Genomic DNA, 57,671 nt, shown 5'->3' with positions numbered 1-57,671 from the left:
ATCTAAGTATCAGTAATCAAAATGGTATAACTTACCTCATACCTCTTCATCATTCATCCCATCTTTCATCATCTGATGCAGTGACTTCGCATCCTTCGGCTTCATTCTTCCTGCCATCATTAATCTTACCTCTCTTCTTTGTAGTGCCCCATCATATAGTTTTTTCTCACTATCAGTCTCAGGGACAATTTTAGGAACAATAATAGGTCTTCCTGTTTGGTCAACAGCCACAAAAGTAAAGAAGGCAGTATTGGTTTCTACTTTAGTACCATTAGGGATATTTTCGCTCCATACTCTAATAAAAACTTCCATAGAAGAGTTGAAGGCTCTAGTCACTTTAGCTTCCAGCGTGACAGTGTCACCTAGTTTAGGGGAATATTTAAAAGAAACATTATCTACAGAAGCAGTCACGACAACTCTATTGGAATGCTTTTGGGCAGAAATTGCAGCAACTACGTCCATGAGGTGAAGTAATCGACCACCCATTAAATTATGTAAGGGGTTTGTATCATTAGGAAGGACCATTTCTGTACTAATGACAAAGGAATCCTTTGGAAACTTTTCTAATTTCATGTGTTTATATCTAATGTTCGAACAGAATGGAAAGTTAATGATATTTTAATTGTATGTTTTATAGATACTTAAATTTTATTTAGAGATTTTTTTGTCAAATTGTTTTGCAAGTAAAAAATCATGTGCTACTTTTGCATCGTCTTAAAGAAACAGGGTGCCATGGCCGAGTGGCTAGGCATCGGTCTGCAAAACCGCGTACGGCGGTTCGAATCCGCCTGGCACCTCTAAAAGGTCAAGATTTTTATAAATCTTGGCCTTTTTTTATGTTCAATTTTGTGTGAAAAAATCCTATTACCAATTTGTCAATTGAGAATAGGATCACTGAAGAAGTAGGTCGTTGAATTAAGAGTTAAGATGGTTTAAGAAAAGGTTAAATGCAAAGTTCTCGTAAAAGACACCTATGTTTTACATGATCATCAAACGGAACAACAACACGAACCGTTCTCTTCCTTCAAACCTTTTACCTCAAAAAACTTATTTTGTTTCCTGCATCTGACGAATCTGTTTTAAAATAATTTTCTTAGGTGTAAGAGGAGCAAAGGCTGTCATGATTTTCTGAGAAGTTGTTAATCCCGAAATCACATCCAATTTTCCTTTCAGCATTCCATTATAACCATCTAATGCCACTTTGTACGCACTAGCTGTTTTGTCGAATAAAGAAGTTTTATCCATACCCGAAACTTTAGCAAACTCAGTAGCTGTAGCACCTGGTAGAAGTGCTGTTACTGTAATATTGGTATCATGAAGCTCTTCAGCAATGGCATTACTAAAGAAAGTGACATAAGCTTTAGTAGCATAATAAACGGCTTGAAGCGGGCCAGGGATTAAACTTGCAGTAGAAGAGACATTAAGGATTCTTCCGCTGTTTCTTGCAACCATATCAGGCAGGAAGTATCGTGTTAAAGCTGTCAAGGCAGTAATATTTAAATTGATCATAGCAAGGTCTTTTTCCCATTCTCTCTCATGGAATTTACCTACTCCACCAAAACCTGCATTATTAATAAGATATTCTACGGTAATAAGCTTTGATTTAACCTCGTGATAAATCTCCTGAGCAGCTTCAATTTTTGTAAGGTCCTTGGCAATTACTTTAACTGAAATACCATAGGACTTTTCTAATTCATTTTTCAATTCATCTAGTTTATTTTTACTTCTAGCTACGATCACTAAATCCCCGCCTTTTTGAGCATGGATTTTAGCAAATTCTTTTCCTATTCCTGATGATGCTCCTGTGATTAATGCTACGTTTTTCATGGTAATTAAAATTGATATTTTGCCTTGTTTAATTTTGTGATTGAGAACATTACAAATATCATTACTTAGTAAATGCTTCAATAACACAAATCCCCTTTCTCTAAACACAAATCACTTTTTGTGATTGTATGAGGTTGAAAAAGTGTGAGAATTAGAGGAGGTGGAGATGAATTTATTTTTCACTTTATGATTTGAGTGAGAACTTTCTGAATTAATAGATTTAGGTGTTATTACAATGTATAATGATATAAGCTTGATAAATTGATCTTTTAAAACAGGTATAGGAGTCTATGGGGGTAAATGTGTTGATTTTTAGTGTATTGTTAAGATATATTAGTTAGATGCGGGGTAATGTTTAGAATAAATAGGAATCATTCGATAAATAAATTTCAATCGGTTTAGAACAAACTTTGTGAACATTCAATTGTAAATATTGATTGATAGAAAAGTTATTATCTCTCAATGCAATATTTTCATTTATTATGAATATTAACATCTGTTAAAGTATTAAGCTGACGTGGGTTTAGGGCAAAAAGATGTCTAATGTCATTTTTTTTTGTAATTTGGAATGATTATAAATAGTGATTTATTGAATTTTACCTGTATTAAATCGTTGATATATAGTGTTTTGTGAGTAAAATTTTGTATTTTTTAATAGATCGCTGTTTTTAATGCCAAGTTTGAAATATGTGCTCCCCGTATTAGCTTTGCACTCGAATGTACAATTGCATATTTCATCTAATTTTTTAGTATACAAAACTTCAATGGTATGAGTATCGGCAGAAGTGTATTAAGGTTGCGCTACACATTGGCTGTGGTGTGCGGTTTACTGCTAACAAGCGTAACAGCGTTTGCACAAGGAGACGGCATTCCCACTGATGAAGCGTCGATCTCGGCCGGGATGGAGCTTTTCGATGGCAACTGCTCTTCCTGTCACCAAGTACACGAAAAAGGCGTCGGGCCGGCGCTTAAAAATGTTTATGAGCGTCGTGATGTAAAATGGTTAACGAGCTTTATTAAGCACCCAGGCAAAACAATCGAAAGTGGTGATGCATACGCAGTAGCACTTTATGACAAGTTTAAGCCTACTATTATGCCTAACCAAGATCTTTCAGATGCAGAGATCTTACAGGTTTTAGCATATGTAAAGGATGCGACAATTAAAGGACCGGCAAAACCAGAAGCAGCTGCAGATGCAGCAGGCGCAGGAGCAGCAGCTCCACAAGAGGGTATGGTAGTTAGCTCAAACTTATTGGTTGGAGTAATTATCGGCCTATTAGTGTTATTAAGTATTGTTTTAATTGTATTAGTCGTATTGGCTAATGTATTAACGCAGTATTTAAAACAACAAAAAGGACTAGACGAAAACGACACAGCTTACATCAACGAAAAATTCAGCTTAGCTGCGATTTTCAAAAGCCAAGTTTTCATCGGAATGTCTTCTTTTGTATTCGTAATGATTGTAGCTAAAGTAACTATTGATTCTTTATTCGCAGTCGGAGTACAACAAGGATATGCTCCAGATCAACCTATCCAATTCTCACACAAACTTCACGCAGGGTATTACGAAATTGATTGTAAGTACTGTCACACAGGTGTAGAAAAGTCTAAGAATGCCAACATTCCTTCAGCGAACATCTGTATGAACTGTCACAACAGTATCCGTCAGAATTCTCCAGAAATTCAAAAAATCTATGCGGCGATTGAAAACAACGAACCTATTCAATGGGTACGTGTTCACAACTTGCCTGATTTAGCGTATTTCAACCACTCACAACACGTGAAAGTTGGTGGAGTTGAATGTCAGACATGTCACGGTGAAATCGAGAAAATGGAAGTGGTACAACAACACTCATTGTTAACAATGGGTTGGTGTATTGACTGTCACCGTCAGACAGATGTAAACGCAAAAGGTAATGCGTATTATGACAAAATGGTAGAAATGCACGAAGCTACTTCTAAGGATCCAATGAAAGTAAAAGACATTGGTGGTTTAGAGTGTGCAAAATGCCACTATTAATTTGTCGCTTTTTGAACCTTTTGTTCACTAAGCTTTCAACAATTTTCTACATATAGAGAAATGGCAAAGAAAGAATATTGGAAAGGCGTCGAACAACTAACGAACGACCCTGAGTTTGTAAAATATGCGGAAAAAGAATTCCCTCAGCATCTAACAATCAAAGATGCTTACGGAGATAATACGGAGGGTGAATTCAAAAGCAACAGACGAGACTTCTTAAAAGTAATGGGATTCTCAGTAGCTGCAGTTTCTTTAGCAGCATGTGAAGCTCCAGTGAAGAAGGCGATTCCTTACTTAAACAAGCCAGAAAACATTGATCCAGGTGTAGCAAACTATTACGCTTCTACATTCTTCAATGGTTCTGATGCTATGCCGGTTGTAGTGAAAACTAGAGAGGGTAGACCTATCTTCATTGAAGGTAACACTTTCTCTGCGTACTCTCAAGGTGCGGTCACTGCTCGTGCAAACGCGTCAATCATGGGCTTATATGATGAGGAAAGAGCTAAAGCTCCTTCTAAAGGTGGTAAAGCCACTACTTGGAAGAAAGCTGATGCTGAAATCATCAAAGGTTTAGCTGCCGCAGGAAAAGTAGCAGTAGTATCAAATACTATTGTATCTCCATCTACAAAGAAAGTTTTAAATCAATTTGCAGGTAAGTACAATGCTGACTTGGTAACTTATGACCAAGACAACAACTCTGCAATTATTGAAGCAAATAAAGCACAATTTGGTAAAGCTGTAGTTCCATCATACGCTTTGGATAAAGCAGATGTGATCGTAAGTTTTAATGCAGATATCTTAGGTAACTGGGTTGCTCCAGGTGTATTATCACAAGATTTCGCTAAAAACAGAAAGGTAGGACCTAATAAGAAGAAAATGTCTCAAGTATTCAGTTTTGAGACAATGCTTACTATTACTGGTGCTGCTGCGGACTACCGTTCACCATTAAAGCCTTCTCAAGAAGGTGTAGCTGTAGCTGCTCTTTACAATGCAATTGCGAAAGCAACTGGAAATGCTACTGTAAAAGGTGCATTGAAAGACGCTAACATTGCTCGTGCAGCGAAAGCTTTATTAAAAGCAAAAGGTAAATCAGTTGTAGTTTCAGGTATCAATGATGTTAACGTTCAACTTTTAGTGAACGGTATCAACCAAATGCTTGACAACTATGGTAAAACAATTGATTTAAATACTCCTCTTTACACTCGTCAAGGTAGCGATGTTCAGATGAATGCATTTATTGATGCATTGAAAGCTGGAAAATACGGTGCTGTAATCTTCTATAACTGTAACCCAGTTTATGATTACGCTAGAGGTAAAGAAATTGCAGCAGGTATCAAAAAGGCGAAATTGTCAGTTGCGACAAACGACCGTTTAGATGCTACTGCTAAACTTTGTACTTTCAATACTCCTGATAAGCATTTCTTGGAGTCTTGGAACGATGCAGAGTACAAGAGAGGTTACTTCAGTGTTGCTCAACCAACAATCAATACTATTTTCGATACGCGTCAAGCTCAAGATTCATTCTTAGCATGGGCTGGTAGCGAAGAAGAGTATGATGACGTAGTGAAATCATTCTGGAAGAAAGACGTATTCGCGTTGCAATCGAAAGAATCTACATCACAGTCATTCTGGGTAAGAGCATTACACAACGGTATCTTCGAAACAGAAAATACAGGTAGCTATAAGTCAATCCACGACACAGGTGTTGCGAACGTTGATTACTCAGCGTCATTTAACGCAGCTGATGCTGGTGCGAAAGTAGCCGCTAAATATAGAACAACTTCAGAGTGGGAGTTTGTTGCTTATGCATCGACTGTAATGGGTTACGGTACATTGGCAAACAACCCTTATGTACAAGAAACTCCAGATCCAATTACTAAAGTGACTTGGGGTAACTTCGTAGCAGTAACTCCTGAGGACGCTCGTAAATTGGACGTTCACAAAGAGTTTGAAACGAAGAAGAAAGTACTTAAGGTAGCGACGAAAGGTGGTAGCTTTGAATTACCAGTAATCATGCAGCCAGGTTTAGCTCAAGGTGTTGTTGCAGTTCCTCTAGGATACGGACAAACATCTTTAGGTAAGGTTGCTGAAGAAGCTGCTGGTTTCAATGCAATGTCATTATTAGGAGCTAAAGGTTTAACAAACTACTCGATCACTTCAGGTGTTTCTGTTGCTGCAACTGACGCTTCAGTTGATGTTGCTCAGACACAAACACACGAAACAATCATGTCACGTGAGTCAATTATCCAAGAGACTACACTTGCTCAGTATGTGAAAAACCCTGCTGCTGCTAGACATGACGTGATGATCAACACTTACTCTGGACCAGAGAAGGCTACTGATATTTCTGCTTGGGATATCAACAACAACGGTTACAAAGACGACCGCCATAATGAAAACAATGACAAGCCAGGTGCTGCATTATTATGGAACAGTGTTACTGGTACTAAAGCAGATGTTCACGAATACCCTAATCACCATTGGGGATTAGCAATCGACTTGAACTCTTGTGATGGATGTTCAGCTTGTGTTACTGCATGTCATATTGAAAACAATGTGCCGATTGTAGGTAAGCAAGAAGTAATTAACCGTCGTGAAATGCACTGGTTGCGTTTGGACCGTTATTACAGCCAACGTCCAGAGGATGAGTTTACTGAAGAAGAGAATGCATCAATGACGGATTATGCTAAGATGGAGCGTGCTGCACGTAACCCTGAAGTAGTATTCCAACCAATGATGTGTCAGCACTGTAACAACGCTCCTTGTGAGACTGTATGTCCAGTAGCTGCAACTTCACACTCTTCAGAAGGTCTAAACCAAATGACTTACAACCGTTGTATCGGTACGAAATATTGTGCAAACAACTGCCCTTACAAAGTACGTCGTTTCAACTGGTTCAAATATCACAACAACGAAGAGTTTGACTATCACATGAATAACGATTTAGGTAAGATGGTGTTAAACCCAGACGTTACTGTTCGTTCTCGTGGTGTGATGGAAAAATGTTCTATGTGTGTGCAAAGAACGCAGGCAGGTAAATTGAATGCGAAGAGAGAAGGCCGTCCATTGGTTGACTCAGACGTTTCTACTGCATGTGCTTCTGCTTGTGCGAGTGGTGCGATCAAGTTTGGTGACTTGAACAATCCAGAATCAGAAGTTCGCCAACTATTAGAAGGTGAATTACATGAGCGTGCATACAATGTGTTAGATGAAATCAACACTCGTCCTAACGTTTACTACCTAGCGAAGGTGAGAAACAAAGACGAAAAGAACGCATAATTAAAGGATACCTTCGGAAGCAATTCAAAAGGTGTCCACTTTAAAATTAGTTATTCATACTCTACATAAGATAAAATGCAGATAGTATCGAAAGTCCGTGAACCACTGGTAACTGGTGGTAAAACATACAAGGACATAACAGAAGATGTCTGTCGACCAGTAGAAGCGAACCCTTCTAAGGGTTGGTTTGGAGGAATGGCGTTATCGTTATTCTTACTTCTTGCAGGTGGTTACTATTTAGGTGACATGCTGTGGAACGGTATTGGTCGTTGGGGTCTTAACAAGACAGTTCAATGGGCGTGGGATATTACCAACTTCGTATGGTGGGTAGGTATCGGTCACGCAGGTACACTAATCTCAGCGGTATTGTTGTTATTCCGTCAAAAATGGAGAACTTCAATTAACCGTGCAGCGGAAGCAATGACAATCTTTGCCGTAATCTGTGCCGCTATCTGGCCAGTAGTACACATGGGTCGTCCTTGGATTGGTGGTATTTGGGCATTGCCATTACCAAACACTTATGGTTCTCTTTGGGTGAACTTCAACTCACCACTACTTTGGGACGTATTCGCGATCTCGACGTATTTCTCAGTATCATTAGTATTCTGGTTTATTGGTCTAGTTCCTGACTTTGCTACAATCCGTGACCGTGCAATCAAGCCGATTCCTCGTTTGATCTACGGTGCTCTTTCAATGGGCTTCAACGGTTCAGCAAAAACTTGGATGCACTACGAAGCAGTTTCATTGATCTTAGCAGGTTTATCAACACCTCTAGTACTTTCAGTACACACTATTGTATCAATGGACTTTGCAACGTCAGTAATTCCAGGATGGCATACAACAATCTTCCCTCCATACTTCGTAGCAGGTGCGATCTTCTCAGGTTTCGCCATGGTATTAACGTTGATGTTGGTGACACGTAAGTTGTATAAATTAGAAGATTATATCACAATGGAGCACATCGAAATGATGTCACTAGTAGTTACAATTACTGGTTCTGTTGTAGGTATCGCATATATTACCGAATTCGTAATCGCATGGTACTCAGGCGTAGAATACGAACAATATGCATTCGTAAACCGTATGACGGGCCAATACTGGTGGGCATACTGGTCAATGATGGCATGTAACGTAATCTCTCCTCAGGTATTCTACGTGAAGAAATTAAGAACAAACATTCCGTTTATCTTCTTTATCTCAATCGTAGTAAACATTGGTATGTGGTTCGAGCGTTTCGTAATTATCGTAACGTCACTTCACCGTGATTACTTACCATCATCATGGTTGTACTTCAACCCTACAATCACTGACGTGATGTGTTATGTATTTACTTTTGGTTTATTCTTCACATTGTTCTTAGCATTTGCGAAGTACTTCCCAGTAGTAAACATGGCAGAGGTGAAATCAGTATTGAAAGATTCTGATTCTAAGGTGTACAAGTCTCGTCGTACTATCTCAAACGAAGTAGTACCTGAGGCAGATAGAGTTCCAGTTGATCTATAAAAAAGCATTTAGAGATGGAAAAAAACACAAATTATTTAGTAGGCGTTTTTGGTGATCAAGATATCTTGGTTAAAGCCGTAAAAGCTTTAAGAAAGAAAGGTGTGAAAATCTATGAGGTATTTACTCCGTATCCTGTTCACTTCTTAGAAGATGCATTAGGTTATAAGCGTTCTTGGATGCCAAGAGCAGCTTTCGGATTTGGAGCTCTAGGTACTACTTGTGCGATTTTATTACAATCGTGGATTATGGGTTTTGAATGGCCTATGATCATTGGTGGTAAAGGATTTATTGCAATTCCTGACTTTGTGCCGATTACTTTCGAATTAACAGTATTATTCTCTGCATTCGGAATGGCGGGTTCATTCTTCGTTTCACAAGACTTGAAGCCACACAAAGTTCCTCAAATCTTCGACCGTCGTCAATCAGATGACAAGCATATCATGGCTATCGATTTAGCTAAGAATTCGCTTTCAGAAGATGAGCTTAAAGCTTTATTGCAAGAAGTTGGTGCTGAAGAAGTAAACAACAAGAGTTTCACAGAAAGAGAAAAGAAAGCTTCTTTCTTCGATTATGTGTCTGACTTGTTTACGAAAGGCGTAACAGATTCTGCGAGAGAGTTAAAAGGTTAATGATCTTATCACGAAAAAACATTACGCAATATGCGAACGAATAAAGTTGTAATGAAAGCAATCGCGATAGGTGCAGCAGCATTGGCAATGACAGGATGTAAGATTCAAGGTGACGGTAACTTTACTGGTCTTGAATATGCTCCTCAAATGTACCACTCAGTACCTTACGAGCCACTTTCACAGTTTACAGATGAGGACATCGCCGGAGGTGTAATAGAGCAATTCTACTACCCTGACTTTGTCAACTCAACACCTTACAATGATTACTATTCTGAAGGGAAAAAGATAACAATCAATGTTAAGGATCCAGTTGCTGGTACTGTAAAGCGTCAAAACTTTACAAAAGTAACTGGTCAAGCAGCTCCTACTGCGGATCAAGCAATCCTTTATTATATGGAGGTATCAAAAGATTCATTAGAGTGGGCAGCCGCTAACTTAAAAAATCCATTAGAAGCAACTCCTGCTGTATTAGCTCAAGGTGAGCACTTATTTACAGCTTACTGTATGCCTTGTCACGGTGAAAAAGGTGACGGTAAAGGTAAAGTAGGTAAAGTATACGGTGGTGTAGCTAACTTGAAAGGTAGATCGATCAAGAAAGCGACTGATGGACATATTTTCCACGTGATCACTCACGGTAAAGGAAATATGTGGCCTCACAAATCTCAGGTAAACCCTGAAGAGCGTTGGGCTATTGTTAAGTATGTTAGAAAACTTCAAGGAAACTAGATCGTCCCAACGATCTTAACTATATTAAATATAGAGATATGGCACACGTAGATGTAGATCTTAAAAATGTTCAAGAACAGTTTACTTTTGATGGTAAACTGAAGAAGAACGTGTTGCTCATCGGCGGTATCGGAGTGGTATTGTTCGTGTTGGGTGCGATCTTCTTGATGATGGGTGGTGGTCACGATGACCATCACGCAGCAGTACAGCATGCAACTGAGGTAGCTTCTGTTGCTTCAGATGGTGCTCACGGTGACGCTCATGGCGGAGGACACCACGGTGAATTCCACTGGTATCAGCGTATTATCGTAGATTTCTGGATGAGTGGAGTATTCTTCACAGGCGTAGCCCTGTTAGGTTTCTTCTTCTTTGCTCTTCAATATGTAGCGAACTCAGGTTGGCCTACATTAATCATGAGAGTAATGTTGAACTTCCGTCAGTTTATCCCAGTTGGTGGTATTGTATTATTGATTACTTTTTTAGTAGGTTCTCATACAATTTTCCACTGGACACACGATGGAATTGCTGATCCTAACTCACCTACATATGATGCAATCATTGCAGGTAAAACAGATTTCTTAAACGTTCCTTTCTTCTTATTCAGAATGGTACTTTTCGTTACAATTTGGACTTTCTTTGGGTTCATCTTGAACAAAGTAACTAAGGCTGAAGATCAAGATATGTCAGGAACAACGAAATACTTCAGAAAAGCACAGAGACTTTCAGTAGCTTTCTTAATTTTCTTTGGTATTTCTGAATCAATCACTTCATGGGATTGGATCATGTCAATCGACACGCACTGGTTCTCTACTCTATTCGGGTGGTACATCCTTGCTGGTTGGTTAGTAACAGCAGTGGCGTTTATGTCATTGTTTGTATTGATCCTACAAGACATGGGTTATTTGAAATTAGTAAACGAGAACCACTTACATGACTTAGGTAAGTTCTTATTTGGTTTCTCTATCTTCTGGTCGTACTTATGGTTCTCTCAATTCTTATTGATTTACTATGCAAACATTCCAGAGGAAACAGTATACTTTGTTGACCGTTTGAAGAGCGATACTTACGCTCCATTATTCTTCGGTATTTTAGTAACTAACTTCTTATTCCCATTCTTCGTATTAATGACTCGTGACGCTAAGCGTAAGACTATCATGATGAAAATTGTAGCAGTAGTTGTAATTTTCGGTCACTTCATGGAGTACTGCTTATTAATCGTTCCAGGTTCATTAAAAGAAAATGGAGGATTCGGTTTAACTGAAATTGGTACTGGTATGATCTTCCTATCGATCTTCTTATACTTGTATTTTACAGGTCTAAGCAAAGGCGGTTTGATCCCTCAAAACCACCCAATGTTAGAAGAATCAGTTCATCACCATACTTAGAAAGTGAGGAACTTCAAAATAGTAGAACCTCATATCCGAAAGGGTATGAGGTTTTTCTTTTATTAATGTATTCTCATCCCAATACTAGCCCCAAACATCGTATAAAAACCACCTGTTTTTTTTCTTGTTGATATATTGTTCAACACCCTTTGGCCAATATATAAATTTACGGTAGGAGTGACTTGAGGGATATTAAGACCATTGAAGTCAATACCTACATTTGCCCTGTACATGATACCCTCAAAATAGTTCTGCATAAAACAACCACCCAAGTCTAGTTCAACAAAAAGGCAATATTTGTTGTCAAAATCATCACCTGTTCTGAAATGTAGATAATAGGTATTCATTGGCCCTAAAATATCTTGTTCCACAAACTGTTGATATTGATATCCTATACCTACAAAAGAGGCACCGTCAATCATGTGATTGAGTTGTAAGTCTAAACCATAAGAAACAAACCCATGTGGACGATCTTCTTCTTTTCTTTGATCTGCAGGTAAATTGTGCCATGTGTCATCATCATCAAGAGGATCCCACTGAAAACCAATTTCACCAATTCCTAAACCAGTAACTTTTAATGATTTCCAAAAAGAGTTTTTTTCTTGAGCCGATATAGCTGTAAATGAAAATAGAAGAAATAGAATAATAGTTATTACTTTCATGTTGTCGAAAAAATAGACTGAATTTAAATACTTATGATTTAGTACTTAGTTTGAATTAATGACAACTAATAATAGCCTATCAACAACAATTGAATCTTAAAAAATATAAAAAATATTTCATTTTTCACATAACAACAAATTAGCTGTTATATCATGGTGTATTAGGTACGTTTAATATCTGTGTTTTTAAAATCATATTTTGAATAAATTGAATTTGAGGGGTGTATATGGTATGTTATTGTGATTTCATTAATGATAGATGTGTTTTATTGAAATACTTATATTTTAAATACTGTTTTTTAGCAGCTTTTAATATGGTGTAAAAAATTGTGTAAATGTGTTGATCGACATATTATAACTATTTATCTACTTCTACCTTTGTCATATATTAAATCACATACTAATACAAACATTCAATTATTACATCCCACTAATCTCTCTAAATATTATGAAAAAACTAATCATCTTAAGCGCATTATTTATAGTGTCGTTATCGAGTATAACGGCTTTAGCAAATGACTTTTACTTACCATTTAATGGTATATCATATTTCTTTAAAGCGTCTTTAAATGGCAAAGCTGTAAGCTTGATATTTGACGATTTAAATGGAGAAGAAATAAACTTTAGAATATCAGATAGACAAGGAAATATTTATCATGAGAAAACTATTATTTCAACAGGAAAAGTTAGAGAAGATATTAATCTAAAGTCACTTCCTGTTGGGAAATTTATTTTTCAAATGCGATTTGAAGATAAAATAATGACTCGTGAGTTCTTTGTAACTCCTTCTAAAACAGCTATTATGATGAATTATACTCTTACCTCTCAACAAGAGAAGTTTGAGGTATCTGTTAAAGATGAGGATTTATATTTGATGCTAGATGCTCAGATAAAAGGGTTCATTAAATTAAAACTTCAAGATGAATTTGGTGAAATCATCTATGAAGATAAGTTTTTAGCAGGAGCAAAAAAATATACTAAATATGAATTAAAAGACTTTCCATCAGGAGTTTATATGATAGAATTAGAAATTGATGATAAAAAATACATTGATTCATTTTCAGTCATAGAATAAGAAATTACATACATACTAGCCAATTCAATTATAAATATAATTTAACTAAAGCTTGAACATACAAAACAGTACTAGGTCAGACGGTGCTAATTACTCAAGAAAATTTGTTCAGGTATTCTACTTATAATCCTTCAATTAATCGAATAATTAATTTGCATAAAAGGCTACCATTATTTTGGTAGCCTTTTTACTTTATATTGTAGTTTTGATATTGAGAATAGCACTGAGCTGTTTTATTTCTTCTTTGATCAGTTGTATCTCATTGACCATTTGATCGTACTGGGCCTGATAATTATCTCGTTCTTTTTGTACCCTTTTGATATCGTATTGAAACCATTCTTTAGAAGGAAGCGAAGCAACAAGTTCATTGTAGTCTTCAACCTTGTTTTGATATTGGGCGATTAATGATGTAGTTTCTTTTTTTCCACTGACTGCCTTAATATACTTCTTATTGATAGTATACTGATAACCGTTAGTAGTTTGAAAGGTGAAAGTGCTTCTAGAGTGATTGACAAGTAGTACGGAATCTCCTTCGTCAAAATAATAATCTTTCTTATCCGCCTTATTGGTAATGCTAATATCCTTTTTAAAAGTACCTATAGCGTTATTGACAGGCTTAATATCATTTAGATATTGATGTATTGAATCTCGTTCGTGTTCAATATTTCTAATTTCTCTTTCTAGTCCATAAACTAAACTGCTAAGAGAAACCGAATCTATACTAAATTCTTTTTCTAATTTTTGTAATTGATTCTCTTTCTCTGCTAATAATTTTTGATTGGTTTTATAGTTTTGAGAATATAAATTTTGAGAAAAATAGAAGAACGAAATACTGAAAAGTAGAAAATACTTTTTCATATTCTTTATTGTTTTGATTGTAATGAATTTAAGCAAATGATGAGGGTAATATAAAAATACCCTTCTACTACAAAATTAAAGTAATAAAAGGGTTAATTGTTTGATTTGAAACTTATTATTTCTTAAAAAAACAACTGAATCGCATTAGGGAAACGCTTTGCCCAATCTCCTTCAGAATGTCTAGCTTCTTTGTCAATTACTACAAAAAGGTCATTATTCTGTTTGAAACCTTTTTCTAGTAGGGATGCTGACATCTTATCAACTCCTTCTTGAAGTATAACATCTACTTGTTTACCTCCATTGTCAATGTAAATGAGAAGTTCCTTTTTAGAACTGTCTTTGATACTTTCTATATGATCAAAATCTTCATATTTAAATGCAGGTGACATGCATATTGCTCCCTTAAATAGGTCTGCATATTCCCACGCAATCATAAAACTGACCAAACCGCCCATTGAAGAGCCTGCTACTACTGTATTTTGCTTCTCTGGTTTAGTTCTATAGTTATTGTCAATAAAATGTTTTAGATCGATAGCGATTGATTTACGATAGATTTTTCCCTTATCTGTATCTCCATAGTCTTCAGTTCGATCAGTAGTACAGTATGATCCTACAATAATGATCTCTTCTAGTAGATCCTTACGAACCAAACTGTCAACTGTTTCATCTACTTGCCAATCTACACCGAATGAAGAAGTTGCAGGGTCTATGATATTTTGACCATCATGCATATACAACACGGGGTATCTTTTATCCGTGTCGCTCAAATAGGAAGGTGGCAACCATACGATAATATCCCTATCTAAAATTCCATCAATATGAAAGTTTCGATGATAACGAACTTCACCAGTGATTTGGCCTTGCACTTTTTTCTTTTTTCCATCTGTCCATTTTTCTATTGTTAGATGAAAAGTAGTGTCTTGTTGAGGTACTATGAATTCGTCATTCTGTCTTTCATTTCCATTTATATCTGCGGCTTGAAATTTCCAGTCTCCAAGTGTGAATTTAAATTCTAATAATTTCCTAGGCTCAACTTTATGGCTAAAAATCCAGTTCAACTCATTTACTCTCTCCATTTTGACTTGCGTTGGGTCCCAAGTTCCAAGGAAGTCCTGGTTGCCGACAATAAAAATATCTTTCTCAACGGGATGATTTAATTTGATATTCCATGTGACTGTTACTTTATCTGAAGACGAAGAACAACTCATAAACAGCAAATGGGAGAGAGTGATTAATAATAGTTTTTTCATTTCATATAATAGTTGTTTGTCATAAAAAAAGCCCCATACTTTTGAAGTATGAGGCTTGAAGTATTTTCAATGTTTATTGAAACTATGGACGAACTCTTAAAGTAGTTGATCCACCGATCCAACATCCAATTTGTAATGCTTTACCTTCAGCATAACCTTTCGCAGCTAATGTAAATACATCAGACTTAGAAGGGAATTGCTTTTGAGCAGCAGCCATTTTAGATGAAGCACCTGCTTTTTGGTACATATCATATGCAGCTAAGTAACAAGCTCTTTCGTGAACGTTGTCATTAGAAGACTCGAAACATTGCTTGTAAGAACCCATGTAAAGGTCACCAATGAAAGTGTAAGCTTCTTTAGAGATTTCGCTATCAAACTCGACTGCTTTGTAAGCTTGAGCACGAGCTTGAGTTTTTAAACCTTTCTTGTTATATAACTTCGCAAGGTCAATTGAAGCCTCAGCTTGTTTCGAAGGATCTTCAGTGTATAACTCGATTGCTTTTTCTTTCCACTCAATTGCTTTGTCTGTATCATCTTGTTTGATGTATTGACCAGAAATTAAGTTTGCGTAAGCTGGAGTTGGTTCAGCAGCAAATACTACTTCAGCAGCTTGGATGAAGTAAGGACCATCCATACATTTTTTACGGATAGAGTAACCTACAATCTTCTTAGCAGTAGCAATATCAGAAGGATCAGCTTTGAACTTAGCACCTAATTTATCGTTGATGAAGTCACAGTCGATATCTAACATACCCATGATGTACTTGTCACCCATAGTTTGAATACGAGTCCAAGCTTTTACATCTTTATCTTTCTTTGCAGCAGTAGCAATTTCAATGTTTTTACCAGCAATTTCAGAAACGAAATCATATTCGTCCATTAACCAGTTTTCGTTGAAAGTTTTGTATTTTTTGAATTCAGCGTCATTTGTTTCAAACGCAGTTTCAAGATTTACTAATTCCTTCTCAGCAGCAGCTTTTTTAGCAGTGTACTCTTTGATTTGATCATCAGTGTACTTACCCTCTTTGTTAGCAATTACTGAATTTGCAGTTAAGATTGCTGATTTTTGAGCTTTTGTTTTAGGATCTTTGTTAAATCCTTGAACCGCTTTTTTGTATGCAATGTGTAATTTAGCTACGATTGCAACATAAGCAGACATGTTTGAATCATCAGTTTTAACACCGTCTCTATCTGCTACTTTTCTATAGAAAGCATAGTACTCAGGAAGTCTCTCGTCGAAATCAGGACGATCTTTTACATATCTGTATAAGTATTTACCTTTTGTTGATTCCCACTTTTCAGCTTCGCCAAAGTATTTACCTCTCTCATCATATAGCTTAAGCACCATGTCTTCATACTCTGTGATAAGACCTTTATCTGCGGCAGCCTTTTTCTTTGTTTCAGCAGAAAGTTTAGCTTTGAAAAGCTTCAATCCGTAGATATATAAGTTTTTATGGATATATGGAGCATTAGTATACAAGTAATCGAACGCGTCAAGTGTTTCTTGTCCGTAATTCTTTGCTTTCATATTATCAGAGAAGAAAGTGTATTTCGACTTAGTCTCTTCTACATTTTCACCCCAGCAATACCCTCTCGCATCACATCCTTTTTTTACGCTACCATCAGCAGCATTTTGTTCGGTTAAACCATTGTCCTTTTCGGCTTCTGTTCCTTCTTCTTGTGCTTGAGCAATTCCTGCTACAAACATTAGTCCTAATAGAAAGGTTGCTAACTTATTCATGTTTGAAAATCCGATTGATTAGTTGATTTTTCGCCTTACAAACCAGCGATCGTTGATTGTTACACCTATATTTAATTGATAGTGACGATCATCGAAGGTATTACTGTTTTGAACCTCTGATTCTTTCCATCCATATTGTCCAGAGACAGATAATGAAGAAAAGCCCATTGGGAATTCAATACCAGCCGTCACTAAATACTCTTTAATCTTTTTATCAGGCCCGTAGGGTTCGTATGGAGAGATTCCGTAAGAAAAACCGCCTCTATATGTAATCCTATCAATATATCTTGTTGATAAGTAGTTGGAAGTATATTCAACACCTAAACCTACTTTATAAGCATCTGTTAATTGAGATCTTCCATCATAATCAACAAAATTTGACCAATTTTGATGTTTAAAGTCTACTGCAACTGCCAATTTTCCTACTAATTCGTAACTCAAACCTACTGCAAATTCCTGAGGCATTGTTGCGACTTGTGAATTATCGACAATAATAGTATCTCGATTTAAAATCAAGTCTGTTGTAGAACGTGTTTGAATATCTTCTAGACGTTTTACATCAACTTGTTGTTCAAAAGTATATGTAGCACCAAAGTTTATTCTCGATCCCTTTTCTTTGGAACCTAAATGATGAGAGTAGTAAACTCCTGGCTTATAAACTAAACCTCTATAATTTAAACGAATTCCTCTTGCTGAGATGAAGTCGCTTGAACCATCAATGAGTTCAGTTTTTGTATTTCTTTCTATAACTCCAATGTTGTATCCTAATTCAAGACCTATCGAAAGGCCTTTTGCAACACGAAATGCATTTGAAAAATAAACTTGGTTTATACCTCCTTTACCTTCATTCTGAATTGCGTAATACTTAGCGGGAGTTAATTGACCATTGACAGGTATGCTTAAGGTGTCAAGCTGAGAGAATCTGTACCCTACAGTAGTGTAAGGTTTGAATCCTACACTCATTGTCCACCTTTGACTTACAGGAAAAGCAAAAGTCATGTAACTTAAACCTCCACCATAGTCAGCTTGTGTTTGGTTTTCTGCTGTTAACGTTCTTTGTTCGGCGTACATGCCAATCTCAAAAAGCGTTAAGTTGTTATAAGTTAAAGTTGCAGGATTGAGCAAATTGGAATGTCCATAACTTGCTAAGCCTACACCAGTGTTACCCATGCCTCTATTTCTAACAGAGGTTGCTTCTACAGGGTTTCCAACTCCTAATACTGTAAAAGGAGAGTTGCCTATTTGCGCTGAAGCTGTTGTAGTGAACGCAAAAATTGAGAGGCAAGTAAGAATGATATGATTAATACGTCTATACATGTAATCTCAGGATACTATCGATTCCCTTGAGAACCAAATTTCGGTCTGCAAAGATGCTTGAATTTAATTTAGATTCAAAAGTATTTGCAACTCCACCGCATAGTAAATTATTAATTCTACCATATTTAGCCTCATATTGGCGAATAATTCCATCAATTTCAGCTGTGATTCCATTTACCGCCCCTGATAACATACAATTATCAGTACTGTTGCCGATCAGGTCAACATTAGTTCCTTCCCATTCTAGAAGAGGTAAGTTAGCCGTAAATGAATGCATTGCTTTTAATCTCATATTTATTCCTGGTGAAATTCCACCACCTAAATATTCGTTTTTGTAATTAATGAAATCATAAGTGACACAAGTGCCGATATCAATAACAAGACAGTTTTCATTAGGAAAAATAGACATTGCACCAACTACTGCTGCAATTCGGTCTACTCCCAATGTTTTAGGAGTTGCGTAACGATTGATGAACGGTAATTTCAAATCTGATGTAATAATAATAACATCAAACTCTTTTTCTAGTTCTTGGACCAAATTATTTTCAATTTTGCCCACATTTGCTATACCAATACATTCGCAAGAGAAGTCTTTTAATGCTTTTATAAGTTCTACTTCCTCTTTAAAGACACAAACATCTATCAATTCGTTGTCTTGAAAGAATCCAACTTTCATTAAAGTATTGCCTATGTCAATAGCGACTCTCTTTTTCATTACGTACTTTCAAACTCACTTTTCGATATCCTCACAGTATCGCTTACCACTTACATAAATAATGTTAGATAGAAATTATTCAAAATATTTTAGGTTTAATTAACCTAATATCTAATGATTTGTTATTCATTAAACTCAATATAGACAATTTCATCCCCCTCATTGATTTCATTTAGAGAGTCGGTAACGGGAGTTACATAGTTGTTTTCATGGATGATAAACACCGGTAAATCAAGTTGATCTAAGAAATCTATACTCTCTTCCTGGTCCATTGACTTCTGAATTTTAATATGTTTTACCTGATGTTTTTTACGGATTAAAGTACTTAACCCAATAAAGTCATATTTACCTCTGAAGAGTAAATGTTGTGGTTTTTGAAGAGTATGCATTTCCACTTCCATCTTTGAAGCAATACGAAAAACTTTATTCATACCTAGTTCAGAAGAGATAGTACGGTTACCCAAAATATTGATTTCATTATTGGAAGTAGTAGAAAATAGTTGACCATAAGCTGAAAAGTCTACATTTTCTATGGCTCCATCGGATAAAATACTTCCTTCATAAATCGGGATTCTATGTCTTTTGGCTTCTCGTAAGTTTTGCTCAGACGTATCAGAAACCATGACAGGGATATGATATTGCTGTAATATCTTGGCAATAAATAGCCCTATTTCACTAGCTCCTAGGAATAAAATACCGTTAGGTTCCTGTCTCGTGACATTTAATAGTTTTGCGAAAGGCTTAGCAGTCAATCCTTGAAGAATCACAGTACCTATGATAATCATAAAGGTCAGAGGAAGTAATAACTTAGCTTCTTCGACTTGAGTAGGAGTGATAGGAGCAATACCTTGGGTAAGTTTCAATGTGAATAAAGAGGCCACACCTGCGGCAACAATACCTCTTGGAGAGATATAGGAAATGAAAATTCTTTCTTTCCATGACATTGATGTCCCCAAAGTACTGAAGAGTACTACCAATGGTCGCAACACGTATATAATAACTATAAATAGGAAAACACTACGGAAATTAGCTAATGCCTCAAGGTCACTGATATTCATTCTCGAAGACAACATCACAAAGAGAAAGGATATCAAAATGAGTGTTACATCTTCTTTGAACGCCAGAATAGATTTAATTGAAGCTACTTTTGAGTTGGCTAATATCATCCCATATACCGTCACTGCTAATAAACCCGACTCCGCATGTAAAAGGTCTGAAAAGGCAAAAGTGGCAATGACAAATCCAAGGATAACTGTATTCTTAAGATGATCAGGTAATAATCTTTGATTTAAAACTTTTGTGGTAATAAAAGCGGCTATTCCACCTGATATTAACCCCGATAAAGTTAGTAATGTAAACCCTTTTAGTGCAAAGAAGGTAAATAGCTCGTTGGGTTGCCCAGATAGAATAAAATCAAAAATAAGAATAGCAGTTAAAGCACCTACTGGATCGATTAAAATTCCTTCCCATTTTAAAATGGTATTAATACGAGCATTTGGTTTTACATTTCTCAATAAAGGTCCTATAACGGTGGGACCACTCACAATGATCAATGCACTGAAAAGGAATGCTATTCTATAGCTGATTCCCATGATATAGTGCGTTGCAATAGCTCCTCCTATCAATGTAATAAAGGTGCCGAAAAAGAGTAAACGCCAAATGACGCTTCCAATATTTTTGGTTTCTTTTAATTTGAGTGTCATTCCTCCTTCAAAAAGAATTAATCCCACTGATAAGTTGACTACATCAAATAATAGTTCCCCATGAAAAATTTTATCTCCGTCAATAAACTTCGAGCCATCGGGAGTGAAATACGTAGAGAAAGATCCTACTAAAAGGCCTATTAATATAAGCGGCAAGATTGCAGGAATCTTGATTCTCCAACCAAGCCACTGTGCAAAAAATCCCAACCCGATAAGTCCTGCAAGTTCGATCATATAGTGTAAATGCGTATTTCTATTTAAAGAAGTTTTGAGTTTTTATGATGTAAGTTTTTTGAACTTACTTTACAAAGATAGAAATATCAGTATTTCTACCTTTATCATCACTGCAAGAAATCTTATTTTTTCCAAGAGAAGGTTTGTAGAAGAATGTTTCTCTTTTATGAATTTTTCCTTTGAAATGATCATTGACATACCAAAATACATAGTCTACATCATTGGAGGTGATCGCTTTTAGCTCTAATTCAGCATTGGTTTGCGATACATAATAAGTTCGCCCATCTAAAGGGGAAACAATTTCTGGTGGATTACCTGAAATCATACTCTGACAATTTGGATTGTGAGGAGGGGCAAAAGGAAATGGAATTTTCTCGTCTATATAGTATTGCGTTAAATCTTTAGGAGGATTGGGATAGCTTTTCTTGATGTACCCTCCATGTTTTGGTAGACATTCTGAACAGTAGGAAAACTTTTCATTAGGGTGTATAAAAACTACCTTTTTGTGTGTACATCTTTTTGTAGAAGAAACCAATGGTATGTACCAATCATTAATTTGATGATCGCAGAAGTGATTAGGGACAAGTCCTGTTACAGCACATACATTTCGTTTGAATAAGTTGTCAGGAACCTCTACTTCTTCTTCCACAACATTGTTTGAAGGATATAAACTTCTAAAAACTCTAAAAAGAAGTGGGGTAGCAATTTCTGCCCCTGTTAATTCTTGGACGCCTTCATTCGAAAAGTTACCACACCAAACCCCAACAGTATACTTTGAATTATAACCAATGCTCCATGCATCTTTTCTACCGTATGATGTGCCCGTTTTCCATGCAATTTTTGGTACATTGATACTATTTTGTGGGTTATTTGGTAAATCGGGCCTTTTTAGTGTACTCAAAATCTCTCTGAGCATGTAAGCACTCTCTTTACTGATAATTTCAGTTTCATGTTCTTCCGTTGGTTTCAATACGGAAATATTGTGATAAACTCCCTTGTTGGCAAAGGAAGAGTAGAGTTTGGATAGTTCTTCCAGAGTAACTCCACATCCACCTAATACGGTAGAGAGACCTAACCTTTTTTGCTGACGTTGAATGGTAGAAAACTCCGCCAGCGTTAATTTCTGTACAAAGTTGTGAATGCCTACCCCTTCGAGCAATGCAACAGCAGGGATATTTAAAGATTGAGTAAGCGCTTCTTGTACAGTGATATTACCTCTGAACTTTTGATCATAATTCATTGGACTGTAAGTTCCGAAGTCTGTTGGTACATCCAATATCATCTGTTGAGGTGTAATTAAGCCTTTATCAAACCCCATTCCGTACACCAAGGGTTTTAAGGTGCTTCCTGGCGACCTTACAGCTTTAACACCATCTACTTGTCCTGCATTTTGATCGTCTTCAAAGTCTTGTGACCCTATGTAGGCAATGATTTTATGGTTTTGGTTATCAATGATAATAGCAGCAGCATTTTGAATACCATAAGATTGAATTACTTTAGAATAATTTTTAACGATTTTTTGAGCTCGTATTTGTACTTTTTCGTTAATGCCAGTTGAAAATGAAAGTTGTAGAGGATGTTCATTATAAAGTCTTTGATTGAGGTGAGGGGTAAGGTTGTTGATTTTTTTTCGTTGAAAGTAAATTGGTTCGGTAAGGGCGGTATTCAAAGTACTTTTATCGAATAGTCCCATTTCGTAATATCTTTCCAACCATATATTTCTTTCTTTTTTTAGTTGTTTTTTTGAGCTATTAATAGCTAATGAAGTAGGCCGGTTAGGGATAATGGATAAAAGGCAGGCTTCTGCAGGACTTAGAAGTAAAGGTTTCTTTTGAAGGTATAATAAGGATGCCGAATAAATACCTTCAATATTTCCCCCAAAAGGTATAAGGTTTAGGTAGAGATTAAGGATTTCATCTTTTGAATAAGTGATTTCCAGCTGTATAGCTTTTAATACCTCCACTATTTTATTCCAATAAGTTCTTTCTTTAGGCTCTAATAATCGAATTACCTGCATACTGATAGTAGATGCTCCAGATGTTCTTTTTCCCGTCAAAAGATTATTCATAAAAGCTCTTCCAATAGCTAAAGGGTCAACGCCAAAATGATAATAAAACCATTGATCTTCTTTCTCAATAATAGCTCGTTTGAAGAAATTGGATACACTGTCGTTTTCAATATGAAGTCTCCATTTATCTGTGGTGTTAAGAGTAGCTCCTATAATATTATTATCCGATGATAAAACCACTTGTCCGTAGGTAGTTTTAACATTATATGGAAACAAGAATTTAACTATCACTACAATTTGAAATAGGATAATTATAAGAAAGCTTACTCTAATTAAAAGTTTCTTTGTTAAGTGATTGGTATTTAACTCTTTAACTTGTGAATTATTCAAAATGGATTCTTAATTTATTGTTCAGTACAAGGAAAAGGGAACTATATACTTTACTAAAGTGATCTTTTCTCAAATAATAGAGTTTGTCAATAGCCCGGAATTATAGGATTCTTATCATCTGCTAGTTTAAAAAATCAAGCAAGTTAGAACCCAACAAAAGTACATTTTATTTCAAATATTTATGGATTAAAAAGTACTAATTTCTAGATCTCATTTCAACCTAGTTACTACCCTTTATCAACTATCATTATCTCATGAAAACAAAATTTTATTCATTCCTAATTTTCATATTGACTTTAAGTCTAGCGACTGTCAGTCATTCACAAACTTTTGAAGAAAACACAATCCGATTTCCAATGCTACACGAATATGATGGTAATTATCATATTAACCCCATGGGAGATCAAGGCTTGATAGTGTTAAGAAACAGATATGGTGGAGAAGAAAAAGATATCATTTCAGAATTGGAAGTGACGTATATCAAATCCAACTTTCAGAAAAAGTGGGTAAAGAACATCAGTCTGACTCATTATGGAGACTTTATTTCAGAAGACTTTGATGATAAATACGCCTATTACTTGATGCGTTCAAGCAAAAGGAATTACCAAGTATTACGTATTCACCTTGAAGATGGATCTCACAAGATATTTTTCTATAGAAATGTAGAAAAAATGACTATTGATTATTTTGAGATAGAGGACAATATCTGCTTTTTGGGAGGGGCCGCAGATGCAAGGCCATTTGTTTCACGCTGGGAACTAGAGAGTGGTAAAAGAACAATTTTACCTTCAATCAACCAACTTAATGGAGGTGTTGTGTGTATGAAATGGGATCATAAAGTTGATCTTCTTACAGTTGTGATCAAAGCAGAAATGTCAAGTGAACATAGAGGAGTTTACATTAATGACTACACAGTGGAAGGTCGATTGGATAAGCAGTATTTTGAGGAAGCACAAAGAGATTATAATTATCAGACTTTCCGACCTTACCATAATTCAAAAGGAGAATTGATGATCATTGGAACCTATGGTTTAGGGAGTTATGAAGAAGATGTACAAGGAGTCTATACAATGGCTGTTGGTAGAAATAGTTATCGTTTAAGACCTAAGTTTTATGATTTTCTATTCTTTAATAATTTCAATAGTCATTTAAGTGAGAAGGAACAAGAACATATTAAAGAAAAGTTTAAAAATAAAAGAGAGAGAAACAAGGTTATTCCTCAACACCTTACATTGCAAGAGCATGAATTACAATTTATGAATGGGCAAGTTGTTTTTGTGATGGAGGAGATGGAATATACTTATCCATTTACGAGTGATGCTAAATACACGACTGAAAGCTTCTTCTCAAGAGCAGATGTTCCTACTCCAAAGCGATTTTTACAGAATTATGAAAATCAAATCATGAAAAAGGGGGAGTATATTCCTTATGCATTAAATGTCGATAAATTAAAAGGAGGAAATCCGTTTCCTTTGGAATGTCGCTACAAAAGAGTTATCGCGTGTGGATTTGATCCTGAAACTGGAAAGATGCAATGGGACAACACTTATATGGCTAGAAGCTTAAAAAATAATTTACCTGTAGAGTCTGTTCAGGCGTATGCAGATCACAAAAAAGTAGCCTTCTTACATGTGAGTAGAGATAGCTTTTTCTACAAAATCTCCAACCGTTTAGAATATGAAAATGGTTGTAAAGTAGTGGTTTACAAAGATTATTCTCCAGCAAACAATGTTGAAAAATATATAAATGGAGGTGTGAGTCATTGGTATGAAAACCATTTTATTCATACAGGAACAAAGAAAATAACCTCATCTATTAATCATAATGAAACCCAACAATATTTCTTCTTAACCTGCCTATCTTATAGTAACCGTCAGTATACTAAATAAGAAAATATCCATTTGATTATAAATTGGTTATGAATTTTTATCAAATCATTTTGAATAAATAATTTGCTTATTTGAATGGATTTTAAGGTATTTGCATTAATAAACGTAATATTTACACATAAAATAAATTTACATGGGGTACATTGAACCTGCACCAATTACTGACAAGGAGAATCCATTTGAGTCTATGATGGAGCGATTCAATATCGCTGCCGAAAAGCTTGGGTTAGATTTAGAAACTTATGAGGTTTTAAAAAGTCCTGCAAAACAAGTGATTGTGTCATTACCCATTGTGATGGATGATGGCCATAAAAAAGTATTCGAGGGATACAGAGTAATACATTCCAATACGTTAGGACCTTCTAAAGGAGGTGTTCGCTATGATATGGATGTGAACCTTGATGAGGTGAAAGCGTTGGCCGCATGGATGACATGGAAATGTGCCGTTGTAGATATTCCATACGGAGGAGCCAAAGGAGGAATAAAATGTGATCCTGCCAATATGTCAAAAGGTGAACTCGAAAGGTTAACAAGAGCTTACACTGTAAAAATGTACGAAATCTTTGGTCCTGATATTGACATCCCAGCACCCGATATGGGAACGGGCCCACAAGAAATGGCTTGGATTATGGATGAGTATTCCAAAGCTCAAGGTAAGACGGTTCAAGCGGTAGTAACCGGAAAGCCATTGGTTTTGGGTGGTTCTCTTGGTAGAGTAGAAGCGACAGGTAGAGGCGTAATGGTTTCAGCTATGGAAGCATTACGTAAGATGAAAATCAATCCTAATGGTGCAACTGCTGCTATTCAAGGTTTTGGTAATGTTGGAAGTAATGCAGCCAAACTTTTAGCTCAAAAAGGACTGAAAATTACGGCAATCTCAGATCATACAGGAGCGTTTTTTAACCCAGACGGTATTGATTTGAGAGAAGCAAGTGAATATAGAGCTACTTATAAAACTCTTGAAGGTTTTACAGGTGGAGAGAAGATCACGAATGAGGCATTATTGGAACTGGAAGTAGATGTTTTGGTTCCAGCTGCGAAGGAAGATGTGATCAATATAAAAAATGCAGATGCCATCAAAGCAAAGTTAATTGTAGAAGGAGCAAATGGCCCAACAGGTGCTAAAGCAGATAAAATTCTACATGAAAAAGGCGTAGTTGTAGTGCCTGATATTTTGGCAAATGCAGGAGGAGTTACAGTTTCTTATTTCGAATGGGTACAAAACCGATTAGGTTATAAATGGACTCGCGATAGAGTAAATAGAAGAAGTGACAGAATTATGAAAGAAGCTTTTGAAAAAGTATTTGGTATTGCAGAGAAGCACAATGTATCTCTTCGTATCGCATCCTATATGGTGGCTATTACGAAAGTAGCAGATACTTACAAACTAAGAGGCTCTTTCTAAAGCCAATAAGCAGATGTTCGCCATTTGTTTTAAACATAAAGAAAATTAAATTTTACTTGGTTATATAGATTGAATAGGGGACAAGACTAATCTTGTTCCTTATTTTTTATATTGTTTTTTCCCATGACCGTGTCAATAGTTTGCTTAATAAAATGGTTAGTCCATTGAACTGTATTATTTAATCGAGGTCCCATATCAAAGCGATAACCACAATTCACCTCAAAATTGGTAAAGTAACTGATTGCTAAAAACTCTTGATCCAGAACCGAAGGCAATACACTATAAGTAATCTCTGAATTGACCGATAGTGTAATAAACATTCTCTTTGTATTATAACCTGCAGAACCTTTAAGATCTAAGGCAGGGATAAAAGCATAGTGCGTACCCGACTCAGTGGCTAATGTATAACTTTGATGTTGTGCACCAACTCCTATGCCAACCATAGCACCTAGGTAAAACCCTTTCCATACCAACACACCTGCACCTCCTCCAATTAAAGTGAGGTCATTCATCGTAAGTCGGCTCATCGTTCCAAACTTTGATTCAGGGTTTCTTGCTAATGGAGGAAGAAAAGGAGCACTAGCATTGTAATTTTCTGACCTATAACGCCCTTTAAAATAGGTAGTGAAGGCACTTCTAAGTTGTATTTCTTTTTGTTTAAAGATAGCCTTATAACTAAATTTTTTATTCGAAAAACGAACCGCATGAAGGTTGATCGACCGTGTGATAATATCACCTCTGATTAATTTTTGAGGGTTATTCCAAGTACTGTCATAAATGCCTGTATTCGTTTCTGTAAATCCCGAATACCGATAATATTCTGCATCCAAATACCATTTCTTGACAAATCCATCCACTCTTAACCGGAATACACTTGATTTTCCATAAATATCTTCATCGTACTCTGAAATAGGTGTCTGAACACTGGCACGAACTCCTAGGTTTCCAAAGCTGATACCAAGGCCAATTAAATAGCTGTTGTTGGGAACGTAAATGACATCTTTTGGGCGGTCTCTTAAAATCAGACCATCACTGTCCCACCAATTTTTAGGAGGGTAATTGTTGAAAAGTAACGTTAGTTTTGAGTTAGAGAGGAAGACACTTCCTGTAATTTTATCATTGATATCTCTCACATATCCATTCAATAGAGTACTATCTTTCAAGGATTGACCAAAGCTAAAAGAAGTAGAGGTGAAAGCGATAAGAAGAAATGATATGTAAATAAAGTGGTTACTCATACGTTGCAATGATGAAATAAACTCTAGAAAGTTACATTTTTTGAGAGTTAAGTTACAAAAAGAGAAGTCTTTAGGAGAGTTTTTTATAAATTAAGAAGAAATTCAATGATAAGTTTAATGCTAGAATAGATTATCATCAATTCTTTATTGTTTTCTGAAAAATCATTTTGCTTAATACAGATTTTTACCTTTAACCTTTTTGGTAAAACATAAAAGAATTCTTGTAGTATAGAAGGTTTAGATTTATATTTTTACATTTGTAAAAATGGAATGTTCGTACTAAAATTTCAGTAGATATTTTAAACTTTTTATTATTGAATTTGTTTCACTTTTTATTTGCTTCATTTATATTAAACACTCTGACTATTAATTAATTATGCTTAATTTTCAAATGCATTTCCCAAACATCAATTCAAACCGATTTTTAAAGGCAATTTTAATCTTAATTCTTGGTACACTATCGGCTACTGCCTTTGCTCAAAGTATACCAGGAAACGCCTCTGATATTTCACCTTTACTTATTGGTGAATATATCCCGAAAGATATTATTCTTCGTGACGTAGATGGAAATGAGGTCAACCTCAGAAAAGAGATGAATAAGAAGCCGACAGTACTCATTTTTTATAGAGGAGGTTGGTGCCCTTATTGTAACAGACAATTATCTGGATTAGGAGAGGTGTCTGATTATCTTGTAAGTATTGGCTATCAGATTATCGCTATTTCGCCTGATACGCCGGACCATTTAGCACTTACTTATGACAAGCATATGATGAATTACTCATTATTGTCTGATAGTGATATGATTGCAGCTAAAAGCTTTGGTTTAGCTTTCGAACTTACTGACAAGGAATTCAGTAAATATACCAACCTAGGGATGGATATTGTCATGACAACTGGAGGAAGACATAAGATGTTACCTGTTCCAGCGGTGTTCTTTGTACGTCAGAATGGTGAAATTAATTTTGAGTATATCAACCCTAATTTCAAGAAAAGAATTAGTTCATCTCTGTTAATTACAGCGGCAGAAACGATGAGTTCTGAGTAGGTTTTATCATATCATTCAGTTTTGGTGATAGGCGTCAGCGTAAATGATAATATAAGTGTTTATATTACAGTTAATAAATCTTTAACCTATAAAACACTACTGTCATGGACGCAAATATCTATTCTCAACTTATTAAAAACATTGAATTACAGTTTCGGAAAAAATTGAAGAAACATCCTTATTCTAAAGGAATGGTGGTGACTATTTCAAGAGAATATGGGTCAGGTGTAAGAGATGTTGGAGAAAAATTAGTACAAAAACTGAATGATCAAAAGATTGGTTTCAATCTTAATGAGCAACCTTGGAAACTTATTGATACAACTGTCATCCATGATCTTTCTGAAAAATTAAAAGTTTCATATAAAGATGTGGAGGAATATGTGCCTTTTGAAAAGAAAGGTTTTGTAGAACAGTTAATCCATTCTTTTGGTAAAAATTACAATAAATTAGACGGCCATCTAACTTCAGCTTTGGAAGCTGTAATGCATACTTACTTTGAAAGAGGTAATGTAGTGATCTTGGGTAGAGGAGGAGGATTCTTTGCTTCTACATTGAAGAATGCTTTAAGAATAAAAATCAACAGTACCTATCAGTTTAGAGTTGGTGAGATTATGAAAAATCATAATTTAACCTACAATGATGCTAAACTAAAAATGCTAGAATTTAGCAAGTTGAGAAATGATTTCTTGGAGCACATTCAAAAAGGAAATGAAGAGATCCATGATACCGTCATTGATCGTACGCGATTAGATGATGACACGCTAGCAGATTATCTTCTGTCTTTTACAAGTGCCAAAGCAAAAGATCTAACAAGATTGAAAAATACAGCACAGTTAGAAAAAGTTTAAATAAAAAAGTCCCTTCTGATCAAGTTCAGAAGGGACTTTTTGTGTCTAGACTGAAATATTATAACTCAGTTTCTTCGTATTTTGAAGGGCATTTCATCAAAATTTCACTAGCAAGAAATTCTTGACCTTCGCCTTTTGCTCTACCAATTACCACTACTTTTTCAGATTTTTCAAAATCTCTCATTGAGGCAGGGGGTGAATAGCAAACTACTTTCTTTACCACGTTTTTGTCGTCCACTAAAGTAAAGGCAAGGTAATTAGGGTCTTTAGAAGGATTATAATCAATACCGATTACATTTCCATTTTTGTCTTTTTGAAGCTCACCAATCACATGAACTTTTGATGTGTTTCCATCTTCTGCTAAACTGTAAGCTTCAGTGAAATCAACATATTGACTCGCATCGCCGGCAGTGACAACTAGAATACTGATCATTACAGCAATGATCACTAATCCAAAAATATGAGACTTTTTCATAATGTGTTTAGATGTTTTATTGTTCTTCTACCATTTTCTCCAACTTACTTACCTTTTTATCTACCATAAAAAGATAAATCGTCATACCAACCCATAAAGCTGCAATTACAGCTACAACAACGTATATTTTTCCATTGTCACGCATTAGGTCGGCCATTTCTACGCTACTGTTACCATAGTCATCAGAAGTGATAGGAATTTTATCTTGAGCAATTGCATTGATCACGGTTACTAATGCTAATGTGATCATTGAAAGCATTTTTTTCATTGTATATATAAATTTACTCGTTTTCTAATAATTGATTCTCCACCGTTCTCATTCTTACATTCAAACTGGTAAACCATACGCCTAGTAATGTCCACCCAATGATCGCAGGATAAAATACCAAACGAAGTTTACTGTCCAAGTCATAGGCATTGAAACCTGGGTTACCTCCGTTGCCTGGGTGTAAAGAGTCCGTAAGGCGTGGAAGAACGAAAATAAGTGGAATAAATATCGCAAAAGCAAAAATGTTGAAAATAGCACTTATTCTTGCCTTTTGTTCTTCATCTTTGAATGAACCTCTCAGGATTACATAAGCAAAGTAAAACATCAAACCACCTGCGGCACCGTTTTGTTTAGGATCTCCACTCCAGTAGGCTCCCCAAGTGAATTTGGCCCAGATCATACCAGTGACAATTCCCAAAATTCCAAATAAAATACCTGTATTGGCTAGTTCAGCAGCCCATAGGTCGTGTTTTAGATCTTGAGATTTTAAATATTTGATAGAATAAACCATAGATGCTAAAAGCACGATGATCATTCCAAACCACATCGGAACATGGAAATATAAGTTTCTGATTGTTTCGTTTAGTATGTCTAAGCGAGGGACTTCCAGTAATAATCCACCTATAATGGTATAGGCCATAAGGACTAATGCTGTAATTTTCCACCAAGCACCTTTCATTGCTGTTTAATTTAATTTTTATCTAACTCCTCCAAAGATAAGGAAATAGGAGATAGGAAACTGTTATTACAATTATATCAATTGCTAAAATGATCATGATTTCATCTAGGGTTTGACTCCTTGCCAATCCATCAATTGCATTTTTAGAAGCTTTGATCAACATTAAAATCATCGGTAAAATAGCCGGAAGCCCTAAGATGGCCATCAACGTATTATTACCTTGAGCTTTGGAGGCAATACCTGCCACCATTGTAAGAGAAGAAGAAAAACCAATGGCTCCTAATCCTACACATGCTGTAAACATCCAAGGATCCTGAATAGGGTTACCCAATACGATGCTGTAAACTCCTAAACCAAGGAAGGCAACAAGCAACATCAAAAGAGCATTGTAAACAATTTTTGATAAAATAATGGATTGCGGGCTTACCAATTGGTAGTAATAAAAATGTCTTCCTCCTGCTTCTTGTGTGAAGCTTTTGGATGCTCCATTCAGAGCCGTGAATAATTGTATGATCCAAAAAAGAGTGTTCCAAGTGATAGGGGACAACTCAACTCTACGTTGATTAAAACTCAAATAACAAACGAAAATTGTACTTATAGTATACAATAAAAGTCCATTAAGGTTTGAACGCTCCCTCCACTCCAATGCAACTTCCTTTCGGACTAATACATTTATTTCTGAAAATATTGACTTCATATTAATATTTAAACACCGCAAAATTACCAAAAAATCATGAATAGATCCAATTGAAATTGAAACTTACTTTTTTTGGCACTTTATATGTTTGTAGGTTTATACTATAAGTGTTTAAGCCTACCGGTTTTGTGCTTATTACCAATTAAATGCTGCAATAGAGTTACTTACTGTTTCTATTCCTTCATAACCTAATTATAAAAATTTTAGAATCGTTTTAAATATTGAGTTGTGTTAGAATTGAAGCAGTGTGTGAAGTAGCGAAAATGTATTTTCTTGGTTTTGACTTTTAAATTATTTCGTCTTTTAACTTTAAATACTCTTACGGTGTTTTCAGCAGAAAATGCAACCAAATTATATGAAACAAACTTTTCTATATATTTCACTCTTATCTAGCTTACTCTTATTTGATGGATGTGTACCCAAAGTTTGTCCAGCATATATCAGTTCTTTTTATCAGAAAGATGATACAAGTAGTTTGTATTATGTGAAAAATACTCCTGATTCGCTCAATGATTATTTTGTGCCTATTGGAGATACAAACTATACTATAAAAGGGCAGGTATCATACATTAGCTATTTTTTAGATAGAGATTCTGTTGAGACCAAAGAAGAAGAGTTATTTGCTTCAAGAGAAAGAGGATGGAATGGTATGGTAGAACCTAGAGGAAATTTTTATCAGAAATTTCTTAAAACCGAAGAAAAGAAAGCCAACTCTAATTACCCCAATTATATCATCGGTCTTCAGCATAATCCTTATCCATTGGAATTAACAGCGGAAGATTCGGTAATCGATTTTATTCCTGAAGATAGTATTTACCTTGTTTCAGCATCAGATTCTTTAGAGAACTTATTGTTTGCTGGCGGTCCAGGTTATGATGATTCAATGGTTGCCGAAGAACTTCCTGAACAGGAAGGTGATGAAGCAAACGAAGAAACTGGAGATTCTCTTCCTCCAATGCTTTACGATGGCTATTTCTACATGCAAAAATATGGAGAAAGAGTAGCAAGGGAAGATAGTATGCGTGCTGGATTCTTCTTAGTACCGGATTCTATGTACTTGGTACACCGTAAATGGTTTGAAGTGTGGAAACCAAAATACTATATGATTCCGAAGAGTGTCTTAGACGCAAAAGATGCCAATAAGATGGCAAAGTATGAGACGGATTCTTTATCACAATTACCTCAATATGATTCATTGGGTAATGAAATTGTGGTAGAGAAAAAAGGACTATTCGGAAAGAAAAAGAAAAAAGAAGAAGAGGCTGAGGATGGAGAAATTACTGATGATTCATCTAACTTCGATGATGTTTCTTCTGTCGACGATGAAGCCAATGAAGAAGATGAACCAAAGAAAGAAAAGAAAGGTCTTTTTGGTAAGAAAAATAAAGATAAAAAGAAAGAAGAAGAGGATGCAGCACCTGTCACTGAAGACGAAGATTGGTAGTATTCATCTTTGAAAATAACACAACCCCATTTTAGCAATGACTAAGATGGGGTTTCTTTTTGTACAATTACTTTAATTTATCGAAATTGACCCTTCGAATTTAATCGCAATCCTATTTAAAATTACGATTCATGGAAAATGTACATGCTGACCTCGTTTCTCGCTATATTAATACTACAAACTGTAATGTTTTTCTAACAGGAAAAGCAGGAACTGGTAAAACGACTCTACTTCGATCAATAGAAAAAGAAACGCATAAAAGTGTTGTGGTTGCTGCCCCGACAGGTATCGCAGCGATAAACGCTGGAGGAGTAACCGTTCACTCCTTATTTCAAATGCCCTTTGGAGCTTTTATTCCCGATGAAAATCTTCAGTTTAATGAGAGAGCGACAACAGTTGCCCATGTAAATACACCAAAGTCCTTACTGAAACAACTTTCGATGAAGAAGTCGAAGCGAGATATACTTCGTAATATGGAACTTCTGATTATCGATGAGGTAAGTATGTTGAGAGCGGATATGTTGGATGCGATTGATTTTATATTGCGATTAATCCGAAAAAGAAAAAACGAAGCTTTCGGTGGCGTTCAGGTGTTATTTATTGGCGATATGCTACAATTGCCTCCTGTAGTGAAGAATGATGAATGGATTTACCTTCAAAAATACTATCATAATGCGTACTTTTTTAGTGCAAAGGTTTTTCAAGAAACCTCTTTGGTACACGTCGCTTTGGAAAAGGTATACAGACAATCGGACCCTTTGTTTGTAGAGGTATTGAATCATCTCAGAGAAAATAAAATCACACAAGATGATTTAAAAGTACTCAACTCATTTTATGATCCGGATTTTGAACAATCTTTGGAAGATGGATATATACAGCTGACGACTCACAATAAAATAGCACATGAAAAAAATGAAGGGTGGTTACAAAAAATAAAAGCTAAGGAATTTAAATATCATGCTAAAATAGAAGGTGATTTTAATGAAAATCAATTCCCGAATGAAGATACTTTGAGGCTAAAAAAAGGCGCTCAGGTGATGTTTATTAAAAATGATTACTCTGGGGAATCGAGGTATTTTAATGGTAAAATTGGTAGAGTATCTTCTTTATCGAACGACAGTGTTTATGTCAAGTTTGATGATGGAGAAGAAGTGAATGTAGAACCTTATGTTTGGGAAAATAAAAAATATGTACTCAATAAGGAAACCAATGAAGTTGAAGAACAAATTATAGGAGAGTTTCACCAATATCCATTACGATTGGCTTGGGCAATTACAGTGCATAAAAGCCAAGGCTTAACTTTCGATAAAGCGATTATTGATGTAGGTCGAGCTTTTGCTGCAGGGCAAACTTATGTTGCTTTATCAAGATTGACAAGTTTGGATGGACTTGTGTTGTCTTCGCCTATTTCAGCTAGGGGAATTGATATTGACCGTCATTTGAGTCACTTCACACAGAGCAATCAAACGGTTGAAGAATTGACACCTATTTTAAAGGAGCAAAGTAAAAACTACATTTATCATACATTATACAACTCCTATAATTTTCAGTTTCTATCAGAGCAACTTTTAGAGCATGTTGCTTCTTATATAAAGGACGGAGGAACCTCAAAGAAACAAGCACATAGAGAATGGGCTAAGCAAATTCATGAGAAAGTAAAACAACTAGTGAAAATTGGGAATAAGTTTATTCATGAAGTACACAAGACCATTACGGAAGAGAAACCGGGTTATATTTTACATCTATTAGAAAGAGTAAATAAAGCCAATAAGTATTTTGATGAGCAACTGAAAGCTGAGCACACCAATATTCAAAATAAACTGACTTCATTAGATGGTGTAAATGGTGTGATGGGCTATAGAAATGAGTTGATTGCATTAGCTTCATTGTTTTATAATCATGCAAAGAAATTGATGCGTGCAGAACGTCTGATTATTTCTTATCAGAAAAATGAAGACCTGAAAAAGAACGATGTAGGAAAACCTGATTTTAAAATTGCACACAAAGCCACGGAAGTCAAGTCTTATGATAAACCTAAAGCAAAAACAGGAGAAGGTAAAAAGCCAAAAATGGCCACACATATTCAAACTTATGTCTTATTCAGGCAGGGAAAAAGTATGGAGGAAATTGCCAAAGAAAGAGGGATTTCTCTCAATAGTGTTGAGTCACATTTTGCGAAGTTGATTGCTCTTGGAAAAGTAGATGTCAAAGAAGTGCTGTCCAACAAGAAACGTATCATCATTGAAGGTGAATTGGAGGAAACGGAGACAATGTCTCTGAAAGCCATCAAAGAAAGTTTAGGTGATCGTTATAGTTATGCTGATATCAAATTTGTGATAGCATCTATTGAAGCATCAAAATCTTAAAAGGAAATTTTATACAATGGGTGATTATTCATTATTTAAAGAATCCTATAGTTTTAAGGAATATATAGAGCACTGAATTATAAATCATAAAAATTATTTACCTTTGGGAGTTCAAAAAATAGGACCATTTATTTTTAAGTCATATTCCGTTGAAATGACGGAAGTAAACAAAGAACAAAAATGATTATTGAACCTAAAACTAGAGGTTTCATCTGTTTGACAGCACACCCAACAGGATGTGAGCAAAATGTGATCAATCAGATTGACTATGTGAAGTCAAAAGGAGAAATTAACGGTGCTAAAAAAGTATTGGTAATTGGTGCATCTACAGGTTTTGGATTAGCATCTAGAATTACATCTGCATTTGGATCAGGAGCATCAACTATCGGTGTATTTTTAGAAAAAGGTCCATCAGCAGGTCGCCCAGCTTCACCAGGTTGGTACAACAGTGCTGCTTTTGAGAAGCACGCAGCTGAGGCAGGTTTATATGCAAAAAGTATCAATGGCGATGCTTTCTCTAACGAAATCAAGCAGCAGACTATCGATATGATCAAGGAAGACTTAGGTCAAGTTGATTTAGTAATTTATAGTTTAGCTTCTCCAGTAAGAAAAAATCCTAATACAGGTAAAAGACATAAATCGGTTTTAAAACCAATCGGAGATGTATTCTCTAATAAAACAGTTGATTTCCATACAGGTAACGTTACTGAGGTAACGATCCAGCCTGCCAATGAAGATGATATCGCCAATACTGTTGAAGTAATGGGTGGTGAAGATTGGGAAATGTGGATTGATGCGATGAAAGAAGCAGGTGTTTTAGCGGACGGCTGCCAGACTTTTGCTTATTCTTATATCGGACCAAAATTAACAGAGCCAGTATACAGAAAAGGTACAATTGGTGCTGCTAAAGACGATTTGGAAGCAACTTCTTTTAAAATTGCTGAAAAATTAAAAGAAATCAACGGTAATGCAGTAGTTTCTGTCAACAAGGCATTAGTTACTCAAGCTTCTTCGGCTATTCCTGTTATTCCTTTATACATTTCTTTATTGTATAAGACAATGAAAGAAAAAGGAATTCACGAAGGTTGTATCGAGCAAATCCAACGTTTGTATGCTGACCGTATCTATGGAGACGACATGCAATTGGATGAGAAAGGTAGAATTCGTATTGACGATTGGGAAATGCGTGAGGATGTTCAAGCGGAAGTAGACAAGCTTTGGGCAATCGCTACAACTGAAAACTTATCAGAAATTGGTGATCTTAAAGGATACTCTGACGACTTCTTTAACCTTTTCGGTTTCAAAGTGGAAGGTGTAGATTATGATGCAGATGTAAACGAAGTAGTAGAAATTCCTTCTATTTCATAGTTTATAATCATTCTGATATAAAAATCCCACATCGTAAATCTTAATTAAGGTTTATGATGTGGGATTTTTCTTTAAAGCATTTTTTCATAGCAATTGAACAGGCCTTTTCTAAAAGTGACTTGTCCAAGATTTTGATACCCCATTTTTTCGTACAAAATATTTGAAACAGGGTTCTCAGTGAAAGCATCAAATCGTAAAGATTTCAAATTATAGTTGATTGCTAATTCTTCTCCAAACCTTACGAGTTGTCTTGCAATTCCTTTACCTTGGAAATCTGCATGAACAGAAAGACGATGCATTACTAGAAAGTCATCACTACAGTTTAACCATTCAATATCATTGTATTCAATGTCATATTCTTGATTGAAGATTACATATCCAGCCAATTTATACTCATACAAAAAGCCATATGCGTGTTGCTTCTCAATATCTTGTTGAATATCGTTGAGCGTAGGATAATGTTCGTCCCATTGGTCAATACCCATTGCTCTCATTTTTGTAATCACGCTTTTTACAATTTCTAATGCACTTTCAGCATCACTTACCGTCAATCGCCTGATCATATGCTGCTATATCTTTTTCCGGTTGTTTGATTTTCATTTTGTCCAAATTCTTTTTGATCGGCTTAATTACCGACTCATATGATGAAATTAAAGAATCTGGAAGTGGATCTGATGAAGGAATTTCCTGTTTTCTAGGATCTACTTGCTTCCCATTTTTCCAAAACCTAAAGCAGAGGTGAGGGCCTGTTGCTAGTCCAGTTTTACCTACATAACCAATGACATCACCTTGCTGTACTTGCTTCCCTTTTTTGATGCCTTTTTTGATTTTTGACATGTGGAGATATTGCGTTGTATAGACAGAGTTGTGTCTTACTTTTACGTAATTTCCGTTGTATTTAGAGTACCTTGCTTCTATAATTGTACCGTCCCCAACACTATGTATTGGTGTTCCAATTGGGGCCGCATAATCGGTTCCTAAATGTGCTTTAAACCTTTTTTGAACGGGGTGATATCTTCTTCTTGAAAAGGACGATGAAATCCTAGAAAAGTGTAGAGGAGCTTTTAAAAACTCTTTTTTCAAACTATTTCCTTTTTCATCAAAAAACTGCTTTTTACCATTAAATTCATATTCAAAAGCATAATATTTTCTATCCTGATGTTTAAAGTAAGCGGCTTCAATGTGATCAATTCCAATGACGTTATTGTCAACGATTTTCTCATGTAATACTACCTTAAACTCATCTCCTTTTTGAATGTGGAAGAAATCAATTTGCCAAGCAAATACATCTGAAAGTGCATTTACTAAAACAGGGGATTCATTTAAATCCATCAGTGATTGATAAAGAGAGTTGTTAATCGATGCAGAAACTTCTCTTTTATTGAGTGTTATAGGTTTGTCGCCTGTATATACTTTATTACTATCTGACAGATCAAAAACAATATAATGAATAGGATCTTCTTGGTAGATGAAATATTGCAGTGATTGTAGAGAATCATTGGCTTTCAGTAAAGTATAATCATTGCCTCTTTTTAATTTTCGTACATCAAAAACAGGTTTAGCATTATTAGCTAATTGAAAAATAGTAGGAAAGCTAACGTTATTTTCAGAAAGAATATCAGAAAGGTTTTGATTCCTTTTGATAACATTTTGTTCTACAATCAAGCTGTCTACATTGATTTTGTATAAATAGTTTGAAGAATCAATAACTGTCACTAATGTGTCTTCCAAAATAAGGTCTGATTGATCTTCATGTTTAGAACTGAGGTCACATGAATAGAATATTCCAGTAACAATAATAAAGCAAGTGATATATCTAAATGAAAGTAGGTCTTTAAACATAAAGAATGAAACGTTTGTAGTATGGTAAACTCTAAATACTTTTAGCCGAAAGTAAAGTATATCATCCTGCTTTCCAATACTTAAAAACTACTTTATAGTACAGTTTAACTTGAATTAACTTCAAACATAAAGTATTGTTCTTTTTATACTGTTAAATCATCTCAACCCACCTTTTTTCAATTTTAGGCTTATCATTCATTTCATCATTATTAGAAACCTAAATCTTTATCCCTAATCAAAAATAAATAGATAAAATCAATATTTTTACTGCTATCCCAAAGCCCTTAATTTAATTAACGTAACCAATTCCCTTTAATTTATAATTGACCGTTATTAAATAGATGTTAATGTTAGTGCGAATAGAGAAAGTTCTGTGTGTTATGATCACCGTGTTTTCCATAGTAAACTAACGGATAAATAAGTACTTAAGTGAAGTTAACTTTTATTTACGAGTAGGTAGTAGGTTAGTTTCTGATAAGTAAACTAGCGTTTTGACTGTGAATAAATTGTAATTTTTAACAAGTAAACGGTGTTAGGTCGTTTTTTTTTGTTCAATTACCTTAAATATTTTACATTATTTATGAAAATTTTAATATATTGTGCCTGTTTTAACCTCAATATTATTCAACAAAATTCAATTAAATATACTTATTGTGAGCTACTTAAAAATTATGGTGAATTTTTCTTATTAACTGACTTTTGAATATTACTGTGAACAATAATTTTTAAGTAAGCTTTGCGATTCGATTAGCACTACAAACAGAATTTATATTATGAATAGGCTATTTTTTCTTTTTATTCTGACTTTATGTATCGGAATAGGGAGACACAACATCTATGGACAAGACGTACCCGTAGATGACTTACTACATCATTCCTTTCGTCTAAGTGCCGGTGATCATAACTCCGGTGATAACTCTTGGAATGGTTTTCATGTAGATACGGATAGAAATACAACTTCTGTCAAATTTTCTTATGCTGCTGCTGCTGACTTTCAAAGTCATATTAAACAAGCACCAACATTAAAGGAGAATGGTTTCAATAGTAAACCAACTATTTTTTTTGATGGTGAATCTGCTTTAAAAGCTGCTGATGGTACTAGCATTGAAGCAAAAACAGCGTTCATTATCTACAAAGTAGAGGGCACACCTACGGACCAATTAATGAACTTGATTTGTGATGAATTTTCTGGTGTGTATTTGGAAGGAAGGGTAAATAATAATCACCCTAACTTCAGGTTTGCCGGTAATACTGTAAGTGGAAAAAGAAATGTATCCGCTTCCTACAGTATTAACTTCAATAGAACTTTCTCAGGTCCATTTGTTCAAAGTACTTCTTCAGACCCTGCTTCTTTTAATGATCAAGGTGCAGATGATTTTAAAATTGTAGAGGTATCGTTCCATGCTGACAAGAATAATAACGAAATCACATCAGGCGGATTGACATTAGAAAATGGTATTTATGTGGGCACGTTACATAAGGACCATGCATCTACTGAGCACGTTTTTAAAGGTGAAATCGCCGAAATCTTAATTTATGACGATGTTATTGATGCTAACGAGAGAGCATTGGTTCGTGATTATTATGAATCGGAATATTTGAATATTACAAAGTGGTATACTTTTAAACACAACATTCCTAAAGGTTGGGATGATGATTATATTTGGACAAAAGACCCTGATGGTTTATCGATCATTCCTAATGATAAAGACAATAGACCTGTAGCAGGTGACGAAATACATATTTTAAATGGTCAATACATTACTACTTCTTCTACGCTTCCTACATTAACGAAAGTTGTTGTTGAGAAAGGCGGTACTTTAGATTTTAAAAGCGACCTAAACACATTCGGTGAACTGACAGGACAAGGAACAGTGAGAATTTCTTCTGACAATATTCCAGCAACTGACGGTTTGACGGATAGTGGCTTCTTTACAAAAGACGGCGGTACATTAGAGATTTATGGTTCTTCAGATATTACAATTCCTAATAATATAGAGTTCAATAATCTTTCTGTTCGATTAGATGATACATCTAAGAAAGTGTATATCCAAAACCTGAAGCTAAATGGCAACATTGAAATAGCGAGTGGTAATATTGAATTTGATGCTAGTGGTGATGAGTTAGCTATTGAAGGTGATATTCTTATTGGCAAAAATGGTGGTTGGACGTATGACGGTCACTCAGAAGATGATGGAGCATACTTCAAAGTGAGAAACAAAATTCTTACAAAAGGAAATTTCACCAATTTTGGTGTTGTTAATGCTCCGGATTTGTCGCTTAAAGCTGTAAATACGAATACAGAGCAAACATTTCGTATTGCTGAAGATGCGACATTGGCACAAATTAGAGTTGAAAAAGCTTATAAAGAAAATACATTATATGTTTATGCAGAAAATGACAAAACATTAAGTTTAAAAGCTTCAAGTGACTATGGTGGGCCTCAAAATGAAGAGTTAGATGTTGAAGATGATTATGCATTCTCATTATATCAAGGAACATTACGTTTAGGAAGAAACATCACTTATGATTTAAAAACAGGATCAGGTAACAGAAATATCAATAGGAATTCTAGATTATGGATTTCTGGAGCCGATATCTCAATGGGTGGACCTACTCAAAGTGTAACTGCATTGGTAATTTATGGCGATGTATTAGTAACGGAAGGAACACTAGATTTATATAATGACGGTACAGGTCCATCTTCAGGATTTACATTAAGAACAGATGGTACATTACAGGTAGACGGTGGGGAAGTTTTTACAAAAATGTTAAGAACTTCTACTTACGGTGGAGCACATAAAGGTGCGTTTATCCAACATGCGGGTGATATCACATTTAAAGGAAATGGTGATAATCATAGTATGTTCTCATTACCATGGCCTGACAATACATTCATTATGAGTGGGGGTCGTTTAATGATTGAAGATACTGATGGAAAATCGGATAAAGGTTTATTTATTGGTGTGACTTCTTCTAACTACAACGTGACTGGAGGTACTGTAATTATCAAAACTGATGAAGGTTTTGGTTTGACAAGTACTGCACCTTTTTACAACTTAGAGTTATTAGAACTTAATCCGGCAACGGGAAACAGAGCTACCGTTACTTCAAGAGGAAATACTTGGGCAGTAGCTGGTGATGACGATGTTGTAGTACCAGTTCAGGATTTGCGAGTTTTAAACAACTTTACAGTAGAGGCTCTATACAAAGGAGGAGATAAAGACATTTATGTTGGAAAAAGTTTGATTATCAAAAAGCATGAAGCATTAGGTCATGATAGAGATAATTTTACTTACAACAGACTGATTTTTAATGGCCATGAAAATGGTGAGTTATTTATTGATTATCAATACCCTTATGTAGAGGAAGGTGGTAAATATTATGTAGCTGATAGAACGGATACTAGATCAGGTACTGTGACAAATACGAAAAAAGCGTGTTCAGGAGATGATTGTCCTAATGGTTTTGTTGAAATGGTCTCTAAAAACATTGGAGGACAAGATTACTTAGTGGAACCCGCTACAAGTTCAACGGGTATATCAGAAGTGAACAACTTTATCGTCCACCATTTTATCATTGACAAAGAAAGAGACAACGCAAAAATTACTGTAAAGGCACACCCATCTTATTGGGCTGCGAATGATGCTGATATTGATATGTCAGTAAGAGATATTTTTAGAGATCATCAAAACAATTCTAACCTTTTAGATATCTATGGAGATTTACAAGTACTAAATGGGGTTTTAGATCATAAGGATTATTCTGTTAGACCTTTAAGAGGAGACATTATAAACTACGGTACAATTGGTGTTTATGAGCCTGGTGTTACGGCTTCGAATGCATTATTAAAGTTAAGACCAGCCAATAAGGGTGTAATTTTAACAAAGCCAGGTGCACGTTTTGGTAACGTAAAAATGTTCATGGAACATACAGGCATCGAGTTTACATCTAATGTTCATATGGACCGTTTGGTGTACTACGATGGGTACATTGATATCGGTCATTACGAATTGGAAATTGATCAATTAGGTTATACAGCATTCCATTATGTAACAAGAGATTCAAATAATGGTAATGCAGTGACAGATCCTGGTTTTGGTGATGCTCCACGTTTCGAGGAGTTTACTAAAAAAGTAAAGAATGGGGCTACTTTTGATGATGAAGACGTTATTTCATTTATTATGACTGACGGTAAATCATCATCAGGTGGTTTGAAGCTGAAAGTAGATGATGGTACTTGGTCACAATATTATAAGTATGATGGAGAGAATAATACATTATTATTCCCATTGGCTATAAAATACTCAGATACCGATTTTGAATATACACCTGCAAGGTTAACTATTGAAGATGTTTCTAGCATTGATGGTTATATCAGTGTGAGACCTGTTAGTACAGCATTACAAACTGCTGATAATGATGGTGGAGACTTAGCAAAAGTAAACTGGAGAGTTGAACGTTCAGGATTTGATGAATCTTCTTTGGCTAACTTACCTAAAGTAAAGTGGGCTTTCCAAGTAGACAATGATGCAGACACTGAAAATAAATTCAGCCCTGATGGTAATCGATTTACACTAGGTGCTGGTAATGTGGTAACTGGATATGTTGGAGGTAAAGTATTGAGTGGTGATGAAAAACTGATCGAACTTTATGGAAATGCAGGGATCACTTACCCTTCTTCATCTTACCAAAGAGAGTTTGTGGCAGACGGTAGTGTAGTAGGTGAAACAACGCTAGCTTTACATGAGAAATACCTGAATAATGGTACTATTGGTAACGTAGGTTATGAAAGACATAGATCAGGATTAAGTACTACACCTGTTCATTATACTCAAGATAAAATCTTAATCACTTTTGACAGAGTTTGGGATGAGAGTGGAGTTGGTGCAGAAGGTTTCTTCGCTTTAGAAAATGCGAATTATACTTTTGGTGCTCAAAACACATTTGAAGGTGAGCCAATGGCTTATTATTACTGTAAAGGTTGTAGAGATGGAGTGAGTACTAATAACAATTGGACGAATGAAGACAGTTGGTATGTAGAAGTGGGTGGTGCATTGATACCAATTACTGATGATTTAGCAAAATATCATATTCCAGGAGAAGGTGATGTAGCTATTATCGGTTCACCAAAAACTGGATTTAATAGAGATAATGTCAAAAAAGAATTCAAAGGTATTACTATTCCTAATGATTATGATCTTACAATTGCTGAGATCAGATTTGAACAACAGTTTAAATCTAGAGAAGGTAAAAGTATTAAAATTAGTGAGAGAGCATCGTTCAAGCCAGGTTTAATTACTGGTACAGCCGAATTAAATATTGATCTGTTTGCTACTTATGATGGAGATGGAAATGTAATTTCTCTTGAAAAACCTGTTATTGAAGGAGATTTCAACGGATGGGCTGTCAATGATAGTAGTGTTTTCAAATTAAGAATACCAACAGGTGAAAATATCGAACTTCCGAGTTACCCTTCTATACAAATCTATCCGAGATATGAATTATGGAATAGAGATACCGAGACAAATGAAGATGGTACACTGAAAAATGCACAGGTTTATCTTTCTAGTGATTTGAAAGCAAAAACACTAGATATCTTTAAGGAGGTAGCTCTATATATTAGAGGTGATAAAGCAGAAGGAGATATTGCCGTTGAGGGAGAAATCTACTTGAAAAATGGTGGAGACCTCTACTTTACAGATGGAGCTTATAACCATACTATAGAAGGTGAATCTTTAAGATTAGATAATAATATTAAGAAAAATGATGATGGATCAATTAGGTTTGAAAATAAGCCGTTCGTTTACGTAGACCGATATTCTGCTTCAACAGTAGGTGCACATCATACTTTATCCTTGAAAAAAGGAATTAGTTCTCAAAATAGAATCGGAGATTTTGATCTTTTTGGTCATGATGGAGTAGGTATTGAATCAATTGATATCAATAAAGTGCCTAGAGTGTCACTAGTTTTCAATGGAGATACTGATGGTACTATAGATTTGAAAAAAGATGATGATAAATTAAAACTATTCGATTTAAAAGTTGAAAAAGATAATTCATCAAACTTTGTTAAAGTGAAAAATGAACTTTCTTTTGCAAGACCTGCTGATGGAACTACTGAAGAAAAGCCAATTCAACTTGTGAAGGGTGGTTTAGAGTTTAATTCATCTAATATTGATATTGATCTTAATTCAGGTGGAGGTAATTTTGCGATCCCTGTAGGAACAACATTAAGGGTTACTAACAATGCTATTGTAAGAGTAACATCGTCAATTGGAGGTATTGAATTAGACGGTACAATCCATGTTAATGGAGGTTCATTATTAATGGCTGATGCTGGTAAGGAAAATTATATTGAATATGGTTCAAGTGGTTTCTCAACGATCTTTTTAGAGGATGGCACGATCAAAGTAGGTTCACAAGTAAGAAGAAAGTTGACAACAACGACAGGTGAATTAAACTACGAACAAACAGGTGGTGCTTTTGAAGTGGGTTCACAAGGTATACCATCCGCTTTAAACCAAGAAAGAGGTGTTTTTGAGATTTATGACGAAGGGTCAATTAAATTGAACTTTGACCACAATATTGGAAAAGGTAGATCTTTCATCGTGAAAACTGGTGCAATGATCAACCCTACAATTCCTTATGTGAACATAACACCTCTAGCTTCTGAGTTTAGTGAAGATGCTAAAATTGTCTTTGAATTGGCAGATGGCTTTACCAATGCTTCGACCTTAAGGTCAGATGATGGTGTAAATTTACCTACACTACTTCTTAATTCTGGAGAGGTGAAATTAATGCCTTTATCATCTGATAAGTACTATCAAATAGCAGGGAAGTTACAGATTGTATCAGGTGCAACTTTCAATCAAAATGGATTTAATGTTGAGTTTAAGGGAGGAATCAGAAATGATGGTCAATATGTAGCGAATGGTGGTAAAGTCAAATTTAGTAGTGGAGGGAATCAATCTATTGATAAATACGATAATAATAACTCCTCTTCATTCCAGATGAATGATGTAGAAATTTCAGGGACAGGAACAATATTGGACATAGATGAAACCTTTTTTGATTTGGGATCAGATAGGGTAAACGGTTTAAATATTGAAGGAGACCTTACTATTATTGATAATGCTGCCGTTAACTTGAGTAAAAATCATCCTATATATTTAAAAGGTGATTTTATTGGTGAGGGTTCAATTACGAGTAATAATAAAAGCGGGGCTCTTATATTAGATGGAAGTCAATCGCAAAACATAAGAAGTAATAACATCAATATTTCTTATTTGAAGATCAATAACAATTCAGGTGTTTCAACAGAAATCATAGGAGATAGTTTCTATGCAATTACGATTGATAAGGCATTAACACTTGAACTAGGTCTTTTAAAATTGAGAGATAATCACATGTTATTGACAGAAAATGCATCGATTCTTGGTTCCGATGGAAAAGGTAAAGTTTCAAGCTTCTCAGATCAAAGTATGATTTTATTATCAGGTAAGAGAAGAAGTGGAGGTGTTACAAAGATCTTTGCAGCAAGCCAATCAAACAAATCATTTATCTATCCATTAGGAGTTGAAGATACGGAGACAGCGATTTATAAGTATACACCTGCGTTTGCAAAATATACAACAGGTGCAACTTCTTATGGCGTCAATGTAAACATTTTAGATAAGATGTTTTCTCCTGCAATCGCTGACGGAAAAACCAATGCAGATGCTCGTATTTTAGATTATACATGGTTCTTAACATCTTATGATAGAAATGGTACTGAAGTTCAAGTGAGCGATGACTTTTCTGTTAATTTTGATTTATATTATAATGACTTAGATATTGTAAATGACGGTGATGGAACTGCGGAAGCATCTTACGTTGAAGCGGTGAATTATGATAAAACAGGGATCTGGAAAGTATTATCTGCTGATGGTTCAGATATAGATACTGATAAGAATATTTTTAAAACGTCATTTACAAAAGCATCTTTAGATGCTTTCAATAATGGTTATGTGGCAGGGGTATATATGATTGGAGTTTCGGATGACTTCAAAAAGTATACTATTCCGTACAAAACAGCTTCATCAGTAGACTTCTCAACAGAACAAAACTGGAACAGTGCTATTTGGGTAAAAGCGGCTGGTATAGAGCAATCACATGACTTATTGGATGCTGATTCGAAGAAAATTGGAGAATATACCATTTTTGAAATCAAGCTTTCAGGTGCCGATACAGTTTGGACTACTGATTTGGTGAATGCTCCAGAGTTTACAAACGTATTGATTGATAAAGATGCAAAAGTAATTTTGACGACTCCTCTTGAAGAAAACATTCTTGACTTAAGAGGTGAGTTGATCTTCGATGTGACAATTCCTGGTACAAAGTTCAATGTTGTAAAAGGTTCAGGTAGATTTGTTCGTAGATCAAATATGACGATTCCAGATAACTGGAGACAATTCTATACTGTGGATGCAGGAACTTTAGTAATGGATTTTTCTGCTCCAAATGCTGGGGGTATCCCTTACGAACTTCCTGATGACTTTAAAACGGGAGAGTACGCAAATGTGAAAGGTTTGGAATTAATGAACTCCACTTATACTGCCGGTGATCCAATTATTACTTATCAATTCAATGATGAGTTGTTACTACTAGGTAAAGATGGTTTGAAAGTAGGACAAGGTGTGAAGTTTGAGTTAGAGTCAGACTTGAGGACAACAGATGGAGGTGATGTTGAGGTTGAAAATGCGGGAGCTTTAGAGTTACCTTCAGGAGCGAATATTACAATTGATGGTGATTTTATGATCCGAAAAGATGCGGACCTAACAGCCATCAACTCTTCGATTACATTGGGCGGAGACCTTACGATCGAAAAAGTAGATAGAGATGGAGATGGTAAACCATCTGATGGTTTGAATTATGATCTAAGAGACTTTACTCTTGAACTAAATGGTACTTCAACTCAAACAGTTTATGCTAAGTTTGGTGCTTACCCAGGAGAGTATCTTCCAATCTTGAAAGTCAATAATACACATGATTTCAATAGATTCAATACTCCTTCTGTAGTACTAACAGATACCATTCACGTAGGAGACGCATTACAATTGATCAGTGGTACAGTCAATTCTACGGATGAAGGATTCCTGTTCTACGATGATTTTAATAATAACTTACAATCTAATGGATCTGGTGAAAGTTATGTATTAGGTAGATCGCATTACATGGTGAAATCTGTTGACGGAAAAGTACAAGGAGGTATGATTTTCCCTGTTGGTTCTTTACAAGGTGGTTTTAGACCAATTGGTATTGGTAATTTGACAGCCAAAGGAGCATTACCAAAACAAAAAGCACCACAACAGCAATCTTCTTCTAATGCAAGAACAACAAGTAATGCTAGAGTGGCTAGCAGTGGTGATGTGATCATTTGGTCAGTGGAGTATGCACATGATAAAATTGACTTATCGAAGAACAACTATCCAGATGATATTACTAATGTAGAAGAGGGACAATGGCACTTAGTACCATTAGTACCTGTAGGTGGTCCATCAACAGTATCCACAGAATTAAACTACATTTCTCATGAAAAAGAGAATGTAAACAGATTCTTGTTATACTCAGATGCAGAGTTAGCAGCAGGGTCAGAAACATGGTCTTATGTTGGTGGAGATTCTTCAAAAGCACTTGTAGGTGGTAGTAAGTTTAGCGAATCGTTATTGGACGAAGAGCGTTACTTCTCGTCAACTTCAGGTGATCCAATTGTCTTTAATACTAGAACAGGGCATAGTAAAGATAAAAAGACAGGTACTCGATTAAACACGAATAACGCAAGAGTGCTTTCGTCAGACATTACTGTAGAGCCAATGATTTCAGTAGGTTTTACAGAGCAAGACTTGCCGGTAGAATTAATTTACTTTGATGCTGAAATAAAAGAAGATGAGGTCGAATTAAGTTGGGCAACGGCAACGGAGATCAACAATGAAGGTTTTATCATTGAGAAATCAAGAGATAATAGAAACTGGGAATCGATTGACTTTGTGGAAGGAGAAGGTACAAGTAATGTCACAATTAATTATACATACACTGATACTGACCTTTATTCAGGCAGGGCTTATTACAGATTGAGACAAATTGATTTCGATGGTAAATACGAATACTTCGGGCCAGTTACTGTCTTAATAGACTCTGATAATAGTTCAAGAGATATTATCTTATCTCCGAACCCGTCAAGCGGTCAAAATACTACTTTATCATTGATAGATATTGATACAAAATCGATTGGAGTATTTATCTATGACAACAATGGTAGAACAGTAAATCAATTCAAGTACGAAACAGTTTCCAACTATGATGCAATAGAGTTACAAACGAATGAACTAGGTACAGGTATTTACCTAGTGAAGGTTGTAGCGGGAAAAGACGTATTTGTGAAAAAATTAGTCGTAAGATAGTTCAATCAATCTAATCCGATAGAAGAAAGGTCATGCTGTAAAGTATGGCCTTTTTTTATTTGAGCTTTAGCGAGCGAGATTAAACCATTAAGGTGAGAGGGATGGAATTTAGCTTTTGTGTTAAGACAAAAATAAAGGAGAAGGAAGCTTTTATGTCCTACTTTCAAGTTTCCTTCTTCTTCATTTTTCCATTGATGAAAAACGAAGCAAAAAATCTAGGCTTAGAAGTCAAAAGCTAAATTTCATCCCTCTCGCCTAAATGATTTTAAACTCGCTGCGCTCAAACAAGAAAATCATTTTTAACGGCTCAATTCATGAAATTCTTAACGCTTTTCCCTTCAATGCCGGGGGGAGTACTACCAAACTAAAATGATAGGAAGCTCAATGGCGCGAATGTTAAGCGTCAGCGTCATTCGTGTCCTTCAGATTATCAGAAATCTCCTGATTTCTAAACAATATAAATAACGAAAACTTAGTTTACAGTGTATTAAATCACTTATTAAGAGCTATTGTTCAAATTCACAAGTGATTAGAAATAGAATTCATTACTTTTGTGGGTTGAATTTAAAAAAGGAGGAATATGAGTCTTATCAATGTAGATAAATTTGAACAACACTTAAGGGATAGTTTAAAAAATGATACCCTTGTAAAAATCACATTGTCTAATAAGAGAAAAAAAGAAGCAGATCTAAAGTCTATCAATGGAAAGTTAGCACAACTGAAAAAAGGATTACATCTTTCATGTATCTATAGGTATCCTACAAATGATATTACGAAAAATATTCCTTTTGATGAGATCGTAGAAAAGGTAATGAAATACTTGGAAGAAGATTTCTTCAATGCAGATTTATATACCACTGAAAACGATTTTCATTTATTGATCTCTCCACAGCAGTCGGCAAAGTTAAGAGTGAAAGCAGCTTCTATGAAAGCAAAGCCACAATTACAGCATGATAAGCAAAAAAGAAGATTGATTGATGCGAAAGACAATGTGTACCTTCAGGAACTAGGTGTTACCACCAAGGAATTTAAGGTGAAAAACAGCATGCAAGACAAATACCGTCAACTCAATAAGTATGTTGAGATTATTGAAGGTATTTTGAAGAATGTAGATCTTTCTGGCAATTATAATGTTGTAGATATGGGGGCAGGGAAAGGCTACCTTACGTTTGCATTATATGATTACCTTAAAAATGTTGTAAAGCAGTCTCCAGAAGTAATTGGAGTAGAAATGCGACCTGAGTTGGTGAAAAAATGCAATGGCATTGCTGAGAAATCAAATTTTGATCACTTGAAATTCAAACAAGGTACGATCAAGGATATTGACCTTCCAGCCATCGACTTATTGATTGCATTGCATGCATGTGATACGGCAACTGACGATGCAATTTATAGAGGGATCACGGCGAAGTCGAAAGTGATTATTTGTGCACCATGTTGTCACAAACAGGTACGTAAGCAATTAGAACCACAAGATAGTTTAGGTAAGATCACACAGTTTGGTATTTTGAAAGAAAGACAAGCAGAACTTCTTACTGACGGTATTCGTGCTTTGATCATGGAAGCTTACGGTTATAAAACGAAAGTGTTTGAATTCATTGCCACTGAACATACTGCCAAAAATGTATTGGTAGTGGGAGTTCAAGATGAAATCAGAGATACACCAAATCCTGAGGTAGTGGAACAGATCAATGAAATCAAGAGAATTCATGGTATTTCTACACATCATTTGGAAACACTTTTAGGAATGTAAACAGGTTGAACTTAGGTTGATACAGATAAAAGTATTAAATTTGTTCAAACAAAACTTGAAATCCCATATTCTGGGATGAATGAAAAGTTATAAATTAAAGAATACTTGAAAAAAGAATTTCATCATATACGAGATAATAAGGCACCACAAGCCGTTTTGGTAGGTTTAGCCTTAAAAGATCAAAAAGTAGAAAAAGCTCAGGAATACTTAGACGAGTTGGCGTTTTTGGCTTCAACCTTAGGGATTGAAACTAAAAAAATGTTCATCCAGCGTTTAGAGCATCCTGATAAAAAATATTTTGTTGGTAAAGGTAAGTTGGAAGAGATCATGACCTATGTGAAAGCAGAAGGAATTGATACGATCATTTTTGATGATGACTTATCTTCGGCCCACTCTAGAAACTTGGATAGAGAAGTAGAAGACGTAATGATCATTGACCGTTCGTTATTGATTCTTCAGATTTTTGCCATGAGAGCAAAATCTTCTCAAGCCAAAACACAGGTAGAGTTGGCACAATACCAATACATGTTGCCAAGACTGACCAACCTTTGGACGCACCACTCTAGACAAAGAGGTGGTGTAGGTATGAAAGGTCCTGGTGAAACGGAACTGGAAACAGATAAGCGTATCATTCGTGACAAAATTAGTTTGTTACGTAAGAAGCTGAAGAAAATTGCAGTGCAATCAGATCTTCGTCGTAAAGGAAGAGACAAAGAGGTACGTGTAGCATTGGTAGGGTATACCAACGTGGGTAAGTCAACGATCATGCGATTGTTGAGTAAAGCAGATGTTTTTGCTGAAAACAAACTTTTTGCCACTGTAGACTCGACGGTAAGAAAGATTACAATGAACAATGTTCCTTTCTTAATGACAGATACCGTAGGTTTTATACGTAAACTCCCTACAACACTTATTGAGAGTTTTAAATCTACTTTGGATGAGATTGTAGAGGCAGATGTTTTGATTCATGTGGTAGACGTTTCTCATGAGTCTTTTGAAGAGCATGTTACAGTAGTCAATAACACTTTAAAAGATATCAAAGCTACGGATAAACCAACGCTATTGGTGTTTAATAAGGTTGATAGTTTTGTGGAGAAGGAATATCCTCCATTTGAAGATCATCCACCGGCAACGATTGAAGAGTGGAAAGACAGTTATTTAGCCAAAGAGAATAATTCAGTTTTTGTTTCAGCCTTGAAGAATGAAGGAGTGGAGGAGCTGAAGCGAAAAATCTTTGAATTAGTTTCTGATAAATTCTACAAAATCTATCCTAACCATCATTCTTTTGCTTATAATCAACTATGGTTAAAACATGGTGAAGATTGGGCAGAAGCACTAGATAATGGTGGAGATTTAGACGAATAAAAAATACTGACTGAGATTATTGAACCATCAATAATCTCAGTTTTTTTCAAGCAAACACTTTTTGACATGATAAAATATATTTACCTCTTCCTATTTTCACTATTGATAGGTTGCCAAACGACTACATCTAACCCTGAAGAAGAAATCAATCAAATCCATCACGTTTTAAAGACGCAAGAAAAGGCTTGGAACGAAGGTCATTTAGATCAATTTATGATTGGATACTGGGAGTCTGAAAAGCTAATGTTTATTGGTAAAAGTGGCTTGACTTACGGTTGGCTACAAACACTGGATAATTATAAAAAAGGTTACCCTGATGTGAAAGCAATGGGGAAGTTGACATTTACATTAATTGAAACTGAACTTTTAGCAGAGAATGTGGCATTGGTTGTAGGGAAGTGGCATTTGTCAAGAGAAAGTAACGACCTGGAAGGCCATTTTTCTTTAGTTTGGAAAAAAATAGACAATAAATGGGTGATCATCGCAGATCATTCCAGTTAAGATATAAAAATATTACCCCACCTAAACACTTTGATTTTTAGAGGTGTTGAAATCAAGAAATAATGAAATTAGATATATTAGTCATCTGTGCTCATCCTGACGATGCAGAGTTAAGCTGTTCGGGAACATTAGTGAAAGCGATCAACGAAGGGAAGAAAGTTGGTATCGTTGACCTGACAAAAGGAGAAATGGGAACAAGAGGTACGCCTGAACTGAGAATGGAAGAAGCTGAAAAGGCCTCTGAAATTATGGGTTTGGCCGTGAGAGATAATCTTGGTTTTGCTGACTTTTTCTTTAAAAACGATGCAGAACACCAAAAAGAAGTATCACGAATCATTAGAAAGTACCAGCCTGATCTAATTATTACGAATGCTCCAGAAGATAGACACCCAGACCACGGTAAAGGTGCGGCATTGGTTGTCGACGCTTGTTTTATGAGTGGTTTAAGAAAAGTAGAGACTTTTGAAGATGGAAAACTTCAAGAACCTTGGAGACCAACTAATGTATTTCATATGATTCAGTCTAATTTTTTAATGCCGGATTTTGTAGTAGACGTTACAAATGAATGGGACACAAAAGTAGAGGCAATTAAGGCTTTTGGATCACAGTTTTTTGTAGGTGAAGGAGCTGATGCAGCCCCTGGGGAGCCTCAGACATTTATTTCTACACCGCAGTTTATGCAATTTCTAGAGGCAAGAGCAAGAGAATATGGACAGAGAGTAGGAGCACAGTTTGCTGAAGGATTTATTAAATCAGCCCCTATAAAGGTCAACAGTCTCTTGGATTTGATTTAGAGTCATTAGATTAAATGATTTAAGTTATTTGAATTGTTTATCGATATGATAATCAAACAATTAATGTAAATAAATTTGAATCATTTTGATAAAATGATGTAATTTAGCTCAAAAATTGTAATTTTGTACCGAGAGATAATGCACCTAGTTCTAATTATATGCAACGTCTAGAATCTTCTTTAAACAAAATGTTCAACCAAAAGGTTTTAGCAAACCTTTGTCCTTACCACCGTCAGCGTATTTCTACTTCTTTGGAAAGCACAAAGTTAGAGATTCGTTCGCTGTTCATGACTTTTGTCGATGGAGAGTTGGATCGCTTCAAAAAACAAATTGGAGAGGATTCACTTGAAATTACAAGAACAGTAGCTGAGGGGTATGTAAACAATATTGTCGATTTACTGGAAACGAGAATGGCTAGTGATGGAGATCATTTTACATCAGAAGAGCTTATCAACGGAGCGCTAAGCGTTTTTAATACGGAGGGATGTCCAGTATTTCATACAAAGAAATAATTACATATTTAATATATGCCTAAAATAACCATCAATGTGAAAGCATTGATGGTTATTTTTTTGTCACTATTTTTCCGCTATAGCTCTTATTTAAAACATTTTCGTTAAAAATAATACCAATGTTTTTTATTTTGACATTTATTTGTTTATGTTTGTAGCATACAAAGACAAAAGAAACATGAAAACTGTTGTAAGAGGTATATTAAGTAATGTTCATGAAAATGGTAAAAATGCTTTTGCCGTGTTAAACACGTTTGATGGACAGCAATTAGAATTGATTTTAAAGCCTATTGGTTTAAAGATTTTAAAAGGATATGCTGATAGAGCATTTACAGTGAGGGTGAAAGGTTGGATGCAGGAAGAAGCTTATCAAACAGGTTTTCATGTCACAAACTTAACTGGCTACTTGAAAGCGAGTTAATCATAGAGAGATCAGTAATTTAAAAATAAAGATGATTAGTACGTTCTTAGGGGATAAGAATTTACACCATAGAAAAAGCGGCTCATATTGTGAGACCGCTTTTCTCGTATTTTGAATAAAGTATTTTTTCTTAGAGTTGGAAGGTAACACCGATTTGTGCACCTGAACCAATAATGGCTTGTAAACCAAAGGTATCGCTAATGTGGAATTTACCACCAATACCAATTCCCCACCATAAACCATTTGGAGCATTGATATTAAATCCAATATCACCATTAGCAAAAACATCCCATTTTGGATGAGAGATATTAAGCACACGATCAGCGTACCAACGGAACCTAGCGCCAATGGCAAAAGAGGAACCTTTATAGTCATTGTTGTCCCAACTTTGGAAAGCTGCAGAAGCACCTACTGTAAAATCTTGTCCTAATTGAGCAATTTCATAATCAGCTTGTACACCGAAGTTATAAGAGCTAAATCCTGAGATCAACCCAACGTTTAAAACCTTGGGCCCTTTATAATCTTGGGCAGACGCAAAATTTGTGATACCGATAAGGGCAATTGTAAAAAGAAAAAGATATAGTTTTTTCATATTTAAGGTAATGAGTTTTTTAGTGTTTTTGATAGAGTAAAACAACGATTTGCATACGTTATTTATTCTCTGAAGTACGTAACTTTTTTATTATGCTAAAGCTAAATATTTACTTTCTATGCGTAAATAAATCAGGTTATTTTCTTATTTATATGCTTTTTTTTCTTGATAAAAAACAAAAAGAGTAGCCCAAATGATTGAACTACTCTCTTTGTATCATTAAAAAATGATACTATTATAATTGGAAAGAGACTCCTAATTGTGCACCAGAACCAATGATGGCTTGAATACTAATTTGATCATTGATGTGATATTTACCACCAATACCAATTCCTAAGTAAAGTGGGTTGTAAGATTTTGCAGTAGCATTTCCTACATCACCTTTTCCAGATGAGCTATTGATTCTAAATCCAACATCACCATTTGCAAAAACGTCCCATTTGTTGTCCGTGATGTTTAATACACGATCAGCATACCATCTAAAACGGGCACCTACTCCAAACGAGCTGTAAGAGAAGTTAGAATCAGACCAACCTTGGTAGTAGGCAGAAGCACCTACTGTGAAATCTTGACCTAATTGAGCGATTTCATAATCACCTTGGATTCCGAAAGAACCATGGAAAACGCCTGAAATAATACCAACATTTAGAGTGTTTGGACCTTTAAAGTCCTGAGCGAAAGCTGTGCTTGATAAAGTAACTAGAATTAGAGTTACTAGTAAGTGAAGTGATTTCTTCATTTGTGTGTTTAGAATAAAAAAATGAGTTAATGTACTGTAAAAGTAATTAACATTTACTGTTTTTAGTTCGTTAAGATAAGTCAATTATACTTTTAAAGTACCTAACATATTGTTACTATCTGTTATTAAAGCAAAATTAGAGCCTAAAGGTAACGCCAAAGTTTCCTCCGCTGTATTGAGTGCCTCCGCCAAACTGAAGGTTTAATCCAAATTTGTCAGTGATGAACCATCTCCCTCCAATTTGAGCTCCTATTCTGACGTGAGACCAATTGTCAATTGGGTAATCCTTCCTATCATTATAATTGTAGAGTCCCACATTTAATCCCGCATAGAAATCAAAGTTATTAGGAATGTTTAAAATTCTATTGAAATGATAATTACCATTAAATGATAAATTCCATGCACGATATCCATGATGACGGTGCTTGAAGCTATGAATGCCAAAATTACCCCCAATAGAGATGTCAGGGTGTACTCCGTTATAATCGAGTCCAAAGTAAAATGGAATTCCTTTTGTATTAACACCCACACCTGTATTAATGTAAAAATCAGAACCGTTTGAGTAATTACTTGATGTGTTTTTTTTCTTTGAATTTTGAGCAGTACTATCTAATGAAAATAGAACAGTAATTAGCAGTACAATTGAAAAAATAATTTGTTTGGTCATTGTCGCATTATTTTTTTGATTGATATTGTTGAAATCGGGCAAAGATATAATTTAGTGGATAGAGAAAGGAGTGAATTAGAAACATTATGTAGAATGCTTGTTAATTTAAAGGTTATTTAAGACGGATTTTGGACTTATAATCTTATTGTAGTGAGTGTTTTTAAACTAAAAAAGGTACCCTTTGAGTAGAGTACCTTAATGACTGACCTTTCGGTAGGTGCTTTATAAGCCAAATGTAACACCGATTTGTGCTCCAGTGCCTATGATCGCTTGAATTCCAATTTTTTCACTGATATGGTATTTTGTTCCTATTCCAATTCCCCAATAGATAGGTGAGATATTATTTCCACCATCATGTTCACCGTAATAATTAGAATTAGTGATTCCAAAGCCTACGTCACCACTGGCAAATACATCCCATTTGTTAGAAGTGATCCCCAGCACTCTGTCTGCATACCATCTAAATCGTACGCCCATTCCAAAAGTATTGTGTTTGGAATGTCCAGTGTCCCATCCATAATAAGAAAGTGCCGCAGCTAACGTGAAATCTTGTCCTAGTTGTAGGAATTCATAATCTGCATTGATTCCTCCTGCACCATGATGGAAGCCCATACCGAGTCCAACATTTAATGATCCTACTCCTTGGTAAGATCCACCGTTTCCAGAAGATTTTTGAGTTTTGTCTTGGGCAAATCCAAAAGTAGAAAGGGTAAAGAATAATACAGTAACAACGATTTTGTTGATGTTTTTCATAACAAATTAATAAAGTAATATTAGGTTTTTAATTACTGTATATCAATACGGTGTATTTTGTTTTAAGTTAAACAATTTAAATCATTTTATAGTTAATAAGTATTTACGAGATGTGTTATAGCATTACTGAGCGGTAAAATGGTTTTGATAAGGGTAGTACATTGTAAACTAAATTATCGTCAACTTTTAATAGACCTTTCTGCAAGCATTTATATGATTTACTTTCAAACTTCCTTCTTCTTCATT

The 57,671-nt window shown here is 35.3% G+C and carries 42 protein-coding genes and 1 tRNA gene; 22 read left to right on the top strand and 21 right to left on the bottom strand.

Translation table 11 applies throughout. The features are described from left to right. Positions 1-36: 36 nt before the first annotated feature. The gene (locus PL77_RS21330) at positions 37-573 is read right to left on the bottom strand and encodes an acyl-CoA thioesterase (RefSeq protein WP_044210037.1); all 537 of its coding nucleotides are present in this window, start codon (positions 571-573) and stop codon (positions 37-39) included. Positions 574-726: 153 nt separating this feature from the next. Here PL77_RS21330 and PL77_RS21325 point away from each other — a divergent pair. Next, positions 727-797 (top strand) — tRNA-Cys (locus PL77_RS21325). A gap of 250 nt (positions 798-1,047) precedes the next feature. Here the strand turns inward: PL77_RS21325 and PL77_RS21320 are convergent. Next, the gene (locus PL77_RS21320) at positions 1,048-1,827 is read right to left on the bottom strand and encodes an SDR family oxidoreductase (protein WP_044210034.1); all 780 of its coding nucleotides are present in this window, start codon (positions 1,825-1,827) and stop codon (positions 1,048-1,050) included. Between the two features lie 769 nt (positions 1,828-2,596). Here PL77_RS21320 and PL77_RS21315 point away from each other — a divergent pair. The 6 genes from PL77_RS21315 to PL77_RS21290 all read left to right on the top strand — a co-directional run bounded on the left by PL77_RS21315 (position 2,597) and on the right by PL77_RS21290 (position 11,369). After that, positions 2,597-3,847: a c-type cytochrome gene (locus tag PL77_RS21315; protein WP_044210033.1), complete on the top strand. Its 1,251-nt coding sequence runs from the start codon at positions 2,597-2,599 to the stop codon at positions 3,845-3,847. A 60-nt stretch (positions 3,848-3,907) separates the two neighbouring features. After that, complete coding sequence (locus PL77_RS21310; protein ID WP_044210031.1) at positions 3,908-7,126, top strand: TAT-variant-translocated molybdopterin oxidoreductase; 3,219 nt, start codon at positions 3,908-3,910, stop codon at positions 7,124-7,126. A gap of 75 nt (positions 7,127-7,201) precedes the next feature. After that, complete coding sequence (gene nrfD / locus PL77_RS21305) at positions 7,202-8,629, top strand: NrfD/PsrC family molybdoenzyme membrane anchor subunit (protein WP_044210028.1); 1,428 nt, start codon at positions 7,202-7,204, stop codon at positions 8,627-8,629. A 14-nt stretch (positions 8,630-8,643) separates the two neighbouring features. Beyond that, positions 8,644-9,258 carry a DUF3341 domain-containing protein gene (locus PL77_RS21300; protein WP_044210026.1) on the top strand — a complete coding sequence of 205 codons (615 nt, stop codon included), beginning with the start codon at positions 8,644-8,646 and terminating at the stop codon, positions 9,256-9,258. Positions 9,259-9,288: 30 nt separating this feature from the next. Continuing rightward, positions 9,289-9,984 carry a cytochrome c gene (locus tag PL77_RS21295; protein WP_052444617.1) on the top strand — a complete coding sequence of 232 codons (696 nt, stop codon included), beginning with the start codon at positions 9,289-9,291 and terminating at the stop codon, positions 9,982-9,984. Between the two features lie 38 nt (positions 9,985-10,022). After that, positions 10,023-11,369 (top strand): quinol:cytochrome C oxidoreductase, encoded by a 1,347-nt coding sequence (locus PL77_RS21290; RefSeq protein ID WP_044210024.1) that lies wholly within the window; start codon positions 10,023-10,025, stop codon positions 11,367-11,369. 62 nt (positions 11,370-11,431) lie between these two features. Here the strand turns inward: PL77_RS21290 and PL77_RS21285 are convergent, their stop codons facing one another. Next, the gene (locus PL77_RS21285; protein ID WP_044210023.1) at positions 11,432-12,031 is read right to left on the bottom strand and encodes a hypothetical protein; all 600 of its coding nucleotides are present in this window, start codon (positions 12,029-12,031) and stop codon (positions 11,432-11,434) included. A gap of 448 nt (positions 12,032-12,479) precedes the next feature. Here PL77_RS21285 and PL77_RS21280 point away from each other — a divergent pair, with 448 nt between their 5' ends. Beyond that, positions 12,480-13,106, top strand: a complete 627-nt coding sequence (locus PL77_RS21280) for a hypothetical protein (RefSeq protein ID WP_044210021.1) — start codon at positions 12,480-12,482, stop codon at positions 13,104-13,106. A gap of 192 nt (positions 13,107-13,298) precedes the next feature. Here PL77_RS21280 and PL77_RS21275 read toward each other — a convergent pair whose 3' ends face one another. From PL77_RS21275 to pbpC, 7 genes are all read right to left on the bottom strand, one after another. After that, entirely contained in the window at positions 13,299-13,964 is a 666-nt protein-coding gene (locus PL77_RS21275; protein WP_044210019.1) for a hypothetical protein, read from the bottom strand. A gap of 122 nt (positions 13,965-14,086) precedes the next feature. Then, positions 14,087-15,214: an alpha/beta hydrolase-fold protein gene (locus PL77_RS21270; protein ID WP_044210018.1), complete on the bottom strand. Its 1,128-nt coding sequence runs from the start codon at positions 15,212-15,214 to the stop codon at positions 14,087-14,089. An 82-nt stretch (positions 15,215-15,296) separates the two neighbouring features. Then, a complete protein-coding gene (locus PL77_RS21265) occupies positions 15,297-16,955 on the bottom strand; it encodes a hypothetical protein (RefSeq protein WP_156152471.1) in 1,659 nt (552 codons plus the stop codon). Between the two features lie 18 nt (positions 16,956-16,973). Continuing rightward, positions 16,974-18,272, bottom strand: a complete 1,299-nt coding sequence (locus PL77_RS21260) for an OmpP1/FadL family transporter (RefSeq protein WP_044210015.1) — start codon at positions 18,270-18,272, stop codon at positions 16,974-16,976. After that, positions 18,265-18,987 (bottom strand): type III pantothenate kinase, encoded by a 723-nt coding sequence (locus PL77_RS21255; RefSeq protein WP_044210014.1) that lies wholly within the window; start codon positions 18,985-18,987, stop codon positions 18,265-18,267. Before PL77_RS21255 ends, PL77_RS21260 begins: the two co-directional genes overlap by 8 nt. A 122-nt stretch (positions 18,988-19,109) precedes the next feature. Further along, positions 19,110-20,924, bottom strand: a complete 1,815-nt coding sequence (locus PL77_RS21250) for a sodium:proton antiporter (protein ID WP_044210011.1) — start codon at positions 20,922-20,924, stop codon at positions 19,110-19,112. Positions 20,925-20,988: 64 nt separating this feature from the next. Further along, positions 20,989-23,223, bottom strand: a complete 2,235-nt coding sequence (gene pbpC / locus PL77_RS21245) for a penicillin-binding protein 1C (protein ID WP_172665918.1) — start codon at positions 23,221-23,223, stop codon at positions 20,989-20,991. Positions 23,224-23,576: 353 nt separating this feature from the next. On the opposite strand from pbpC, the gene PL77_RS21240 reads away from it, so the two are divergent. Then, complete coding sequence (locus tag PL77_RS21240; RefSeq protein WP_156152470.1) at positions 23,577-25,211, top strand: hypothetical protein; 1,635 nt, start codon at positions 23,577-23,579, stop codon at positions 25,209-25,211. A 133-nt stretch (positions 25,212-25,344) separates the two neighbouring features. Then, the gene (locus PL77_RS21235; RefSeq protein ID WP_044210002.1) at positions 25,345-26,616 is read left to right on the top strand and encodes a Glu/Leu/Phe/Val dehydrogenase; all 1,272 of its coding nucleotides are present in this window, start codon (positions 25,345-25,347) and stop codon (positions 26,614-26,616) included. 86 nt (positions 26,617-26,702) lie between these two features. Here PL77_RS21235 and PL77_RS21230 read toward each other — a convergent pair whose 3' ends face one another. Further along, positions 26,703-27,854, bottom strand: coding sequence for a DUF4421 family protein (locus tag PL77_RS21230; RefSeq protein ID WP_044210000.1), 1,152 nt, complete (start codon positions 27,852-27,854; stop codon positions 26,703-26,705). A 376-nt stretch (positions 27,855-28,230) separates the two neighbouring features. Between PL77_RS21230 and PL77_RS21225 the strand changes: the two genes are divergently transcribed. Continuing rightward, positions 28,231-28,899: a peroxiredoxin-like family protein gene (locus PL77_RS21225; protein ID WP_052444614.1), complete on the top strand. Its 669-nt coding sequence runs from the start codon at positions 28,231-28,233 to the stop codon at positions 28,897-28,899. Positions 28,900-29,003: 104 nt separating this feature from the next. After that, positions 29,004-29,747, top strand: coding sequence for an AAA family ATPase (locus tag PL77_RS21220; RefSeq protein ID WP_044209998.1), 744 nt, complete (start codon positions 29,004-29,006; stop codon positions 29,745-29,747). Positions 29,748-29,805: 58 nt separating this feature from the next. Here the strand turns inward: PL77_RS21220 and PL77_RS21215 are convergent, their stop codons facing one another. Genes PL77_RS21215 through PL77_RS21200 form a run of 4 tightly spaced genes read right to left on the bottom strand, consistent with a single transcriptional unit; the run spans position 29,806 to position 31,866 of the window. Next, complete coding sequence (locus PL77_RS21215) at positions 29,806-30,222, bottom strand: cytochrome c maturation protein CcmE (protein WP_044209995.1); 417 nt, start codon at positions 30,220-30,222, stop codon at positions 29,806-29,808. Between the two features lie 16 nt (positions 30,223-30,238). Next, positions 30,239-30,490 carry a CcmD family protein gene (locus tag PL77_RS21210; protein ID WP_044209994.1) on the bottom strand — a complete coding sequence of 84 codons (252 nt, stop codon included), beginning with the start codon at positions 30,488-30,490 and terminating at the stop codon, positions 30,239-30,241. Between the two features lie 13 nt (positions 30,491-30,503). Beyond that, positions 30,504-31,169, bottom strand: a complete 666-nt coding sequence (gene ccsA, locus PL77_RS21205; protein ID WP_044209992.1) for a cytochrome c biogenesis protein CcsA — start codon at positions 31,167-31,169, stop codon at positions 30,504-30,506. Between the two features lie 22 nt (positions 31,170-31,191). Continuing rightward, positions 31,192-31,866: a heme exporter protein CcmB gene (locus PL77_RS21200; protein WP_044209989.1), complete on the bottom strand. Its 675-nt coding sequence runs from the start codon at positions 31,864-31,866 to the stop codon at positions 31,192-31,194. A gap of 355 nt (positions 31,867-32,221) precedes the next feature. Here PL77_RS21200 and PL77_RS21195 point away from each other — a divergent pair, with 355 nt between their 5' ends. From PL77_RS21195 to fabV, 3 genes are all read left to right on the top strand, one after another. Then, positions 32,222-33,310 (top strand): hypothetical protein, encoded by a 1,089-nt coding sequence (locus tag PL77_RS21195; RefSeq protein ID WP_156152469.1) that lies wholly within the window; start codon positions 32,222-32,224, stop codon positions 33,308-33,310. A 131-nt stretch (positions 33,311-33,441) separates the two neighbouring features. Then, positions 33,442-35,676, top strand: coding sequence for a helix-turn-helix domain-containing protein (locus tag PL77_RS21190; protein ID WP_044209984.1), 2,235 nt, complete (start codon positions 33,442-33,444; stop codon positions 35,674-35,676). 180 nt (positions 35,677-35,856) lie between these two features. Beyond that, the gene (gene fabV / locus PL77_RS21185) at positions 35,857-37,044 is read left to right on the top strand and encodes an enoyl-ACP reductase FabV (RefSeq protein ID WP_044209983.1); all 1,188 of its coding nucleotides are present in this window, start codon (positions 35,857-35,859) and stop codon (positions 37,042-37,044) included. Between the two features lie 71 nt (positions 37,045-37,115). Here fabV and PL77_RS21180 read toward each other — a convergent pair whose 3' ends face one another. Then, positions 37,116-37,607 carry a GNAT family N-acetyltransferase gene (locus PL77_RS21180; RefSeq protein ID WP_044209980.1) on the bottom strand — a complete coding sequence of 164 codons (492 nt, stop codon included), beginning with the start codon at positions 37,605-37,607 and terminating at the stop codon, positions 37,116-37,118. Further along, positions 37,582-38,886 (bottom strand): peptidoglycan DD-metalloendopeptidase family protein, encoded by a 1,305-nt coding sequence (locus PL77_RS21175; RefSeq protein WP_044209977.1) that lies wholly within the window; start codon positions 38,884-38,886, stop codon positions 37,582-37,584. The genes PL77_RS21180 and PL77_RS21175 overlap by 26 nt, the downstream gene beginning before the upstream one ends. 773 nt (positions 38,887-39,659) lie before the next feature. Between PL77_RS21175 and PL77_RS21170 the strand changes: the two genes are divergently transcribed. The 7 genes from PL77_RS21170 to PL77_RS21140 all read left to right on the top strand — a co-directional run bounded on the left by PL77_RS21170 (position 39,660) and on the right by PL77_RS21140 (position 54,674). Next, a complete protein-coding gene (locus tag PL77_RS21170) occupies positions 39,660-49,328 on the top strand; it encodes a T9SS type A sorting domain-containing protein (RefSeq protein WP_044209969.1) in 9,669 nt (3,222 codons plus the stop codon). 580 nt (positions 49,329-49,908) lie between these two features. Next, positions 49,909-51,081, top strand: coding sequence for an SAM-dependent methyltransferase (locus PL77_RS21165; RefSeq protein WP_044209967.1), 1,173 nt, complete (start codon positions 49,909-49,911; stop codon positions 51,079-51,081). 105 nt (positions 51,082-51,186) lie between these two features. Continuing rightward, a complete protein-coding gene (hflX, locus tag PL77_RS21160; RefSeq protein WP_044209965.1) occupies positions 51,187-52,446 on the top strand; it encodes a GTPase HflX in 1,260 nt (419 codons plus the stop codon). 66 nt (positions 52,447-52,512) lie between these two features. Further along, positions 52,513-52,947: a DUF4440 domain-containing protein gene (locus tag PL77_RS21155; RefSeq protein WP_044209964.1), complete on the top strand. Its 435-nt coding sequence runs from the start codon at positions 52,513-52,515 to the stop codon at positions 52,945-52,947. 62 nt (positions 52,948-53,009) lie between these two features. After that, on the top strand, positions 53,010-53,741 hold the full coding sequence (bshB1, locus tag PL77_RS21150) for a bacillithiol biosynthesis deacetylase BshB1 (protein WP_044209953.1): 732 nt from the start codon (positions 53,010-53,012) through the stop codon (positions 53,739-53,741). 158 nt (positions 53,742-53,899) lie between these two features. Next, on the top strand, positions 53,900-54,253 hold the full coding sequence (locus PL77_RS21145) for a hypothetical protein (protein ID WP_044209950.1): 354 nt from the start codon (positions 53,900-53,902) through the stop codon (positions 54,251-54,253). Between the two features lie 178 nt (positions 54,254-54,431). Then, positions 54,432-54,674: a hypothetical protein gene (locus PL77_RS21140; RefSeq protein ID WP_156152468.1), complete on the top strand. Its 243-nt coding sequence runs from the start codon at positions 54,432-54,434 to the stop codon at positions 54,672-54,674. Positions 54,675-54,804: 130 nt separating this feature from the next. Here PL77_RS21140 and PL77_RS21135 read toward each other — a convergent pair whose 3' ends face one another. The 4 genes from PL77_RS21135 to PL77_RS21120 all read right to left on the bottom strand — a co-directional run bounded on the left by PL77_RS21135 (position 54,805) and on the right by PL77_RS21120 (position 57,425). Beyond that, positions 54,805-55,266: a hypothetical protein gene (locus tag PL77_RS21135; RefSeq protein ID WP_156152467.1), complete on the bottom strand. Its 462-nt coding sequence runs from the start codon at positions 55,264-55,266 to the stop codon at positions 54,805-54,807. A gap of 235 nt (positions 55,267-55,501) precedes the next feature. Further along, positions 55,502-56,005: a hypothetical protein gene (locus PL77_RS21130; RefSeq protein ID WP_044209945.1), complete on the bottom strand. Its 504-nt coding sequence runs from the start codon at positions 56,003-56,005 to the stop codon at positions 55,502-55,504. A 136-nt stretch (positions 56,006-56,141) separates the two neighbouring features. Next, positions 56,142-56,672, bottom strand: a complete 531-nt coding sequence (locus PL77_RS21125) for a hypothetical protein (RefSeq protein WP_052444612.1) — start codon at positions 56,670-56,672, stop codon at positions 56,142-56,144. Positions 56,673-56,894: 222 nt separating this feature from the next. Then, positions 56,895-57,425, bottom strand: a complete 531-nt coding sequence (locus tag PL77_RS21120; RefSeq protein WP_044209942.1) for a hypothetical protein — start codon at positions 57,423-57,425, stop codon at positions 56,895-56,897. Positions 57,426-57,671 lie beyond the last annotated feature (246 nt).

Source organism: Flammeovirga sp. OC4 (assembly GCF_000812565.1).
Classification (GTDB): domain Bacteria; phylum Bacteroidota; class Bacteroidia; order Cytophagales; family Flammeovirgaceae; genus Flammeovirga.
This window is presented reverse-complemented; position numbering and strand designations above follow the sequence as displayed.

Excerpts from the sequence above, each read along its gene's own strand:
- PL77_RS21330 (WP_044210037.1), bottom strand. The coding sequence starts at position 573 with ATGAAATTAGAAAAGTTTCCAAAGGATTCCTTTGTCATTAGTACAGAA.
- PL77_RS21320 (WP_044210034.1), bottom strand. The coding sequence starts at position 1,827 with ATGAAAAACGTAGCATTAATCACAGGAGCATCATCAGGAATAGGAAAA.
- PL77_RS21315 (WP_044210033.1), top strand. The coding sequence starts at position 2,597 with ATGAGTATCGGCAGAAGTGTATTAAGGTTGCGCTACACATTGGCTGTG.
- PL77_RS21310 (WP_044210031.1), top strand. The coding sequence starts at position 3,908 with ATGGCAAAGAAAGAATATTGGAAAGGCGTCGAACAACTAACGAACGAC.
- nrfD (WP_044210028.1), top strand. The coding sequence starts at position 7,202 with ATGCAGATAGTATCGAAAGTCCGTGAACCACTGGTAACTGGTGGTAAA.
- PL77_RS21300 (WP_044210026.1), top strand. The coding sequence starts at position 8,644 with ATGGAAAAAAACACAAATTATTTAGTAGGCGTTTTTGGTGATCAAGAT.
- PL77_RS21295 (WP_052444617.1), top strand. The coding sequence starts at position 9,289 with ATGCGAACGAATAAAGTTGTAATGAAAGCAATCGCGATAGGTGCAGCA.
- PL77_RS21290 (WP_044210024.1), top strand. The coding sequence starts at position 10,023 with ATGGCACACGTAGATGTAGATCTTAAAAATGTTCAAGAACAGTTTACT.
- PL77_RS21285 (WP_044210023.1), bottom strand. The coding sequence starts at position 12,031 with ATGAAAGTAATAACTATTATTCTATTTCTTCTATTTTCATTTACAGCT.
- PL77_RS21280 (WP_044210021.1), top strand. The coding sequence starts at position 12,480 with ATGAAAAAACTAATCATCTTAAGCGCATTATTTATAGTGTCGTTATCG.
- PL77_RS21275 (WP_044210019.1), bottom strand. The coding sequence starts at position 13,964 with ATGAAAAAGTATTTTCTACTTTTCAGTATTTCGTTCTTCTATTTTTCT.
- PL77_RS21270 (WP_044210018.1), bottom strand. The coding sequence starts at position 15,214 with ATGAAAAAACTATTATTAATCACTCTCTCCCATTTGCTGTTTATGAGT.
- PL77_RS21265 (WP_156152471.1), bottom strand. The coding sequence starts at position 16,955 with ATGAATAAGTTAGCAACCTTTCTATTAGGACTAATGTTTGTAGCAGGA.
- PL77_RS21260 (WP_044210015.1), bottom strand. The coding sequence starts at position 18,272 with ATGTATAGACGTATTAATCATATCATTCTTACTTGCCTCTCAATTTTT.
- PL77_RS21255 (WP_044210014.1), bottom strand. The coding sequence starts at position 18,987 with ATGAAAAAGAGAGTCGCTATTGACATAGGCAATACTTTAATGAAAGTT.
- PL77_RS21250 (WP_044210011.1), bottom strand. The coding sequence starts at position 20,924 with ATGATCGAACTTGCAGGACTTATCGGGTTGGGATTTTTTGCACAGTGG.
- PL77_RS21240 (WP_156152470.1), top strand. The coding sequence starts at position 23,577 with ATGAAAACAAAATTTTATTCATTCCTAATTTTCATATTGACTTTAAGT.
- PL77_RS21235 (WP_044210002.1), top strand. The coding sequence starts at position 25,345 with ATGGGGTACATTGAACCTGCACCAATTACTGACAAGGAGAATCCATTT.
- PL77_RS21230 (WP_044210000.1), bottom strand. The coding sequence starts at position 27,854 with ATGAGTAACCACTTTATTTACATATCATTTCTTCTTATCGCTTTCACC.
- PL77_RS21225 (WP_052444614.1), top strand. The coding sequence starts at position 28,231 with ATGCTTAATTTTCAAATGCATTTCCCAAACATCAATTCAAACCGATTT.
- PL77_RS21220 (WP_044209998.1), top strand. The coding sequence starts at position 29,004 with ATGGACGCAAATATCTATTCTCAACTTATTAAAAACATTGAATTACAG.
- PL77_RS21215 (WP_044209995.1), bottom strand. The coding sequence starts at position 30,222 with ATGAAAAAGTCTCATATTTTTGGATTAGTGATCATTGCTGTAATGATC.
- PL77_RS21210 (WP_044209994.1), bottom strand. The coding sequence starts at position 30,490 with ATGAAAAAAATGCTTTCAATGATCACATTAGCATTAGTAACCGTGATC.
- ccsA (WP_044209992.1), bottom strand. The coding sequence starts at position 31,169 with ATGAAAGGTGCTTGGTGGAAAATTACAGCATTAGTCCTTATGGCCTAT.
- PL77_RS21200 (WP_044209989.1), bottom strand. The coding sequence starts at position 31,866 with ATGAAGTCAATATTTTCAGAAATAAATGTATTAGTCCGAAAGGAAGTT.
- PL77_RS21195 (WP_156152469.1), top strand. The coding sequence starts at position 32,222 with ATGAAACAAACTTTTCTATATATTTCACTCTTATCTAGCTTACTCTTA.
- PL77_RS21190 (WP_044209984.1), top strand. The coding sequence starts at position 33,442 with ATGGAAAATGTACATGCTGACCTCGTTTCTCGCTATATTAATACTACA.
- fabV (WP_044209983.1), top strand. The coding sequence starts at position 35,857 with ATGATTATTGAACCTAAAACTAGAGGTTTCATCTGTTTGACAGCACAC.
- PL77_RS21180 (WP_044209980.1), bottom strand. The coding sequence starts at position 37,607 with ATGATCAGGCGATTGACGGTAAGTGATGCTGAAAGTGCATTAGAAATT.
- PL77_RS21175 (WP_044209977.1), bottom strand. The coding sequence starts at position 38,886 with ATGTTTAAAGACCTACTTTCATTTAGATATATCACTTGCTTTATTATT.
- PL77_RS21170 (WP_044209969.1), top strand. The coding sequence starts at position 39,660 with ATGAATAGGCTATTTTTTCTTTTTATTCTGACTTTATGTATCGGAATA.
- PL77_RS21165 (WP_044209967.1), top strand. The coding sequence starts at position 49,909 with ATGAGTCTTATCAATGTAGATAAATTTGAACAACACTTAAGGGATAGT.
- PL77_RS21155 (WP_044209964.1), top strand. The coding sequence starts at position 52,513 with ATGATAAAATATATTTACCTCTTCCTATTTTCACTATTGATAGGTTGC.
- bshB1 (WP_044209953.1), top strand. The coding sequence starts at position 53,010 with ATGAAATTAGATATATTAGTCATCTGTGCTCATCCTGACGATGCAGAG.
- PL77_RS21145 (WP_044209950.1), top strand. The coding sequence starts at position 53,900 with ATGCAACGTCTAGAATCTTCTTTAAACAAAATGTTCAACCAAAAGGTT.
- PL77_RS21140 (WP_156152468.1), top strand. The coding sequence starts at position 54,432 with ATGAAAACTGTTGTAAGAGGTATATTAAGTAATGTTCATGAAAATGGT.
- PL77_RS21135 (WP_156152467.1), bottom strand. The coding sequence starts at position 55,266 with ATGAAAAAACTATATCTTTTTCTTTTTACAATTGCCCTTATCGGTATC.
- PL77_RS21130 (WP_044209945.1), bottom strand. The coding sequence starts at position 56,005 with ATGAAGAAATCACTTCACTTACTAGTAACTCTAATTCTAGTTACTTTA.
- PL77_RS21125 (WP_052444612.1), bottom strand. The coding sequence starts at position 56,672 with ATGACCAAACAAATTATTTTTTCAATTGTACTGCTAATTACTGTTCTA.
- PL77_RS21120 (WP_044209942.1), bottom strand. The coding sequence starts at position 57,425 with ATGAAAAACATCAACAAAATCGTTGTTACTGTATTATTCTTTACCCTT.